Source organism: Ravibacter arvi (assembly GCF_039540405.1).
In the GTDB taxonomy this organism is placed as follows: domain Bacteria; phylum Bacteroidota; class Bacteroidia; order Cytophagales; family Spirosomataceae; genus Ravibacter; species Ravibacter arvi.
Genome location: NZ_BAABEY010000012.1, coordinates 1 through 57,671 on the forward strand (window position 1 = coordinate 1; position 57,671 = coordinate 57,671).

53 protein-coding genes (1 of these 53 running past the window's edge) are annotated in these 57,671 nt (G+C 50.6%); 28 read left to right on the forward strand and 25 right to left on the reverse strand.

What is annotated here, in order from left to right; all coding sequences use genetic code 11:
• From ABD852_RS05835 to ABD852_RS05860, 6 genes are all read left to right on the forward strand, one after another.
• A partial coding sequence (locus ABD852_RS05835; protein WP_345027101.1) for an RHS repeat-associated core domain-containing protein occupies nucleotides 1–1,616 on the forward strand: 1,616 nt, incomplete at its 5' end.
• A 14-nt stretch (nucleotides 1,617–1,630) separates the two neighbouring features.
• Nucleotides 1,631–2,011 (forward strand): DUF2750 domain-containing protein, encoded by a 381-nt coding sequence (locus ABD852_RS05840; RefSeq protein WP_345027102.1) that lies wholly within the window; start codon nucleotides 1,631–1,633, stop codon nucleotides 2,009–2,011.
• Between the two features lie 74 nt (nucleotides 2,012–2,085).
• A complete protein-coding gene (gene tnpA / locus ABD852_RS05845; RefSeq protein ID WP_345027103.1) occupies nucleotides 2,086–2,394 on the forward strand; it encodes an IS66 family insertion sequence element accessory protein TnpA in 309 nt (102 codons plus the stop codon).
• A 1-nt stretch (nucleotide 2,395) separates the two neighbouring features.
• The gene (gene tnpB, locus ABD852_RS05850) at nucleotides 2,396–2,749 is read left to right on the forward strand and encodes an IS66 family insertion sequence element accessory protein TnpB (protein ID WP_345027104.1); all 354 of its coding nucleotides are present in this window, start codon (nucleotides 2,396–2,398) and stop codon (nucleotides 2,747–2,749) included.
• Nucleotides 2,750–2,818: 69 nt separating this feature from the next.
• A complete protein-coding gene (gene tnpC, locus ABD852_RS05855) occupies nucleotides 2,819–4,351 on the forward strand; it encodes an IS66 family transposase (protein WP_345027105.1) in 1,533 nt (510 codons plus the stop codon).
• Between the two features lie 344 nt (nucleotides 4,352–4,695).
• Nucleotides 4,696–5,085: a VOC family protein gene (locus ABD852_RS05860; protein ID WP_345027106.1), complete on the forward strand. Its 390-nt coding sequence runs from the start codon at nucleotides 4,696–4,698 to the stop codon at nucleotides 5,083–5,085.
• 110 nt (nucleotides 5,086–5,195) lie between these two features.
• On the opposite strand, the gene ABD852_RS05865 is transcribed toward ABD852_RS05860, so the two are convergent.
• Complete coding sequence (locus ABD852_RS05865) at nucleotides 5,196–5,774, reverse strand: hypothetical protein (protein ID WP_345027107.1); 579 nt, start codon at nucleotides 5,772–5,774, stop codon at nucleotides 5,196–5,198.
• A gap of 231 nt (nucleotides 5,775–6,005) precedes the next feature.
• Between ABD852_RS05865 and ABD852_RS05870 the strand changes: the two genes are divergently transcribed.
• From ABD852_RS05870 to ABD852_RS05885, 4 genes are all read left to right on the forward strand, one after another.
• Nucleotides 6,006–6,380, forward strand: coding sequence for a hypothetical protein (locus tag ABD852_RS05870; protein WP_345027108.1), 375 nt, complete (start codon nucleotides 6,006–6,008; stop codon nucleotides 6,378–6,380).
• A gap of 295 nt (nucleotides 6,381–6,675) precedes the next feature.
• Nucleotides 6,676–7,485: an MbnP family protein gene (locus tag ABD852_RS05875; protein WP_345027109.1), complete on the forward strand. Its 810-nt coding sequence runs from the start codon at nucleotides 6,676–6,678 to the stop codon at nucleotides 7,483–7,485.
• A 9-nt stretch (nucleotides 7,486–7,494) separates the two neighbouring features.
• Nucleotides 7,495–8,634 (forward strand): cytochrome-c peroxidase, encoded by a 1,140-nt coding sequence (locus ABD852_RS05880; RefSeq protein WP_345027110.1) that lies wholly within the window; start codon nucleotides 7,495–7,497, stop codon nucleotides 8,632–8,634.
• Nucleotides 8,635–8,725: 91 nt separating this feature from the next.
• Entirely contained in the window at nucleotides 8,726–9,640 is a 915-nt protein-coding gene (locus tag ABD852_RS05885) for a transporter (RefSeq protein WP_345027111.1), read from the forward strand.
• 2 nt (nucleotides 9,641–9,642) lie between these two features.
• On the opposite strand, the gene ABD852_RS05890 is transcribed toward ABD852_RS05885, so the two are convergent.
• Entirely contained in the window at nucleotides 9,643–10,560 is a 918-nt protein-coding gene (locus tag ABD852_RS05890) for a helix-turn-helix domain-containing protein (protein ID WP_345027112.1), read from the reverse strand.
• A 145-nt stretch (nucleotides 10,561–10,705) separates the two neighbouring features.
• Here ABD852_RS05890 and ABD852_RS05895 point away from each other — a divergent pair, with 145 nt between their 5' ends.
• From ABD852_RS05895 to ABD852_RS05910, 4 genes are all read left to right on the forward strand, one after another.
• Nucleotides 10,706–11,437: a 3-keto-disaccharide hydrolase gene (locus tag ABD852_RS05895; protein ID WP_345027113.1), complete on the forward strand. Its 732-nt coding sequence runs from the start codon at nucleotides 10,706–10,708 to the stop codon at nucleotides 11,435–11,437.
• A gap of 92 nt (nucleotides 11,438–11,529) precedes the next feature.
• Nucleotides 11,530–12,891 carry a Gfo/Idh/MocA family protein gene (locus ABD852_RS05900; protein ID WP_345027114.1) on the forward strand — a complete coding sequence of 454 codons (1,362 nt, stop codon included), beginning with the start codon at nucleotides 11,530–11,532 and terminating at the stop codon, nucleotides 12,889–12,891.
• A 13-nt stretch (nucleotides 12,892–12,904) separates the two neighbouring features.
• A complete protein-coding gene (locus tag ABD852_RS05905) occupies nucleotides 12,905–13,783 on the forward strand; it encodes a sugar phosphate isomerase/epimerase family protein (RefSeq protein WP_345027115.1) in 879 nt (292 codons plus the stop codon).
• A gap of 146 nt (nucleotides 13,784–13,929) precedes the next feature.
• Nucleotides 13,930–14,727 carry a phytanoyl-CoA dioxygenase family protein gene (locus ABD852_RS05910; protein ID WP_345027116.1) on the forward strand — a complete coding sequence of 266 codons (798 nt, stop codon included), beginning with the start codon at nucleotides 13,930–13,932 and terminating at the stop codon, nucleotides 14,725–14,727.
• A 46-nt stretch (nucleotides 14,728–14,773) separates the two neighbouring features.
• Here the strand turns inward: ABD852_RS05910 and nhaA are convergent, their stop codons facing one another.
• From nhaA to ABD852_RS05965, 11 genes are all read right to left on the reverse strand, one after another.
• Complete coding sequence (nhaA, locus tag ABD852_RS05915; protein WP_345027117.1) at nucleotides 14,774–15,952, reverse strand: Na+/H+ antiporter NhaA; 1,179 nt, start codon at nucleotides 15,950–15,952, stop codon at nucleotides 14,774–14,776.
• Between the two features lie 60 nt (nucleotides 15,953–16,012).
• On the reverse strand, nucleotides 16,013–16,357 hold the full coding sequence (locus ABD852_RS05920; RefSeq protein WP_345027118.1) for a 2Fe-2S iron-sulfur cluster-binding protein: 345 nt from the start codon (nucleotides 16,355–16,357) through the stop codon (nucleotides 16,013–16,015).
• Nucleotides 16,338–17,351 carry an NAD(P)/FAD-dependent oxidoreductase gene (locus ABD852_RS05925; RefSeq protein WP_345027119.1) on the reverse strand — a complete coding sequence of 338 codons (1,014 nt, stop codon included), beginning with the start codon at nucleotides 17,349–17,351 and terminating at the stop codon, nucleotides 16,338–16,340. Before ABD852_RS05925 ends, ABD852_RS05920 begins: the two co-directional genes overlap by 20 nt.
• Before the next feature lie 146 nt (nucleotides 17,352–17,497).
• Nucleotides 17,498–18,439 (reverse strand): metallophosphoesterase family protein, encoded by a 942-nt coding sequence (locus ABD852_RS05930; RefSeq protein ID WP_345027120.1) that lies wholly within the window; start codon nucleotides 18,437–18,439, stop codon nucleotides 17,498–17,500.
• 161 nt (nucleotides 18,440–18,600) lie between these two features.
• Nucleotides 18,601–19,803, reverse strand: coding sequence for a purple acid phosphatase family protein (locus ABD852_RS05935; RefSeq protein ID WP_345027121.1), 1,203 nt, complete (start codon nucleotides 19,801–19,803; stop codon nucleotides 18,601–18,603).
• Nucleotides 19,804–19,964: 161 nt separating this feature from the next.
• On the reverse strand, nucleotides 19,965–20,858 hold the full coding sequence (locus ABD852_RS05940; RefSeq protein WP_345027122.1) for a DUF6528 family protein: 894 nt from the start codon (nucleotides 20,856–20,858) through the stop codon (nucleotides 19,965–19,967).
• Nucleotides 20,859–20,947: 89 nt separating this feature from the next.
• On the reverse strand, nucleotides 20,948–22,471 hold the full coding sequence (locus tag ABD852_RS05945; protein ID WP_345027125.1) for an arylsulfatase: 1,524 nt from the start codon (nucleotides 22,469–22,471) through the stop codon (nucleotides 20,948–20,950).
• 37 nt (nucleotides 22,472–22,508) lie between these two features.
• The gene (locus ABD852_RS05950; RefSeq protein WP_345027128.1) at nucleotides 22,509–24,059 is read right to left on the reverse strand and encodes a RagB/SusD family nutrient uptake outer membrane protein; all 1,551 of its coding nucleotides are present in this window, start codon (nucleotides 24,057–24,059) and stop codon (nucleotides 22,509–22,511) included.
• Between the two features lie 14 nt (nucleotides 24,060–24,073).
• Nucleotides 24,074–27,487, reverse strand: coding sequence for a TonB-dependent receptor (locus ABD852_RS05955; RefSeq protein WP_345027130.1), 3,414 nt, complete (start codon nucleotides 27,485–27,487; stop codon nucleotides 24,074–24,076).
• A 198-nt stretch (nucleotides 27,488–27,685) separates the two neighbouring features.
• Nucleotides 27,686–28,735 (reverse strand): FecR family protein, encoded by a 1,050-nt coding sequence (locus ABD852_RS05960; RefSeq protein WP_345027133.1) that lies wholly within the window; start codon nucleotides 28,733–28,735, stop codon nucleotides 27,686–27,688.
• Between the two features lie 111 nt (nucleotides 28,736–28,846).
• Nucleotides 28,847–29,356: an RNA polymerase sigma-70 factor gene (locus ABD852_RS05965; protein ID WP_345027135.1), complete on the reverse strand. Its 510-nt coding sequence runs from the start codon at nucleotides 29,354–29,356 to the stop codon at nucleotides 28,847–28,849.
• Between the two features lie 258 nt (nucleotides 29,357–29,614).
• On the opposite strand from ABD852_RS05965, the gene ABD852_RS05970 reads away from it, so the two are divergent.
• A complete protein-coding gene (locus ABD852_RS05970; protein WP_345027138.1) occupies nucleotides 29,615–30,427 on the forward strand; it encodes an endonuclease/exonuclease/phosphatase family protein in 813 nt (270 codons plus the stop codon).
• Nucleotides 30,428–30,519: 92 nt separating this feature from the next.
• Entirely contained in the window at nucleotides 30,520–31,824 is a 1,305-nt protein-coding gene (locus tag ABD852_RS05975; RefSeq protein WP_345027140.1) for a purple acid phosphatase family protein, read from the forward strand.
• Here the strand turns inward: ABD852_RS05975 and ABD852_RS05980 are convergent.
• The 7 genes from ABD852_RS05980 to ABD852_RS06010 form a co-directional block, all read right to left on the reverse strand.
• Nucleotides 31,821–32,252: an NUDIX domain-containing protein gene (locus ABD852_RS05980; protein ID WP_345027142.1), complete on the reverse strand. Its 432-nt coding sequence runs from the start codon at nucleotides 32,250–32,252 to the stop codon at nucleotides 31,821–31,823. The two genes, ABD852_RS05975 and ABD852_RS05980, sit on opposite strands and share 4 nt — an antisense overlap.
• Nucleotides 32,249–32,827: a D-sedoheptulose 7-phosphate isomerase gene (gene lpcA, locus ABD852_RS05985; RefSeq protein ID WP_425568772.1), complete on the reverse strand. Its 579-nt coding sequence runs from the start codon at nucleotides 32,825–32,827 to the stop codon at nucleotides 32,249–32,251. The genes ABD852_RS05980 and lpcA overlap by 4 nt, the downstream gene beginning before the upstream one ends.
• 2 nt (nucleotides 32,828–32,829) lie before the next feature.
• A complete protein-coding gene (locus tag ABD852_RS05990) occupies nucleotides 32,830–34,539 on the reverse strand; it encodes a hypothetical protein (protein ID WP_345027144.1) in 1,710 nt (569 codons plus the stop codon).
• 153 nt (nucleotides 34,540–34,692) lie between these two features.
• Entirely contained in the window at nucleotides 34,693–34,887 is a 195-nt protein-coding gene (locus ABD852_RS05995) for a hypothetical protein (RefSeq protein WP_345027148.1), read from the reverse strand.
• The gene (locus ABD852_RS06000; RefSeq protein ID WP_345027151.1) at nucleotides 34,881–35,027 is read right to left on the reverse strand and encodes a hypothetical protein; all 147 of its coding nucleotides are present in this window, start codon (nucleotides 35,025–35,027) and stop codon (nucleotides 34,881–34,883) included. The genes ABD852_RS05995 and ABD852_RS06000 overlap by 7 nt, the downstream gene beginning before the upstream one ends.
• Nucleotides 35,028–35,245: 218 nt before the next feature.
• The gene (locus tag ABD852_RS06005) at nucleotides 35,246–35,371 is read right to left on the reverse strand and encodes a hypothetical protein (RefSeq protein ID WP_345027155.1); all 126 of its coding nucleotides are present in this window, start codon (nucleotides 35,369–35,371) and stop codon (nucleotides 35,246–35,248) included.
• A gap of 128 nt (nucleotides 35,372–35,499) precedes the next feature.
• Entirely contained in the window at nucleotides 35,500–38,508 is a 3,009-nt protein-coding gene (locus ABD852_RS06010) for a TonB-dependent receptor (protein ID WP_345027156.1), read from the reverse strand.
• Between the two features lie 324 nt (nucleotides 38,509–38,832).
• Here ABD852_RS06010 and ABD852_RS06015 point away from each other — a divergent pair, with 324 nt between their 5' ends.
• Both ABD852_RS06015 and ABD852_RS06020 read left to right on the forward strand, forming a co-directional pair.
• Entirely contained in the window at nucleotides 38,833–39,900 is a 1,068-nt protein-coding gene (locus ABD852_RS06015; RefSeq protein WP_345027159.1) for a mannose-1-phosphate guanylyltransferase, read from the forward strand.
• 23 nt (nucleotides 39,901–39,923) lie between these two features.
• Nucleotides 39,924–40,805: a 3-keto-disaccharide hydrolase gene (locus tag ABD852_RS06020; RefSeq protein ID WP_345027162.1), complete on the forward strand. Its 882-nt coding sequence runs from the start codon at nucleotides 39,924–39,926 to the stop codon at nucleotides 40,803–40,805.
• A gap of 95 nt (nucleotides 40,806–40,900) precedes the next feature.
• Here the strand turns inward: ABD852_RS06020 and ABD852_RS06025 are convergent, their stop codons facing one another.
• Genes ABD852_RS06025 through ABD852_RS06040 form a run of 4 tightly spaced genes read right to left on the reverse strand, consistent with a single transcriptional unit; the run spans nucleotide 40,901 to nucleotide 44,774 of the window.
• Nucleotides 40,901–42,121, reverse strand: coding sequence for an MFS transporter (locus ABD852_RS06025; protein ID WP_345027165.1), 1,221 nt, complete (start codon nucleotides 42,119–42,121; stop codon nucleotides 40,901–40,903).
• A gap of 47 nt (nucleotides 42,122–42,168) precedes the next feature.
• The gene (locus ABD852_RS06030) at nucleotides 42,169–42,693 is read right to left on the reverse strand and encodes a YdeI/OmpD-associated family protein (protein WP_345027169.1); all 525 of its coding nucleotides are present in this window, start codon (nucleotides 42,691–42,693) and stop codon (nucleotides 42,169–42,171) included.
• An 8-nt stretch (nucleotides 42,694–42,701) separates the two neighbouring features.
• Nucleotides 42,702–44,009, reverse strand: coding sequence for a UDP-N-acetylglucosamine 1-carboxyvinyltransferase (gene murA / locus ABD852_RS06035; RefSeq protein WP_345027172.1), 1,308 nt, complete (start codon nucleotides 44,007–44,009; stop codon nucleotides 42,702–42,704).
• Nucleotides 44,010–44,045: 36 nt separating this feature from the next.
• Nucleotides 44,046–44,774, reverse strand: a complete 729-nt coding sequence (locus ABD852_RS06040; RefSeq protein ID WP_345027175.1) for a DUF4290 domain-containing protein — start codon at nucleotides 44,772–44,774, stop codon at nucleotides 44,046–44,048.
• A 366-nt stretch (nucleotides 44,775–45,140) separates the two neighbouring features.
• On the opposite strand from ABD852_RS06040, the gene ABD852_RS06045 reads away from it, so the two are divergent.
• From ABD852_RS06045 to ABD852_RS06075, 7 genes are all read left to right on the forward strand, one after another.
• Nucleotides 45,141–45,593, forward strand: coding sequence for a peptidase associated/transthyretin-like domain-containing protein (locus ABD852_RS06045; protein WP_345027178.1), 453 nt, complete (start codon nucleotides 45,141–45,143; stop codon nucleotides 45,591–45,593).
• A 123-nt stretch (nucleotides 45,594–45,716) separates the two neighbouring features.
• On the forward strand, nucleotides 45,717–46,709 hold the full coding sequence (locus ABD852_RS06050) for a hypothetical protein (RefSeq protein WP_345027180.1): 993 nt from the start codon (nucleotides 45,717–45,719) through the stop codon (nucleotides 46,707–46,709).
• Nucleotides 46,676–47,008: a T9SS type A sorting domain-containing protein gene (locus ABD852_RS23050; RefSeq protein ID WP_425568773.1), complete on the forward strand. Its 333-nt coding sequence runs from the start codon at nucleotides 46,676–46,678 to the stop codon at nucleotides 47,006–47,008. The genes ABD852_RS06050 and ABD852_RS23050 overlap by 34 nt, the downstream gene beginning before the upstream one ends.
• Nucleotides 47,009–47,160: 152 nt before the next feature.
• Entirely contained in the window at nucleotides 47,161–47,907 is a 747-nt protein-coding gene (locus tag ABD852_RS06060) for a hypothetical protein (RefSeq protein ID WP_345027186.1), read from the forward strand.
• Nucleotides 47,904–50,675 (forward strand): TonB-dependent receptor, encoded by a 2,772-nt coding sequence (locus tag ABD852_RS06065; RefSeq protein ID WP_345027190.1) that lies wholly within the window; start codon nucleotides 47,904–47,906, stop codon nucleotides 50,673–50,675. Before ABD852_RS06060 ends, ABD852_RS06065 begins: the two co-directional genes overlap by 4 nt.
• A gap of 11 nt (nucleotides 50,676–50,686) precedes the next feature.
• Complete coding sequence (locus ABD852_RS06070) at nucleotides 50,687–51,799, forward strand: DUF4249 domain-containing protein (RefSeq protein WP_345027193.1); 1,113 nt, start codon at nucleotides 50,687–50,689, stop codon at nucleotides 51,797–51,799.
• Nucleotides 51,800–51,819: 20 nt separating this feature from the next.
• Complete coding sequence (locus ABD852_RS06075) at nucleotides 51,820–54,177, forward strand: hypothetical protein (protein WP_345027197.1); 2,358 nt, start codon at nucleotides 51,820–51,822, stop codon at nucleotides 54,175–54,177.
• On the opposite strand, the gene ABD852_RS06080 is transcribed toward ABD852_RS06075, so the two are convergent.
• The gene (locus ABD852_RS06080) at nucleotides 54,178–55,116 is read right to left on the reverse strand and encodes a 2-hydroxyacid dehydrogenase (RefSeq protein ID WP_345027199.1); all 939 of its coding nucleotides are present in this window, start codon (nucleotides 55,114–55,116) and stop codon (nucleotides 54,178–54,180) included.
• 272 nt (nucleotides 55,117–55,388) lie between these two features.
• On the opposite strand from ABD852_RS06080, the gene pdxA reads away from it, so the two are divergent.
• The 3 genes from pdxA to ABD852_RS06095 form a co-directional block, all read left to right on the forward strand.
• Nucleotides 55,389–56,513 (forward strand): 4-hydroxythreonine-4-phosphate dehydrogenase PdxA, encoded by a 1,125-nt coding sequence (gene pdxA, locus ABD852_RS06085; protein WP_345027200.1) that lies wholly within the window; start codon nucleotides 55,389–55,391, stop codon nucleotides 56,511–56,513.
• Between the two features lie 48 nt (nucleotides 56,514–56,561).
• Nucleotides 56,562–57,452 (forward strand): YicC/YloC family endoribonuclease, encoded by an 891-nt coding sequence (locus ABD852_RS06090; RefSeq protein ID WP_345027204.1) that lies wholly within the window; start codon nucleotides 56,562–56,564, stop codon nucleotides 57,450–57,452.
• 117 nt (nucleotides 57,453–57,569) lie between these two features.
• On the forward strand, nucleotides 57,570–57,671 hold the start of the coding sequence (locus ABD852_RS06095) for an alpha-L-fucosidase (RefSeq protein WP_345027206.1). Its footprint extends 1,356 nt past the window's final position; 102 of the gene's 1,458 nt are visible here — the first part of the coding sequence; it begins with the start codon at nucleotides 57,570–57,572; its stop codon lies off the right edge, out of view.

The following is a 57,671-nucleotide window of genomic DNA, read 5'->3' on the forward strand; positions in this document are numbered from 1 at the left end:
GCTGGCTCCGCAAAGTGGAAGGCAAAACCAGCGCCGCTACCAATTTTGGCGTGGAGCTCAGGTATGCCAGCGCTTCCGAAGCCCAGCACAACGGCAATATCGGCGAAATGCTTTGGCTGAAAGACGGTGCCTGGAACGGCTACAGGCTCAAATATGACGGGGTCAACCGGCTAACTGAGGCCCTTAATACAGATGCGGCAAACGGCATCTGGGAGAAAGTGACCGAGTATGACAAGAACGGTAACCTGAAGAAACTGCAGCGCGGCAAGGCCGGCGAAACCTGGGACAACCTCGAATACCTCCTCTCTGACAACCGCCTCACTTCCATTAACGACGCCGGCAATGCCAATGGTGTTAAAAATGGCTCCTCGGCTTACGCGTACGACGACGGAGGAAACCTTACTTCCGACGGGAACAAAGGGGCAACGATTGCTTATAACCGCCTCAACCTCCCGCGCAGCGTCAGTATAGGCGGCAAGACCCTGGGCTATTCCTACGACGGAAACGGTACCAAGCTTCGCATGGCCAACGGCGCTGTCAATACCAAATATGCCGGGCTGTTTGAATACGATGAAAGCAACTATCTCACCCGCATCACTACCGAAGAAGGGCAGATCGCCGTCACCGGAAACGGCAATACCTACACTCCCAATTATTACCTCAAAGATCATTTGGGCAACGTACGTGCTGTAATCAACAAAGAAGGTACTATCTTGCAGGAAACCGAGTATTTTCCTTTCGGGTTGGCGGTGCCCAGAACGGGGACGGATGCGGTCAATAAGTACCAGTACAACGGGAAGGAGAAGCAGCCGGAAACGGGGTATCTGGATTATGGGGCGAGGATGTATGATCCGAGTATAGCACGTTGGATGGTTGTTGACCCGCTGGCAGAATTAATGCCGTCATGGTCGCCGTACAATTACACGTTCAACAACCCTATTAAATATATAGATCGGGATGGTACGATTCCGGATATTGTTATCCAGGGGGCAAATAATTCGAGTGTTACGGTTACAACCGACCTCGTAAATCTGACCGTAAATGCCAGTTCGCTGGGTGTTGATTTTGGGGGGAACTACACGCTTGGAGGGCGGGATGTTCTTCAGGCCGCAGTAGACATCGGAGGTGTGTTTGATCCTACTCCCACCTTGGACATTATAGGAGCTACTATGTCTGCCGAAAGTGGCGATTACTGGGGCGCAGGGGCTAGTGTTTTGGGGGCGGCTGTCCCTGTTATAGGCGATGTGGCTAAAACAGGGAAAATAGTTAAAGGTGTGGAGACTATTACCGAGGCGATAAAGACAGCTGACAATGCGAAGGCTCTTTTAAAACAAGGTAGAGCGGGGAAACCAGAGAGATTAGCTGAACTTGCAACGGATACAAAACTAGGAAAGGCAGACAAGGGTTGGATCAAATCCGAGATGAATCAGATTGAGAGGGGGAACCGAAAAACGATAAGAAATCCCCCCGGAAAAGATCTGGCACATGAAAGAGGCAGAGAAGCTGCTAAAGGTTACTCCTATAAAAATAGCCATTTGCAGGATAGGGATTTGCATAGAAGGCAACATAAATATGACGATAAAGGGAGAAAAAATAGAGAGAGACCTTTAGATTAAGACTAGCTAGGATTATGAATATCAAAGAGATAGAAAGTGTTTCGAAGTTAGCACCACTTGACAGATATCGGTACTTTATTAAAAAAGTGGCTGATTATGAAGAGCTATGGACAATTGTAGATGAAAATGGAGATTATGCTCTGTCTGATATTGATGATGGAGTTTTAATATCCTTTTGGTCTGCAAAAGAATTCATTTATTCCAATCTTGATCAAGGGTGGGCTAATTGCGAGCCACTAAAGTTAACATTAGATGATTTAGAAGAAACTGTTTTTGATCTAATAGCTTCAGAGAGCTATTTAATAAATGTTTTTCCTGTCAACGGAAAATCGGGCTTTGTTGTAAATCTGGACGAATTTGCAAGAGACCTAAGTGACGAATTGAAAAAATATTAGCAAAAACAGGATTAACTGTATGCGTCCGATAAACCCATATTTCATCAGATCCTTATAGTTCGTAATCTTGTTTCATGAAAACTGAAGCAGAAAAAATGCGTGAACTGTATGATCAGTGGCAGACGCAAGGGATAAGCAAACAGGCTTTTTGCAATCGGAATGGTATGGGATACCATAAATTCAATTACTGGGTTAAAAAATTCCGCGGCAAGAATGTGGCGAGGATGTCACCGACCCATGGGTTCAGTCAGATACCAGTTCGGCAACCGGAGTTACTTGGTCAAGACCAACAGGCGTTGGCAGCAATCACTTTCCCATCTGGCGCACGTATAGAGCTATTCGGATCACTCGACGCTTCATTTATCAAGAAGCTCATTCTTTAATATGCTGGCTTTATCTCACAGCTGCCGGTACTTTTTGTACCGGAGTCCTACGGACATGCGGTATGGTATTTACAGTTTAGCCGGTCTGGTACGCAATGAACTGGGCTTCGATCCGTCAAGCGGCGATGTATTTGTTTTTCTGGGCAAACGGCTTAATCAAATACGCCTGTTACAATGGGATCGGGACGGCTTTGCGATGTATGTCAAAAAGCTTGAACAGGGCACTTTTGAATGGCCAAAGTCAGACAATACAGCCATCACCAGCCATCAGTTAACACTTCTTTTACAGGGTGTAATGCTGGATTCGGTTCGCCTTAGAAAACGTTATCAGCAGATAAAACATGCAGCAAAATAGTTGCGAAACACGTTCAATAAAGTGCCTTTAAAGCTTGTTTGAGCCCATTTTGTATCGTATCTTCGGGTTATGGAAGATACAGCGACGGACTATAAATTGCTCTATGAACAGGCAATTGCTGAACATAAAAAGTCGCTGGAATTGATCTCCGAGAAAGATGAACAGATCCAGACCCTGAACTTTGAGCTTGATAAATACAAGCGGTATATATTTGGTAAAAAGAACGAAAAGCTGGCCAGTGTACACACCGATGCAAACCAGATTGATCTCTTCGAACTGGGAACAGATAAACACCAGCAAGAAGAACTATCTCAGCAGGCCGCTGACGTTGTAAAGGAAAAAACTCCTGCCAGAAAACGTGAAAAGGGCACTGGGAGAATGCTGCTCCCTGAGAACTTACGCCGTCAGATCATCATCATTGAACCTACCGAAGACGTTACCGGCTGCACTATAATCGGAGAAGAGGTCACTGAGGTGTTAGACCTTATTCCTGCTGAGTTTTTTGTGAAGCGTTATATCCGTTACAAATATGCCCGTGCCAATGGTGAGGGCATCATAACCGCATCTCTCCCAGACCGTGTAATTGATAAGGGCATTGCTTCCGAAGCAGTTATTGCCCAAATGGTTGTTGATAAATATGTTTTTGGTCTTCCACTTCACCGGCAAATTGATAAGTATCGACGGTTAGGAGTAAATATTCCTGCATCCACCGCCTCTGACTGGATCATGAAAGGATGGCAGCATCTAACTCCGCTGTGGGAGCTTTTAAACCGATTGGTTCTCAATCAGAAATATTTACAAGCCGACGAATCCCCGTTAAAAGTGCTTGACAGAGATCATAAAAATGGTATCCATCAAGGTTTCATGTGGATATATAATGCCCCCTGTGACAAACTGATGCTGTTTGACTATCGGAAGGGCCGCGATCAAAGTGGGCCCAAGCAGATGCTGGAAGGGTACGCTGGTATACTCCAGGTTGATGGGTACGCCGTCTACCAAAAGCTCTTTGGTAACCATCCAGATATCCTGCTGGTCTACTGCATGGCTCATGCCCGCCGCAAATTCGTTGACGCTCTTAAATATGATAAAGAAAGATCGACTTATGTGCTTGAACGCATGCAGATACTCTACGCTCTCGAACAACAAATGCGGGATCAGCAACTGGATTGGGAAGAGAAAACAAAATTAAGACAGGAACAGTCAGTTCCGGTTCTTTTGGAATTAAAGGAGTGGATGACACAACAGCTCCCACTCATAATCCCCAAAAGTCCGCTCGGTCAAGCCATAGCTTACAGCTTACCACGATGGGAGGGACTGAGTGCCTATGCACTTCACGGGCAAATTGAGATTGATAATAACTTAGCCGAAAATGCCATCAGGCCATTGGCTATCGGACGAAAGGCATTTTTGTTCGCTGGCTCTCACCAGGCAGCCGAGATGACAGCCGCGATGTACTCCTTTATGGCTACGTGCAAGAAAAACGGGGTTGACGAGCAGGAGTGGCTCAAAGACGTCTTCGAAAGGATCCAGTCACACAAGCAAAAAGATCTTTATCAACTGCTCCCAAATAACTGGATCAAGTTCAGGAATCAGAACGGTTAACTTACCTGCCAGAATGACAAACTACACAATACGCGTTCGGCGGATGCATACGGTAATCAACGGACGAGGTAAGCGAAACGATGCTAAAACACTAGACGGTCTATATCAGAATTTTAACAAAATTGGTGCCGTTTCGCTTTTAAAAGCTATCAATTATTTGAGTGGAAAGCCCATCGATAGTATCAAACCTGCCTACCAGTTCTAACCGCACAACAGAATAGGGTGAATTAAAGGGGGCGAAGAAAGCAAAAAAACACTTTCAAACCACTTCTTCAAATCCCGGGGTTTAATTACGCTACCTTTGGCGTTCTCCGACGAAGCCACAAACTGTATTATAAAAATCTATGAACGAGACTTCCACTTTTACCGGTGTAGACCACCCGGCAGTTGCGGCAGATGATGTAGACCTGCTGGCAAACTGGTATTGTGAGGTAATCGGCTATGAGAAATGGCACCACGATCCCAAACCGGTCTGGATGCTCAAGGCCCCGGATGGGTCGCTTCTGGAAATTATGCCGAAAGATGACACCCTGCGCCCGGTCAGGACCACCTGGACGCCGGGCTGGTCGCATATTGCTTTCAGGGTAACAGATCTTGAAAAAGCCATCAGCTACCTGGATTCGAAAGGTGTTAGGTGGGCCGGCGAAATAATTCCTGCTATAGGAGGCGGCAGGGTGCGGACCTGCTATGACCCGGAAGGAAATCTGATCCAGGTTCTGCAGCGGGAGGGTTAAAAAATATTGACCGAAGAACCGAAACATAAAAAAATAAAGCGCTCCGTGCCACCCTTTCCGGCAAAAAACCGGTGGATGTCACGAAGCACTCTACCTTGTCTTTAGTTAAGTCAGTCAGGTATGAAGGTAAATTCCGGAAGGCCGTACAGTTCATTTTGAACATTGGTAACCGTACCGGGAAAAGTTGCCGTTGATGCGCCGATATAGCAGGCGCTATGCACCAGAACGCTTCCTTGCGTAAAAGGCATAAAGCCGGTAGAAGTGGCATTACGGGCAAACAGGTACCGCTTGTTTGTTCCGGCCGACTGGCTATTGATGCTGACGACGTACCGCTTGTTCACGGCAAGCTCCAACGATTCCACCCCATCCAAAACCAACTGGTCGGGGGCAGTTTGTTCGATGCTTTTCTGCCGCAACAATTGTTTGGTTTCAAAATCCCAGATAATCACCCGGTAAATGCCCGGGTCCGGCATTTTACTTCCCAGCTGCGTGATTTTGCCGGCCTTCGAAACGCTGAATACAACGCCTAGTTCCCATGGCCCGGACGTACGGGGGGCCAGAGTAATCCCATTCTCCGCTGTCAGGAAAGTGGAGATGGCATTCTCCGAAGGACTGGCTTTGTCTTTTTCTTTACAACTGGTGACGCTCAGAACAAGCCCGGTCAGGACCATTGTCAGAATATTTTTCATGATAAAACGGAGTTTGAATTTTTGGTTGTGCTCCTTAGTCGCCAATTGGCACGCCGGGGAAACATAAAATCTCCGTTTTTTTTCAACAACCGCTACCCGATGACCAAAATCACCTTTTCTACCAACGGTAATTTTTCATGATCGCTTGCTATCCGATCCTTTCATGCCTACTTTTGTTGACTTTCAAAAAGGTGCTCAAATAACCTGGCCTGTATCGTGCGATCCCGCCTGATGTCATATTTCTTTTTTACGCTTATGCTTATTAAAGTATGCATCATGCCGCTCATTTACCTCGACTTCGAGCTGCGCCACGACTACATTGTCAAAAATTTCTGTATCAACAAAAACCGGCCGCAATTGAATTGCGACGGGAAATGTTACCTTGCCAAGAGAATCGCCGCCGCTAAAGAAAAAGAAGAGCGTGAGGCCGAACGAAATTTTGTTTATCAGTTGTGCGAAACAATTGCCGAACCGATCAGGCCTGTTTTTGCTTTTGGCAAATGCGACACGGCCGAAACGCAGGTAACAGTTTCTTTTGACTATCTTCCCAACCTTAACGGGCGCATCCTTACCTCGGGTGTCTTTCATCCCCCGCTCGTGGCTTAATCAACTTTTTTCTGAGCCTGTTGAAGGCTGTAGCTGCATAATTGCACCCATTCTTCGACTTATTCAGTCTCTACCATTGACAACCACATGTTTGACGCCGCTCCGACCGGAGGGTCATCCCGACCGCAGTGGAGGGATCTCCCGCTCCCATCACTAAATTTATTTCAACGGGCTTTCTAGTACCAACAGGAGATCCTTCGACTCCGCTGCGCTCAGGATGACCCGCAGGCCTATCTGCTGGGACTTGTGCGCGTATCGTACAGCAACCCGTTCACCATCTAACTCGCTTAATAAAATGTTCAGAATATATCGCCTTCCGGCACAATTGGCTTTGCTGCTTACCATTGCTCTTTTTACCGCGTCCTGCCAGGACAACGCTCCCACTCCAGGCGGGAAAATCCGCGTCGAATTCGACAATGTAGTGGGCGAAAAAAACCTTGTTCTCAACGGTGTCACCTATCAAAACCAGTCGGGAGAAGATTTTGTTGTCACCAAACTCAATTACTACATTTCAAATATCAAATTTATCCGGACCGATGGTACCATCTACACCGTCCCCCAGGACTCTTCCTATTTTCTGATCCGGGAAGAGACACGATCCTCGCAATTTGCAATGATCCGCAATGTTCCGCTCGGCGAATATGACCACATAGAATTCATGGTCGGAGTCGACAGCCTTCGGAATACAATGCCGCTTTCCAGGCGAAAAGGAGCACTGGACCCGGGCGGTGTAGAGGGACATGACGGCATGTACTGGAACTGGAATTCCGGCTATATCTTCATGAAGCTCGAAGGAACCTCACCGCACGGAAACCCGGTAAACGACAAATTCTACTACCATATCGGGCTTTTCGGAGGCTATGACGAAAAGACGGTCAACAATACGAGGGTGGTAAGACTCAAATTCGGCGACGATAAGGTAGTCGTCACCGAGGAAAAAACGCCGGAAGTGCACTTGATGGCAGATGTGCAGAAATTTTTCGACGGCCCCGGCACCCAGCTCAGCATTGCAAACAACTGGAGTGTAATGGGCGCCCAGCAGACACTTTCGGCCATGATTGCCAATAACTACCAGCAGATGTTCCGATACGATCACACCCACTAAATTCAGCCAATGGTTTTCACAACGAGGTATAGGTTGAAATGGATGTCGCTGGCCTGGCTGGTGACGGTGGCCGGGGTAATTTCCTGCGGGAAAGACCCCGGCACGGAAACACCCGAGCCAAAATCTCCCACCCCCTACAACTGGATCAAGCCGGCTCATTTCCCTGAGCCGGTATACGATTTCAGCGAGAATCCGCTAACCCAGGAAGGCGTGAAGCTGGGCATGTTCCTCTTTTACGACGGCATTATGTCCCGCACCAACGTAGTCGGATGTGGTACCTGTCACCAGCAACAGGCCGCATTCACCCACCACGGGCATGAGCTCAGTCACGGTGTCGACGACCTGATCGGGATTCGCAATAGTCCCGCAGTTCAGAACGTGGCCTGGAGCACTTCCTTCTTCTGGGATGGCGGTGTTCCGCATCTCGACCTTGTGCCGCTGAACCCCATCGGCAACCCGGTAGAGCTGGATGAGTCGGTACCGACCATTATATCCAAGCTGAATGCGGGGCCAAGGCCCGGCGCCAAGATGCCGATTGACTATCCGAAAATGTTCCAGGAGGCGTTCGGCTCCAGGGAGATCAATACCGAACGCATGATGAAAGCCTTGTCCCAATTCATGCTGACGATGGTATCGGCGACTTCCAAATACGACTTCTACCTGATGGGAGACCAGGCTGCGCTGAGCGCCACTGAAAAAGAAGGCCTTCAATTGTTCCGGAAAAACTGCACCGGTTGTCATGCCGGCGTTTTACAAACGGATCAATCCTTCCGGAACAACGGTCTGTATCCTGCCAGAATTGACGACAAAGGCCGCTTCGACATTACCGGGAAGGAAGAAGACCGGTATAAGTTTAAGGTACCCAGCCTTCGGAACATCGGCGTGACGGCTCCCTACATGCACGACGGGCGCTACCATTCGCTCGAGGAAGTGCTTCAGCACTATAACGACTCTGTCGGGCTGCTCGCCAATTCAGGCCTGGACGCCGCAAAAACACTGGACCCCTTACTGGCGGATACCAAGCGGCCGGGAATTCCCCTCAGCAATGAGGAACAAAAAGCCATTATTGCCTTCCTGCATACGCTCACAGACGAAGTCTTCCTGAAGAATCCGAAACTGGCTGATCCGGGAATAGGAAATGCGTTGTAGCTGTGAGGTTTGAGGTATTAGGTGTTAGGCTTACTCCGGTTGCAGTATACCTCATACCTCACAGCTCATACCTCGTTTAAAACACTTAATCATGAAAACATCATTCCCTTTCATACTAACTGCGCTGCTATTGGTCGCAGTTATTCCCGGCAAAGCCTGCGACGTCTGCGGCTGTGCCAACAGCGGTTCTTATTTCGGGCTCATGCCGCAGTCGCACAAATCCATTGTGGGGGTGCGGTACAATTACCTGCATTTCGAGACGCACCCCGGCAATAAGCTCCTTTTTACCAAGGAAACCTTCCATGTAGCAGAAGCGTTTGCCCGGTTTTTTCCCTTGAAAAGGGTACAGGTAATGGCTTTCGTCCCCTACAGGTTCGACCAGCAGGTGACCTCGGCCATTACGAAAAAGAATTCGGGCCTCGGCGATATCTCGGCCCTGGCCAGCTATAATATCTTCAATTCGCTCATGGACGGGAGCAGTTCCTCAGGCCTTACCCATTCACTTATGTTGGGGGGCGGAATCAAGCTGCCTACCGGCAGGTTCCGCTTCAACGAAGACGACCCCCTGCAAGTGGCCAACGCGAATTTTCAACTGGGTACCGGAAGTGTCGACTTCATCGCGAACGCATTTTACAACCTGAACTGGGAAAAGTGGGGCTTGTCTGCTAACGTGTCGCGGAAATTCAACACAAAAAATGCCGAAAACTACCGCTTCGGCGACCAGGTATACGGAACCGCAGAGCTCTTCAGGTCCATTGAGACCGGCTTTGGCAGCCTGGTACCCAGCATAGGCGTGTATGCGGAGCATATGGGCTACGGCTCGAAAGACGGTGTTAAGCTCGACATGACCGGCGGCTCTCTCATCAACGGTACTGCAGGCCTGAATTGGTTTACAGAAAAATGGACGCTGGGTATAAACGCGCAACTGCCCATTGCGCAGAACAGCGCCTCCGGACATGTGTACCTCAGGGACCGCTTCCAGGTACAACTGGGTTTCCTGTTCTGAAATCAGCGCGGAAAAGCCGTTGATTCCCGGATCATGGCTTTTCCTTTTAAACGTTTTCTGAATTCGAAAGGTGTCAGGCCGTGGTGCCTCCGGAAAGTCTGTATAAAATGCGATACGTTTTCGAATCCGCTTGAATAGCAAACCTGTGTAACCGACTCATTACTGTTTACCAGCAAATTCCCGGCATAATCCATTCTTAACGCCAGGGTGTATTGCGTCAGCGTTTTGCCCGTCTGGGATTTGAAATAGCGGCAGAACGCGGCTTCGTTCATATTGGCCAGACCGGCGATTTCTTTTAACCTCACACGGCCGTTCAGGTTTTCGAGCAGGTAAGCCACTACCTTGCCCAGCCTTTTGTCCTTTTTTTTGTCAGGAACATTTGTTGCAATCGCCTCCGGCGAAATAATTTCAACGGCATCCGAAATGGCTATCTCCTGTAATATGCCCAACAGCACCAGCATTTGCCGGAAATCATCAAGGGCTTCCATCGACAACATCTGGCGCGCTACCGAAGCACGCAGTGGTTCCAGCAGCTTTATCCCTCCCTGCGCCCGCTCCATGAGCGCCCGGATATGGTACAGCTCAGGCAATCCCAGGAAGTCTCTCCCGGCGAAGGTTTCACGGAAACGCACAATGATCGCCTCGGAGGTGAGACGGCCTTCACCCGTATAGTAGGCTTGATCGCTCTTCCAAAAATGCGGCAGATTCCGCCCCAGCAAGACAATTTCTCCCGCATCAAAACGCCCCGCATGCTGACCGATAAAGCGGGTTCCCGTACCCGATACCAAAAAATTGAGTTCAAGCTCCGGGTGAAAATGCCAGGGGTTGGCAAAATAAGGCACAATTTCATGGCGCAAATCAAAGGACCGCTCCTCGCTCACCGGGACATTCAAAAGATTCGGGTGCCTGATTTTATTCATCTTAAGCGGTGCGTTGTTTATCAGTTTGCGATATTCATCGCCTATAAATATCAATTTGCAAAAATTACAACATTTATTGCAAATAATACATTAGAATAATCAAATTTTAAAGCCGTTTTTTGCCATACCAACCATATTTAACCTGATGCTTAACAGAATTTTATCAACTGCACTTTGCTGTACGCTGGCTGTCTCTTTCGCCTGCGCCCAGTCTGTCAACAAGCTGACCCGGGCAGAAAAAAAAGAGGGCTGGCAGCTTCTCTTTGACGGGAAAACATCGAAAGGCTGGCGCGGAGCCTTCAGCAAGGAGTTTCCGAAACACGGCTGGGTAGTCGAAAACGGTACGCTTACCGGCAAGCTTCAGGGCGGGGGCGAATCGGCGAGGGCCGGAGATATCATTACCGAAAAAAAGTACAAAGATTTTGAACTGGTTTTCGACTGGAAGCTCGATAGCGGCGGAAATTCAGGCGTCAAATATTTTATTCTGGAACCGGCGGTAAAGCCTGAAAAAAACGCCTCCCTGATCGGATACGAGTACCAGCTCATCGACGATGCCCACTACATCTACCAGGGCAAACCTTTGGGACCGAAATTCAAAACCGCATCTATTTATGAAGTCGTCGCCGCCGACAAACCTGACGTAAAGGTCGGCGGTTGGCATACTTCCAGGATCAGGGTAAAAAATAACCTGATTGAACATTGGCTCGATGGAAAGAAAGTGCTGGAAGTCGACCGGAAAAGCGATCGCTTCATCAAGGGCGTAGCAGACGGGAAGTTTCGTGATCACCCGGGATTCGCAACCATCCGGGAAGGACACATCCTCCTCCAGGATCACGGGCACGGTGTTTCATTTCGTAACGTTAAAATAAGGGAGTAGGTGTGAGGTATGAGGTGTGAGGCGGGGCGACCCTCACGACTCACACCTTACGACTCACAGCTCACGACTCACACCTCACCCCTAATACCCAAATGAAAAGAAGAGACTTTATTGAAAAATCGGCAGGTGCTTTAGGTTTGCTGGGATTTCCCGCAATTGTGCCGGCCTCGGTTTTTGGCAAAAATGCCCCTTCCAACCGGATCACCGTGGGGATGATCGGCACCGGCCGGCAGGGGATCAGCAATAACCTCCAGGGCGCTGACCTTAAAACCATTGGTGCCCGGATTCCCGGGTTACTCGAACTTCCCGACGTTCAAATTGTCGCGGTCTGCGACACCGACTCCTGGCGAATGGAAAAAGCGCGTGAAGTAGTGGACCTTCATTACGGTAAAAAAAGCGCGGCGGGGAAACACAAAGGATGTTCAACGCATCGTGATTTCCGCGAAATCCTCGCTAATAAAGGTATTGACGCAGTCATGATCTCCACTCCCGACCACTGGCACGTTCCCATGGCCATTATGGCCGCAAGAGCCGGCAAACATATCGCTTGCGAAAAACCGCTCAGCATGAGCGTTCACCAGGGGCGGGACCTGGTAAACGAGCTAAAAAAACATCCTGTTGTCAACCGGACCGACAGCGAGTTCCGTTCGGTGCGGCCCCAGAATCACCCGGTAGAGTTGGTGCGCAACGGGAAAATAGGAAAACTCCTGAAGGTAGAAGTTACTTTCCCGGCAGATCCGGACCCGGTAGCCGCGCAGCCCGACATGCAGATTCCCGAAAACCTGGACTACGATATGTGGCTCGGCCCGGCAATTGACGTACCCTATACTGAAAAACGCGTTCACGCCCGGAGTGACCTGGCAACCCGGCCCCACTGGATGCGCGTAGACACTTATGCCCAGGGTATGATTGCCAACTGGGGGACACATTATTTCGACATGGCACAATGGGCTAATAATACGGAGTATTCCGGTCCCGTCGAAGTCGAAGGGACCGGCGAATTCCCGAAAAGCCTCTGGAATACGATGATCAATTTCAAGGTGCGCTACCGCTACCAGAACGGCGTCGAGCTCACTTGTGAACAGCGCACCGACAGCAAACCCTCCATCCGATACATAGGTTCGGAAGGGTGGATATTCGTCGACGGATTTCCCGGTATTGTTACAGCGAGCAATCCCGCGCTTCTTCAACTGAAACCCGGCAACGGAGAACTGGACTTGTCCGCAACTCTGTGGGACAAGCCCGATTTTATTGACGCTATAAAAACCGGCAGAAAAACGCTCGAACCACTGGAGGTGGGACACAGAACGGTGTCTATCTCGCAGATAGGCCTTATTGCCTGCCAGACGGGTCAAAAATTGCAATGGGATCCGCAGAAAGAGATTTTCATCGGGAACAATGCAGCGAATGCATTTCTGGCTGCGCCCATTCCACGGAAACAATGGTCGTTGTAAAACTCCTGTCGCTATGAAGTCAGCCCTGGCCGCCCTTATGTTTTGTGCTTTGTTTTCGGTACCCGCAACTGCGCAAAACAACTTTTTCTTCCCGTTGCATAACATTATCCGGGGCGACTCGGTCTACAACACCTTCGATAAACAGGTCGAACTGATAAAAACGACCGGTTATGACGGAATCGAAATTAACCAGGTAGACAGTTTTAAAGGAATGAAAGAGGCGCTCGACAAGCACAAGTTCGCCGGCGCTTTTTTCTACGTGAAGGTTAAACTGGAAGAGCCTTATTTTGACGAAAAACTGGAAGACTGCATCAGGCAACTGAAAGGGAGCAAGACTATTATTTCGCCATTTATCGTAAGCGAATCCAAACAATACGCCCCATCGTCGCGGGATGCCGACGAACTGGCGGCACGGCTCATCGGGCAGGTTGCCGACTGGGCGGAGGAATCGGGCCTGGAGGTAGCCATTTACCCCCACATCTATTACTATGTTGAACGAGCCAACCATGCGGCTGACCTGGCCCGGAAGATCAACCGGAAGAATGTAGGCGTCACTTTCAACCTCTGCCACTGGCTGGCAACCACCACCGAAACCGAGCGGGCTAACCTCAGAACCGACCTGAGCAATATGCGCCCTTATCTGAAAATGATCACGATTTGCGGGGCAAATGACACCATTTCGCAGAAAAAAAACATTTGGAACGACTACATTCTCCCGCTTGGAAGCGGGACCTTTGACACCTACGGCCTCGTCAGCTATGTCCTGAAAGACCTCAAATTCCGGGGGCCCGTCGGTGTACAGTGTTTTAATATCGCGGGCGACAAACCGGCGCTTGTCAGGAATACGATGACCGTCTGGAAATCCTATCAGAAAAAACTGAAAGCGGAGTGAGGGGTGGGGAGTGAGGGGTGAGGGGTGAGGTATGAGGTATGAGGGGTGAGGGGCTTTATTCTATGATGGCTCACGCCTCAAGGCTAACGCCTCACACCTCACAGCTATTGATCTATTATTTCACATAAAATTTATTCTAAAAAGTCATGCTATTCACGCAGGAACACCTGGAAGCCTACCACCGCGACGGGTATGTGATCGTACGTCAGTTTTTCTCAAAAGAAGAGGTTGATCTTCTGTACCGGCTGGCCGTCGAAGACGATCTTTTAGCGAAGAAAAGCTACGACCGTACCGATGCGTCGGGGCTCAAGACCAAGTTGGCGCTTTGGTATACACTTGATGACAGCCTATACAGTAAATTTGCCCGTTCGGCACGCATTATTCAGGCGACCCGGCAAATACTTGGCGGCCCTGTTGCGCACTACCACTCCAAACTGATGCAGAAAGAGCCCAGGAGCGGGGGCGCATGGGAGTGGCACCAGGATTATGGCTACTGGTACAAAAATAACGGCTTCCTGTTTCCCGATATGCTAAGCGTGATTACCAGCCTCACACCGGCAACCAAAGAGAACGGCTGCCTCCAGATGATACGGGGATCGCATAAAATGGGGCGTGTGGAACACGGATTCTCAGGCGAACAGGTAGGCGCAGATATGGAAAAGGTGAATGAAGCGCTGAAAATAATGCCGCTGGACTATGTCGAAATGGAAGCAGGGGACACTGCATTCTTCCATTGCAATACGCTGCATGCCTCGGCCGCCAACCTCTCCGAGCATCCGAGATGGTCAATTATTACCGCGTACAACCTGGCCAGCAATAAACCTTACAAGGACGTTCATGAGAGCAGCTACACGCCGATACAACCGTTTGAAGGCGATCTTTTAAAGGAGGAAGTCCTTTCCATATCGGAAACGGCGGATTTCCTGGTCAAAAAACCCAACTAGGAAGAAACTGCAAAGACCGGGAACGGAAATGATTCCGGTTTTTGCGCTATTCCTGGCGATCTTTACCTGCGGCGGCTAAAAACAAAGCGCCCGCTACGCCGGACAATAACGAGGCCACCAATACCGAAAATTTGGCGCCTGACTCCAGGTCGTGAGCCCCTTTGAACGACAGCATAGCGATAAAAATAGACATTGTAAAGCCTATTCCCGCCAGGATACCTACCCCAAAAAGTTGCTTCCAGCTGCCATTCTCTGGGAGGCTGCAAACGTTCAGCTTCACCGCGAACCAGGTAGCAGCCGTAATGCCCGCCGGCTTACCGACGGCCAGCCCAAACAGGATACCCATCCCCAGCGGCGTTGCAAGTTGTTCGGCCATTCCCTCCTCAAAGGCGATATTGGTGTTGCACAAAGCAAAAAGGGGCATGATCAAAAAGTTCACTGGATTAATCAGCAAATGCTCCAGTTTCTCAAGGGGAGAGCCGCCTTTCTTTACTTTAACCGGGATAGCAAGCGCGGTCATTACACCGGCTATAGTGGCATGAATACCGGAGTGATGTACAAAATACCACATAAGCATACCCGGGATCACATAGACCATTACATTACTAATCTGCAGCCGGTTAAACAGCAAAAGCAGTCCCATTACCCCGCCGGCGTACAACAAGTAGTCGACGTGTATTTCGGACGAATAAAACAGGGCGATCACCAAAATAGCCATCAGGTCATCGGCGATGGCCAACGCCGCCAGGAAAATCTTCAGCGAAGGCGGTACCCGCTTACCCAGCATGGTAATAACCGCCAGCGCGAAGGCGATGTCGGTTGCCATGGGAATTCCCCAGCCTCCGGCCGTAGGTGTTCCGGCATTAAAACCCATATAGATCAAAGCGGGTGCCAGCACGCCGCCCAGCGCAGCGATGATCGGCAATGCTGCCTTTGCGGGAGTGGAGAGCTGCCCGCTTACCAGCTCACGCTTGATTTCAAGCCCGACCAACAGGAAAAACACCGCCATCAGCCCGTCATTCACCCACAAAAGAAGCGAGTACCGCAAATGCACACTACCGAAGTCACGGCCGAGCTCAGAAGCAAGCAGGGATTCAAATGACGGCCCCATCGGGGAGTTGGCAATCGCCATTGAAAACATTACACAAGACAGCAGAAGTATACCACTGGTTGACCCGGAATTTACGAATTCTCTTAATCTGTTGGAAGCGAACCATTTTGCCATGCCGGCAAAAATACCATACACGCGTTAGCCTGCAAAGTTTCCGCCGGAGAAAAACGATTTTCAATAGTGATCTTTTCCTAACAATTCCAGGTATACGTTTTTCAAATGCCGGCCCGGCATAATCTGGCAAGCGAGGCGGCTTTGTGGGGATACGCCGGAAATAAGGTCCAGCGTATCCAGCTCCTGGAGGGTCGGCTCGGGCAAATTGTCGATCCCTTCGATGACCCGGCAATGACAATCTGCACATAAACCCATTCCACCGCAGGTAGCCCGCATTTTATAATCGTGGGATTTCAGGATCTCCATAAGATTGTATTCCGCATCCCGTTCAATTTCAATGGAACGCTCTTCTCCGCTGCGATCTCTGACCCGCAGCAAAACCGGTTCAAAATCCTGTGACGCCATAGACGGTTGTATATTTAAAGGTTCTCTTTTTGTCAGGGTAGACGATGTGGAACGCACTTTGAGCCATCAACGCCGCTTCGTGAAACCCGCAAAGAATCAGCTTCAGCTTTCCCGGGTACGAGTTGATATCGCCGATGGCGAATATCCCCGGCACATTGGTGGAATAGTCAAAAGTATTGACTTCGATGGCGGCATTGTGCAGTTGAAGCCCCCAGTCCGCTATGGGACCCAGTTTCGGTGTGAGACCGAAAAGCGGGATAAAATAATCGGCTTTGATAGCCGTTTTGCTCCCGTCATTGCGTTCCAGGAATACCCCTTCCAGGTAGTCTTCGCCGAGGAGCCCGGTTACGTTGGATTGAAGCAACAGGTCAATTTTTCCCTCATTCGCCAGCGCAAAAACCTTATCTACCGTATCCGGAGCGCCACGAAACGACTCCGACCGGTGAACAAGCGTTACCCTTTCCGCCTTGTCGGCGAGAAACACGGTCCAGTCGAGCGCAGAATCACCACCACCGGCAATAACCACGTGCTTGTCCCGGTAAACCGCCGTATTTTTTACAAAATAATGAACACCGCGCCCCTCGAACCGTTCCAGGTTCTTCAGTTCGGGCTTTCGCGGCTCAAAGCAGCCGAGCCCACCGGCAATGACAATAACCCTGGCTTCCACAACAGATTGACCGTTGGTTCTGATCAGAAACTCTCCCGTTTCCAGCTTAATGACCTCCTCCACCTTTTCTCCAAGTGTAAAAGTGGGTTGAAAAGGCGCAATCTGTTCCTTCAGGTTTTCTACCAGCTCCTGCGCGTTAATGGTCGGAAATCCCGGTATATCGTAAATAGGCTTTTGCGGGTAAATCTCGGACAACTGCCCGCCTGCCTGGGGCAGCACATCAATCAGGTGGCAGCGCATTTTAAGCAACCCGGCTTCAAATACAGCAAATAAACCTACCGGGCCCGCCCCGATGATACAAATATCAGTGGTGATTTTAGCTTCCATTTTCTATTTCGTTTTGATGCGAAATTCGTTGGGAAAACGGTGCGCAACAAGCGAAAAAAGGTTATATCGCATAACCTCAGGTTATGGAAAGCTTCAAAATCGATTACAATAAGTGGGGCAAGGGGCTGGTTATCCTGTCACGGAAATTACCGGTCCAGGGGAATGACCTGCTCGATAAGCCTGCTGCCGGGCTTCGAAATCACAACGGATTTCGCCGTGAGGGTGATCCGCCGCCATTCATTGGGATTTCGCGCAAAGGCTGCCGTCTGTACCTGGAACAGTCTTTTTTGGGACCCCAGCCAGCTGGTATGATTACGGTGCTCATGGCCTGAAAGGACCAGCTTTACAGTCGGGCTTTGAACCAGGGTTTCCAAAAGTTCCGACGGAGATTTATCGTCGGCGACCGGAATGTGCATGAAAACGATTTCTATGTCCTTCTCCGAAATCGCCAATTGTTCTCTCAGCCAGTCCAGCTGGATCCGGTCAAGGTAGGGAGCTCTCGCCGATGCATCCGAATTATGGCCGTTATCAAGAAAAATAAGGCGATAATCCGTTCCGCCAACTGTCAAAGCCTGACTATAGTAAGTACCATTGCGAAAAGAATGTGCAGACCTGATCCAGGCAGCACGCGTCATCCCGGCGTTCTTTTGAGACGACGTCATCTGGTCATTTTTCCAGCCATACGCCGCAATGTCATGATTACCCATATTCAGAAAAACCGGCAGTGGGTACTGGTCGATCAGGCGGCAGAACCTCTCCAACTGAAAAGAGCGCATTCCGCTGTTTTCAGTTGAAGCTTCACAAAAGTCGACCAGGTCACCGGTAATCGACACAAACCGGATATCCCTTGTAAAAACAATTGAATCCAGGAGATTTTTTAACGGTACAATGCCGTTTCCGTAGTGCTTACGCTTTGATATCACGCCCGGGTGGTAATCCTCGAGGTCAAAAATCAAATGCGTATCGGTAACATGCAGGAAAGACAAGCTGTCTGATTGTGCCCGGACCCCGCCCGCTGAAACCAGAATGATCAAAAAAACGACTGCAACATTTGTAAAAAATATCCGGGAAAACGGGTTGAAATTCATCTGTATAAAAAGGTTTGAGCCGCAGCGGCGGACCGCTTTGAGCGGTGAGGGGTGAGCTATTTATTCATCAGCCGTTTGTGTGCCGCTTGTAGCTAATACCTCAAAGCTCATGGCTATTTCATTTTTGGAAGATAGTTCAGGTGGGTATTTTTTCTCCGCAATCACTTTTGCGGCTTCAACTCAAGTGACTCGACAACTTTTCCCTGCTGGTCCAGGACTTCGATTAACAGCCGCTGCTCATTGGCTTTTGCCCGCAGCATATTGTTATTTGAATTAACCATCACCGGGAATCGGCTGCCGCCGGCGGGCGCCGCCTTTACATGGCGGTGCAGGTGGCCGCTCAGCATCACTTGCGCACCTGCCTGGTTCAATAGCGGCACAAATTTTTCTGCTATTTCTTTCTCGCCATGCCAACCTCCGAACGGCGGCATGTGGCAAACCACCACTTTGTACGGCGCGCTTTTGTACTCCGGGCTTTGTAAGGCTTCTTTCAACCACTCCGCTTCCTCGGAACGGTAGTAGTCCATATTCACAATACCCGAATACTCGATATCCGAATCCGGTTTATCTTCTCCGCAGTCAAGAACTACAAAACAGATCGGGCCCCGGCGTACCAGGTAATAAAGCTTGCCGGTACTCGAGGGAAAATAATGGGGAAACGGGCTGGCGTACTGCCCCCGGGTCTCATGGTTCCCGCGGGCATAATACATCGGAACTTCAGAGGCGAACACTTTTGTGCCGGTATCCATAAAGTCTGTAAACATCTGGTCTTCCGTACGCAGGTCATTCGCCATGTCGCCATTGAAAAAGACAAGATCGGTCTTTTTGAAGTCCAGGTTCCCCAGTAATTTTTCCATCACTTCATTCCGACCGTGAATATCGTTGATCACCCCGAAGGTAACCTCTTTCTGTGCAGGGTCGCTTGTGACAAACCGAAGCGGTTTTCGCTGATAAACCTGCGTAGCAGCAACCCGGCCATACCGTACACTGGCCCCTACGTGGCTCGTTACTTCCTGCGAAAAGACCCGGTAGCGATAGGCAGTTCCCGGCCTCAAACCACGCAAGGTCACTTTATGTATTTTTGAAATATTTTTGAAGCCGTTGTCACTTGCAAAGAATTTAGGGCGCTCGGACTGATAGAAATGCGTACTGTCGTCAGGCGCCAATTCAACCCAGCCCGTAGCCAGCGAATCGGTAGTCCAGACAATTGTCACGCCGGTATCGTGCAATGCCTGCAGGTAAGGTCCATGGGTAATCTTAAAATTCCCCTGTGCATAACCTGCGCCCGCTGTCAGCAGCGCCAGTGCCAGGGCCAACCCATACCTGAAACGGTTCCCCTTTTTACGAAAGCTGGATTTATTCATGTTTTGTCATTTTAAACCTTGTACGCTGTCATCCGTATGGAACTGGTCCCCGACCCACCGTTAACCGGTAGCCGGGGACCAATACTCAAATTTATACCAATACCCGGGATTTGAATCAAAAAGCCGTTTTTGCCCGCCTTATACCGGTCAGTATGGAACTACTACAATTTCACCCAACGGGCTTTGTAAATTTTCAGGCCTGGAATGACGAATTTCCGCTCGGGATGAAGCGTTTTAACGGAAAAAGTCCACCATGACTCTTCGGGCTGCGTGTAGAGAATCTGCCCTTCCCGGTTCCGGCCTATGCTTTTGATGTCTGGTTTATCAGGGAAATCCGGCATTTTCCCGAACTTCTCCTTTTTCAGGTCAAAGGTCCATACACCGGTATGTTCGGTGATGTAGAGCTGTTTGCCGTCGGCAGTCAGAAAGAGGTCGTGCCCGCTTTGACCTTCGATCTTCCATTCCTTTGTTTTGGTAAGCCTGACAATTCCTCTAGCATCCGATTCTACGGTATAAGCACGCAAAACATCCAATCCCAGCGCGTAAAGAAGCTTCTTCTTCGCATGCCACACCACACCATGGCCGGAGTACAGCGAATCCTGCGCAAGGGGCTGATCCGAGACAGCCGGGTTGAAAATAGCGACTTTATTTCCCTGGGGATGTGTGGAACCTGCTACAGCGATCAATCCTCCGGGTAAAAACTCGATGGAATGTGCATTTCCTACTTCGGTAAAAAATACCACCTTCATCTCCGGATAATGCAGCAACGCCACCCCGCCTGAAGAAGAAGACACGAGCAGTTGTTTGCCGTCGGGAGAAACTTTGCAATCGTCCATCGATCTGAACTTTCGCGTGCGGAATATCTCCGGAAGGTCAGCGTCCCTGGAAGCGTCCCATTCGCGCCTGATCGCCGGGATAGAATCTTTTGAACTCAGATAATCGACGACCAACAGTTTGCTGTCACCGCAAACCAGGAAATCTTTTTGCGCCTGTACCGCCAAATCCCCGGCCAGGACGAGGGCAACCGCCCCTAAAACTCCTTGTAAAAATTTCATATGGGTGAAAGATTTGAGCTGTGAGGTGTTAGCCGGGCGGCTCGCTTGCGCACCGCCAAAGCCCAACCCCTCACAGCTCACCGCTATTTTTAAAATTTAGGATCAACAATTTCCCATTCCCGGATGGTTGCCGGCCGGTGCTCCTTCCTGACAATACCATCCAGCCTCTCAATGATTGAAGGGTGCTGTGCTGCGATATTCCGGGTTTCTTTCGGATCGCTTTCCAGGTCGTACAACTCCCAGGCGCCGTTCCGGTTGGCTTTAACATCCGTCTTGACGGCCTTGTACCGCTCAAAGCGAATCGCCAGTTGTCCGCCTTTTTCGGGGAACTCGAAATACAGGTAATCCCTTGATGCGGGTACGCCTTTGCCGGTCATTTCGGGCAGAAGCGAAATTCCGTCATTGACGGGCGCTTTTACTCCTGCCAGGTCGCACAGGGTTGCAAACATATCAAATTGAGCCGACGGCCTTTCAGAAACACTTCCCGGCTTTATTTTACCGGGCCAACGCACCAGGAAAGGCACCCTGATCCCGCCTTCATATACTTCCATTTTGCCCCCGCGCAATCCGCCGCTGCTATTGAAGAAGTCGCGGTCAACGCCCCCATTGAAGGTAGGGCCGTTATCGCTCGAAAAAAGAACAATGGTATTTTCATCAAGCCCCAGCTCCCTGAGCTGCGCCATGACTGCCCCTACCTGCTTATCGAGATAAGTAATCATGGCAGCGTAAGTCGATAAGGGGTATTTTGTGGCAACATATCCTTTGTCTGCCAGATAAGGTTTTTCGTCGAACTGGCCGGCATACTGCTGAATTTCAGCCTGGTGGATCTGCAACGAAACATGCGGGATGGTAAAAGGCAGGTAAAGGAAAAAAGGCTCATCCCGGTGCGCGTTGATAAATTGCTTGGCCTTCTCCCCCATTTTATCGATCGCATAGTCCTTTCCCGTGTAATAGTCAAAATCCTTGTCGGTGGGATCTGCCGGGAATTTCCTGTGAACTTCTATAAAGGAATTGTTGAGTGTATCCCATTTTTCATTTTCCCACAAATGTGTGGGAAAATAGTTATGTGCCTGCTTCTGGTCCAGGTAGCCGTAGAAATAGTCAAACCCCTGGCGGTTGGGATGCCCGGAAGAGCCTGCCATGCCCAGCCCCCATTTTCCAACGGCGCCGGTCTTATACCCCGCCTGCTGCAATACCTTTGCAATGGTAACCGTTCCTTCGGGCAATGGCATCTGGCCGCCTTCTTTGTCATCCTCAAACCGGCCGAGCTCGTAATTCCCCCTGATGAAAGAATGCCCGCCATGGCGGCCCGTCAACAGCATACAGCGCGCCGGTGCACAGACCGGCGTGCTCGTATAATGCTTGTTAAACTTCATCCCGGTAGCAGCAATCTGATCCAGGAACGGTGTTTTTATCTTCTTCTGCCCATATGGCCCCACTTCACCATAGCCTAAATCATCGGCATAGATATAAATGATATTGGGCTTGCGGGCCGCTTTCTTCTGGGCATGGGACTGGAAGGACATAGCCAGCGCAACCGCGAAGAAAACGGGGAGATAAAAAGCTTTAAAGACCAATCGCGAAAAAACTTTGCTGAAATTTTTCTTTTTCATACGCCATTCCTGGGTTTGCTACCAATAGAAATATTCGTTACCAATTCGGGTTATTAGGTTCAAGCGCAGGGTTTTCCTGGATTTCATAAACCGGCACCGGCCAGAGATAATCACGGTCTTTGTTGAACTTCCGGATCAGCTTCTGGGTGTAATCATGTTTAAAAATCGGGCCGTTCAGGACAATCTCCGCCGTTTTCCAGCGCAGAATATCCATGTAATAGTATCCTTCTCCCGCAAACTCGATCCTCCTTTCCTGGCGGATCGCGGCCCGCATCCCGGCCTGGTCACTCATGGCCACGAAATTGGCGGCATCTTTGGCATCGCTGTGCTGGATGGGCGGCATGGCGACGGTCGGCCTTGTCCTGACCGCATTAAGCGCCTCGTATACGCTCTCGTCTACCTGGTTCAGCTCGGTTTTCGCCTCCGCATACATCAACAGTACATCGGCATACCGAAGCACAATATAGTTGATATCGGACTGGCTATCGTTTTTGATAAGGTTATTGTAGATATTGTCCTCATCATAAATGCTGTACTTTTTGAAAGTAAAGCCTGTCTGGGCAAATGTCCGCTCGGTGACGGTGGTTCCCCGGAATTTCGAACCCGGCCAGACCAGGGTCATACCGAATCGCGGGTCCCTGTTTTCCCAATACTTTTTTGCATCATAGCGCGCAGATGCCTGAATAGTCTGGCCGTCATTCATTTGATAGGCGTCGACCAGGTCACGCAAAGGTGCGCTGGTATCGAACTGTCGGCGAATCAAATCGAAAGAATGGCAGTGGTTGGGAAAAAGATACTGGACATCGAAAATCACTTCGCTGTTGTTCTCATTTTCCGGCATAAAAAGGCCTCGGTAATTCGGGAAAAGCTTGTAACGCTTCATATCGATCACCTGTTTCGCCGCATCGGCCGCCTCCTGGAACTTGCCGTGATAGAGATATTGCCTCGCTTTCAACGCAATACAGGCTCCCTTGGTGGCACGTCCGACCTGCGTAGGGGTCTCCCCCAGGACAGCTGCAGCCTCATCAAGATCTTTGATAATCTGGTCAAAGATCTTTGCCTTCGGGTCTCTCGGGAGTGAATTATGTTCCTTTACCGGCGGGTCCAGGATCAGGGGGGCATCACCGTAGTAATTGATCAGCAGGCTGTAATAAAGTGCCCGCAGGAATTTTGCTTCGGCAATTCCAAGATTCTTTTTAGCAGCATCCATCGGTATGGCCTGCACTTTTGCCAGGTAGGTATTGCACCGGCCAATCCCTTCATAGGCATGAGCCCACCGGTTGTTGATGATGCCACTGTTTGACCCGTCGTGTATCCCTTCAGCAATCCTGAAAAACCCGGAAGCGCTGTTATAGTCGGTGGCATTAGGGGTAGCAGTTTCTTCCCAGAGCGGGGTGGCCCAGCTTCCACCGCCATAAATCCCGGGCTTTTTCAAGGTAGCATAAGCCGCCGTAAGGCCGGCGTTGGCCTGTGTCTCGGTTTTCCAGAAGGTATCCTCTGAATATTTGTATTCCGGTTCGGTTTCCAGTATACTGCTGCACCCGGACAGTACGAATGCAGAGAGAGCGGCAATGATATATTTTTTCATTTTCTATTAAGCTTTTAGAAGATCACGTTCAGACCTGCGGTGAATGTTTTCACCTGCGGATAAGAAAAAATATTGTCTGCCTCGAGGTTCTTTTCAGGATCCCAGTTTTTCATTTTGGTAATGGTAAACAGGTTCTGCCCGTTGACAAACAACTTCAGGTTTTTCATGGCAAGCTTTTTGACTACCGCAGCCGGAAGGTCATAGCTTAGCTGTACGTTCTTCAACCGGAAATAAGAGGCGTTTTGCAGCCAGAAAGTAGAGTTTTCAAAGTTCAGAGTATTGCCGGTGCTGGTGGTCAGAATCGGCAGCCGCGCCCCGGTATTTTCTGGTGTCCAGGCATCTGTCAGCCATTCTTTGGTAACACCAGCGCCGTTGTAGTACGGATAGCTGATGTTCGCCTGCGGGTAGGTATAAACATTGCCGACTGCCTGGAAAAACGCATTTAACTGGAAGCCTTTGTAGCCTGCCCCAAGGTTAAGCGAATAAGTCAGCTCGGGCACTACCCCGTGAAACACCTTGCGGTCTTTGGCATCAATTTTGTTGTCGCCGTTCTGGTCCTTGTACTTCAGGAAACCCACCTTGGTAGCAGCATTCTGGAAAGCATGGTCGGCTATTTCTGCTTCCGACTGAAAAATCCCTTCGGCCTCATAAATGTAATAGGACTGTACGGGGCTGCCTTCTCTCGTAATGTAGCGCCCGCTCACAATCTCCTGGCCATTCAGGTTGGTAACCCGGTTCTTGTTGAACGCCAGGCTCCCGTCGATTTCATAGGTTACCCCGCCTTTCCGGTCGCGGTAGCCCACCAATACTTCAATTCCCTTGTTGCTCATAGAACCGATATTGGTAGTCGGGCCGGTCAGGTCACCCACCTGCGACGCATAATTGATCGCGCGCAAAATACCGTCGGTCGCTTTGTTGTACAATTCCACGGTCGTGTTCAATTTCCCGTTAAACAGGGTAATGTCGAGACCGAGGTTGGACATCGTAGTGGTCTCCCAGCTCAGTAAAGGGTCGGCCCCTTCGGTGGCCGCGGCGCCCAGGGCTTCCGTCTGGCCGAAAGCGTAATTTTGCCCGAGAGTCACCGATTTCATATACCGCCACAGGTCAATTTGCTGGTTCCCGATTTTCCCCCATGAGAACCGGGGCTTCAGGTTGGTGATCCAGCTCACATCACGCAGGAAGTTTTCCTGGTCCATTCTCCACCCCAATGAAAAAGAGGGGAACAGCCCCCAGCGCTGCCCTTTTGCGAACCGCGAGGAACCGTCGTAGCGGAAGTTGGCTTCTACCAGGTACTTATCGGCGAAATTATAGTTGAGCCGGCCGAAATAAGACAGGATCGCCGATTTGTTGGAGTACCCGGTAACCTGCGGATTGATGAGGAACACATCCATGTCCGTCAGCTCGTTGTCGAGAGCCCCTTCTTTCTGAGAAGTAAAAAACTCCCATGAGAACGTTTCCACGCTGCTCCCCAAAAGCGCTGATAAGTTGTGGTTTTCCCCGATTTGCTTGTTCCAGTCCAGCGTGTGGAAGCCGGTCAGGTTGATTTCCTTTTCATACCGGCGGAAACCCATCGCCGTCGCATTCACAATAACCGGGTTGAGCGTTTTGGGATTAACGTTTTCCAGGTAGGGCCGGAATACATGCTGCACATAATCATAATTATTGGCTGCCAGGTTAACCCGGTAATTAATATTCAGCGGGAGCTTCACATCAGCAAAAACGTTGGCCAGCAGTCGCGTCCTGACATAGTCACGGCTTCCTTCTTTGAGGTTGGCCAGCGTGTTTGACCAGACGTTTAACCCGGTGGACCGCAGCCAGGTATTGCCGTACCTGCCGTCTGCGATCTGGACGGGAAAAATCGGTACGGTCCTGAAAATCGCATTTTGCCAGTAGCTGTTGGTAGTAACCTGCGGCTCGTCGTACTTCCTGAAAACACCTGAAATTTTCCCGCCTATGGAAAGGAACTTATTGATATCGACTTTTCCGTTCAGGCCGATCGAATAGCGGCTTGCCTTGGACTTGTCGTATTTCAGAATACCGGTCTGGTTCATCGCGCCGAAGGTCAGGGCCAGGTTATGCTTGTCGCCGCCACCGGAAACCGTAACGTTATGCTCGTGGATAAAACCTCTCCGAAGTGCGATTTCATAGGGATTCGTCCGCGGATACATATAACCGTTGGGGTCATTCGCCATACCTTTGGTGTACTCCTCAATCTCGGCATCGGTGTATTCTTTCGATTTGCCCTCGTTGGTCAGCGCGATGTTTTTGTATTTCATAAAATTGATCGGGTCCCACTCCACATCCGGCAGCTTGATGGCTTTTTCGGTACCGAAATAATTGTTGTAGCTCACCTTGTAGCCTTCACCCCGGTTACCTGCTTTGGTTTTGATCAGGATAACCCCGTTGGCCGCCCTGGAACCGTAAACTGCCGTAGAGGCAGCATCTTTGAGGACTGAAATACTTTCAATTTCATTCGGGTTAATGTCCAGCAACGGGTAAGATACCCCGTCTATCAGCACCAGCGGGTTGTTGTCATTCAGTGTACCGACGCCGCGAATCCGGATGGTCGCCTGGTCGTTGCCCGGCTGGCCGGAGTTCTGGTTCACGTAAAGCCCGTTAAGCCCCTGCAATGCCTGGGACGAGGTCGTGATAGGCCTGTTGGCTATCTTTTTTGGGTCAGCCACCGTAATGGCGCCCGTCAGGTTTACCTTTTTCTGGGTACCGTATCCGACTACCACCACTTCTTCCAGCGCTTTTTCATCTGCCACCAGGGAAACCGACAAATCGGTACGGCCGCCCGGTACAACCTCCTGTGTAATATACCCGACGAAAGAAAAAACAAGCACGGCATTGTTTTCGTCTTTCAATTCGAGCTGAAAGTTGCCGTCCAGGTCCGAAACCGTTCCCTGCTGCGTTCCTTTTACCAGGATATTCACGCCGGGCAGCGGTTCCTTTGTAGTGCCGTCCACAACGCGGCCTTTTACGCTGCGATCCGCAATAGTTTCCGGGCCGCCCTCAACGGCAAGCTGCAACGGTTCGTCCAGCAGACTCTGCTCTGGCTTCGCTGCTACCTTTTTGAGGACGATCTGGCCGCCGACAATTTCCCATTGAATCGCTGTTTTCTCAAACAACCGGCTCAGCACTTCAGAAAGCTTCTGCCGGTCTGCTGCCATCGAAACCTTGTTCCCAGCGCGTATGGTCTGCGGACTGTACACAAACCTTACATTTGCCTGGCGCTCAATTGCGGATAAGACATAACCGAGCTTCTGCTCTTTCACCTGAAGTGTGACCGTTCGGTTCAGAAGGTCCTGGGCGGTACCGGGATTGGCCCAACCCATACCGCAGCAAACCGCGATTAGTACCAGTTGTAGTAGTGAAATCCTCATGGCCTTCCATGCAAGATGTTGCCAACCTTGTTTAAAATGCATAAATTCAATTCGTTTTGTTCATTTTCCTGAAAAATTGGGCATTACAATAGCCGGGTGCGCTTTTTGCGTACCTGCTGCAGGCGGCTCTTTCCGGGAGCTCCCCTGTTATGGTCGCAGATGTTTCCGGCATCTGCGGCCTTTTCTCATTTTTTTATCCGGATAGTCGTTACTGCATAGGCAAGTAGTTAAATGGCTTGTTTATTGGTTGATATCGTCGTGGCATCCTTCGCCCTTGATTACAATTTCCGTCCCTTCTATTTCATACGTCAAACCGAGCGGGCTGCAAATCATGTCGAGCTTAACAAACAGCGGCTGATCGCCCAGCCGGGCACGCAGCGTACAGTTTCTGATCACTTCGGCGTCATACCGTATCCGTATTTCATACGCCTTCGCGATCGCCTCGAATACCCTTGCCGCCGGAGTTTCCTGGAAGTCAAATATTTCATCCATTGCTTCCCGCCTGACCGGTACCGGTTCCGTCGCCAGCACTTTGGTCAGCTCTGCTTTCGTATTCAGCCGCACCGCTCTTTCATTCGGTTTCAGAACAATACTTTCCTTGGGTTCTTCCAGGAAAACGGCTACTTTCCCGGTTACAACCGACACTTCAGCAGGCTTGTCATCCTGTGAAAAAACATTGAAGCTGGTCCCGAGCACGCGTACGTTCAGTGCACGCGTGGTTACAAAAAAAGGTTGAAGACTGTCCCTGACGACTTCAAAAAAAGCGTTTCCGTCAAGTTTGACCAGGCGCCGGCCCGTTTCAAATTCCCTTGGATATGTAAGCGTACTGCCCGGTTGAAGTGTAACTCCGGAACCGTCGGGCAGCAAAAACGGAAGGGGGGTTTCGCTGTCATTTCGTTTTACCACAAGGTCGTTTTCCGGCAAAGTCACCGCCCTGAACGACGCCTGCTGCTGCCAGAACAGGAAGCCGCCACCGGTGATCAGCAAAATCGCTGCCGCAACAGCCGCCCACCGCCTGATAAAGCCCGTTCGGAGGGAATTCCGGGGTGTTCCGTCATCAAAAGAAGTTCGCTCCCCGCGCAGCTCATTTTTTAACGACGCCAATATACGTTTACCGGGTTCCTGCCAGTCGGGTTCCGGCCGGCTTTCGGAGGAGCTCTCCCAGTCTTCGTCCAGAATTTTGTCCAGTTCCCGGTTATTCGACCCTGCAAAATACTGACTCAGTATTTCCAGCTCCTGGGGAGAACATTTACCTTCCCGGTATTTTTGAAGAAGCGCTCTGGTTACCATTGTCGCAAAGACTATTTACAGAGCTAATACAAATATCCTGCGACCGACCTTTATCCGGGATGCTGTTTTTTTAAAAAATTTTATTGGTGAAGCCTGAGACAGGCCACAGGTTTACAGATGAAGATCAACATGTGCCAATCGTTCGCGTAAAAACTTGAGCGCTTTTACCATCTGGCTTTCGACCGTATTTTTCGAGATTCCCATATCCGAGGCGATTTCCTCGTAGGTCATGACTTCAAAGCGGCTCTTTTCAAATATCTCCCGTCGCTTTGGGGGGAGCCCGGCAAGCGCCTTTTGCAGCTCTTCCGACATTTCGTTTTCACGGAGAAGGAAATCGGCAGTGTTCAAATCCTGCTGGCCTTGCGCGACGAGGAACACGGCGGCGTCCTTGCGCAGCAGTTCCCGCCGATACCGGTTGATTACGGCGTGTTTGGCAATCACAAGCAGTTGCGCGTCCGGAGGAATGGCAGCCACGAAACTGTGCCGGTTTTTCCAGAATTTCAGAAAAACGTCATGCACCAGGTCCTCGGCCTCCTGTGCCTCCCGGGCATGCCGCATGGCGAAACGGTACACCTTTCCGAAATACCGGTGATACAAGATCTCAAACATCTCTTCATCCATATCCGATTTCTTGCTTTACACGTTAAACTGTCAGTTCTATAATGGTGTAAAAAAGTCGTTACACAAAATTCGCTATTTTTGACAAGCTATAGCGATCAGTCCCTTTCCTTAACAATTTAATAATGGCCTCCCGGCCCGGAGCGCCGTACACATCCCGGCTTGCTGCAACTTTACCGTCATAAAGTTAAAATGTGCGCCTTCTTAACCCAATAAAATTGAAAAATAAATAGGTTTGTACCACTCATTTACCATGTTGCTATGAATTTCGAACGAACGCTGCAAATCCTCATCCTGTCGCTGACGGTACTGTCCGGGGGCACTTCCACTGCCCAATCACAAGCAAACCGGCCGGTACGGCTAAAGGTAATGAGCTACAACATACACCATGCCAATCCACCCGAACGAACCGACGGGTTTATAGATCTCCCGGCAATTGCGCGTGTAATCCGTTCCTCCGACCCGGACCTGGTCGCCCTCCAGGAGGTTGACGTGAACACGATCCGCTCGGGGAAAGGAGTTCACCAGGCACGCGAACTGGCAGCGCTTACAGGCATGCACTTTTTTTTCGCCAAAGCGATCGACCATGAAGGCGGTGATTACGGTGTTGCAGTTTTGTCGAAATTCCCGCCGGTGGACTCGCTCCGGCTTCCGCTGCCCCTCCCCGAAAATGTAAAAGGAGAACCCAGAACGCTGGCTGCCGTTGCGATAGAACCCCGCAAAGGCGACCGGATCTGGTTCGGATCCACTCACCTGGATCTTACCGAAGCCACCCGCCTGTTTCAATGTGAGCTCATTCTCAAAAACCTGGCGACCAAAACCGACCCGGTGATCCTGGCCGGTGATTTTAATGCAGTTCCCGAAAGCAGAGAACTGAGCCGGCTGAGCAGCGCCTTTACCCGCACATGCAATGAAGATTGTCCACCTACCATCCCGGTAATCAGGCCCCGAAAAACCATCGACTTTATTCTGTACACGCAAGAAAAACGGATCAAAACGCTGAAGCACCAGGTCATTTCCGAGACTTACGCATCGGACCACCTGCCGGTGGTAGCCGAGTTATCCTTTGACTAGAGTAGCCGAATTCCTCAAAATCGGCGTATTAAACAGGAGCGTGTCCTGCAATATGGGGATTCACGCTGTGTTTCGGTCACCCAATAATTGAAATGAAAAAGTCTGCGTCGGTTATCAAGTACCTCTGTCTTTCGCTCTGCTGTCAGCTTGCTACGGGCCTTTCCGCCCAATCGCTGGAATCTCTCTATGTTCCGGGAGCTTTTCCTGACCGGATCATTCTGAATGCGACCACAGAGCCGGCTACCTCAGCCGCCTTCAACTGGAGAACCACCGATACCACCCAGGTCAGCTACCTGGAAATTGCCCCGGCGGAAGCCGACCCAAGGTTCGTAAAAAATGCAACCCGCTACCAGGCCACGTCGGCCCGGCTGGAGGTCGAAGGCACCCCGTCGGCGGTATATCATTCGATCCTGGTCGAAAAATTGACTCCCAATACCAAATACGCCTATCGCGTAGGGTCAGGCCACTACTGGAGCGAGTGGATACACTTCAACACTGCGCAGAAGGACAACTCGAAATTACAGTTTCTCTACTATGGCGATGTGCAGGTCAATATGCGCTCACTGTGGTCACGGGTAGCACGCGAAGCATTTAAGAAAGCGCCTGATGCCAGGCTTGCCATTTATGCCGGCGATCTGATCAACAGGGCCAACAGAGACGTGGAATGGGGTGAGTTCTTTGATGCCGGCGGCTTCATTCATGCCATGATCCCTAATTTTCCGACGCCGGGGAACCATGACCATTTCGACAATGATCAAAAGGAGAACACCATCTCCAAATTCTGGCGCGCGCAATTCAATCTTCCGCTGAACGGCCCGGAGGGGCTCGAAGAAACGGTCTACTATGCGGATATCCAGGGAGTAAGATTTATTTCCCTCAACTCCGACATGGTAGAGGAAAGCGACCGGCACCTGGAAGCCCAGGCCAGGTGGCTGGAACCGTTGCTTGCCAACAACCCGCAGCGCTGGACGGTCATTACCTTCCATCACCCTATCTTTTCGCCCAAGCAAACCCGGGATAACAAACGCATGCGTGAAACCTTTAAGCCGCTTTTTGACAAATACAGGGTTGACCTGGTGTTACAGGGGCACGATCATACTTACGCCCGCGGAATGGCAAAAATACCTATGAAAGATAAGGCCAGATCGGGTACTATGTACGTGGTATCCGTCAGCGGCCCGAAAATGACGGATTCACATGTCGACAAAGCAGGCTGGATGGATAGAAAAGCGATCTACACCCAACTGTTCCACGTTATCGAAGTGGAGAACGACAGGCTGAATTTTAAAACCTATACGGCGGTCGGTGATTTGTACGACGAGTTTGACCTGAAAAAACAAAAGGGGAAAACCAACCTGCTCATCGACAAAACGCCTGCAAATGTAGCGGAGCGTTAGCTTTTGTAAGGTTGAACCACAGGTCCCGCATACCGGAAACTCCCGGTGGTTTCCCCCAGGAATTCAGATACATTCGGATACAAAGTCAATTGCGCAAGCTCATCAGGAGAGATCCAGGCAATTGCCTGGGCAGATGTGTGCCCGTGGTCGAGGTGCGGCTCGCCGGACGCAATCTCCGCCTCGAAAACGCAATGAAGCGTGTCTTCCTTCTGATTGAAATTCAGCACTTCACATGCCAGGATCATCCTCCCTATCCGGGCGGTAATGCCGAGTTCTTCCTCCAGCTCCCGCGCCAGGGTTTCGGGAAGGGCCTCGCCGGGATCGGGGTTGCCGCCCGGTAAGACATGCACGATTTCTGTCCCGTATTGGTAGCGCATGGTGAGTACCAAACCGTCTTGAACGATCCAGGCCGCAGGTCTTACTTTCATAATACCGCCTTTTCTATCAGGAGAATCAGGATGTGAATGACTTTGATATGAATTTCCTGGATGCGATCGGAATACCTGAAGTGAGGTACCCTGATTTCAACATCGGCTTTACCGGCAAGCTTGCCGCCGTCTTTACCGGTTAGCAGAATAACTTTCATCCCCTTCCCGCGCGCTGCGTCAACGGCTTTTATCACGTTGGCTGAATTTCCGCTGGTGCTGATGCCGAGCAGTACATCGCCTTTCCGGCCCACGCCTTCGATAAAACGGGAAAAAACGGCGTCAAACCCATAGTCATTGGACACACAGGACAAGTGGCTGACATCGGAAATAGCAATCGCGGGCAATGCCCTTCTGTCATCCCGGAACCTGCCGGTCAACTCTTCCGCAAAATGCATGGCGTCACAATGTGAACCTCCATTACCGCAGGAAAGCACCTTGCCATCGGCCAGGATTGCCTCCGAAATCAGGGCTGCAGCCGCAGCGATCCTTTCAATATTGTCGGGATTCCGGATAAAGCTGTCCAACACATTTTGCGCTTCCAGCAGTTCCTCCCTGATAATGTGGCTGATTTCCATAATTAAAAAGTCTGTTGTCTGTATGGCATATTGTACCTTATACCGACCGAAAATAAATCTGTATTCGGGACCGCACCGGTTTTAAACCCTGCAACCTTCCGCTTCATCATCCGGTAATCCAGGAAGAGATTTTGTTTGAGCAGGTAAGAAAACCGGAGATCAAACAGGCGGGTTCTCCTGACCATCCCCTGTGCAACGTGAACGCCCGAATCATAAACCCGGGTATCGTAATCCAGGGTAAGATCCCCGCCGTAATTCAAGCCCGCCGTATCCATTCCTTTTTTCGCCAGCATCATCGTCCCGTATAGTGTCAGCCTTTCATTCATCTGCCACCGGGCGATTCCAAGAAACTCCCGGAAGTTAGCCTCCAGCGGATGCGCAAGAGGCTGCTTATAATGCATATAATTCCTGTCCCCGTCGCGGTGGCTGTAAGTGTAAGGATACACCACGTTGTATTCGGTCTGGAGATCAAAGTTAGGAATATTAAAGGCATCCACGCGCTTGGCGCCCAACTGAAAAGCGTACTTCCTTGTCCAGGATTTCCTGCCGTTGAAGAGGTCCCTGCTGAGGAATTCATCGATCATGGCCTGGCCATACAATGAAGTATTTTTCAAGGCCAGCCATTTGAAATCCAACCCGAGCAATGCATTGTCAGAACTCCCCAGGTACGACTCAACAAAACGATAAAAGATGATCGGGTTCAGGTAGTTGGCGTCAAAACCTCCGCCGGTACTATCCCGGGCAAACACCTCCGCTTCAAAAAAACCGATATTCAGGCGGTCCGTTATGTTCACGCTCAGATGATGCATGGCCGTATACTTCTTTTTCCGGAGAAGGTTCGGATAGGGAGCATCCTGGTTGTTGATCATTGAGGTCCACAAATTGGTATAATTGAACCGCCCAATCCTGGTGTTCAGCTTGAGAAAAAGGTAGGGAGCGCTGTTGTCCGAAAGGAAAAGCGACCTGTACCCGTTGCCAAAGAAATTTTTATCGTGCCCGAACTGGAGATTAATACTTTTCAGCGGATGGAAGGTGATATAGCCCCGGGCCGAAAAGAAATCTGCATTTTTTTTCCGGGCGCCGATTTTGGTGAGCCCCTCGCCGGGGAAGTTCAGGTGGTCGGTATAATCCTGTACGTATCGGGGGAAGAACCCCTGGTTATCGGAGACATAGGTATAGAACCCCAGCTTTTCGTTGATCATGCCCCTCAGTTCCATACCACGCCCTGAGAACATGACGGCCTTGCCCAGGTTGCCATCCTTCCCGATAAAATTGTTGGTCACAAAATTGACATGGATATCGAAGTCTTTTGACCGGTGACTGTACAAGTCTGCCGGGTGTGCCCATAACCTGCGCTGCCGGCCTGTTTTTTCAGAAATCCGCCTGAAAGTGCCCTTTACCAAATTCGCGGTGTCCCGCGTCCACTCCCAGCTATCCCATTTCAGGAACCGGAAATTGGCATCATCCCTTTCGTTGAATTCCAACCGTGGTTCGGCTTCAATTTCCTCCAAAAACTCAACGACAGCTTTCCTTTCAAATGGTTTGATGCCGGAATGAAACTTTGAAGACAGCTTTTGGTGCCTCAGTTCGTAACGTTCAATCAGGTGGTAATAGTCGTCGTTCAAAGGAGCAAACGTACTCTGGCAAACAGAAACATGGGCAAATGAAACAAAGACCGAGAACAAAAGAAGGACCTGGCTGTGTATGCGCATGTTTGTTGGGAAACTGGGCAATTTGATATAGATGATGGCGCAAAAGTATCCATTTTAACAGTCTAACAAAAATTTTAGTCCAGATCATCAGCTTGTTGGACTTCACGAGCGCGGCATAGCTGTCAAATGCACGCGTTCCCGGTCCCGGCATGGCTACACTCCTATTGACAACAAGAGGTATGCCGCCGCTCCAACCGGAGGGTCATCCCGACTGGAGCGCAGCGGAATGGAGGGATCTCCCGGTCCCAGTACCCAATCCCTTTTAGAGGACTTTTTTTTAGCAACAGGAGATCCTTCGACTCCGCTGCGCTCCGCTTCAGGATGACCATCCGACAGATGCGCTACCATTGACAACAAGAGGTATGCCGCCGCTCCAACCGGACGGTCATCCCGACCGCAGCGGAGGGATCTCCCGGTCCCTGCACCCAATCCCTTTCAGAGGACTTTTTTTTAGCAACAGGAGATCCTTCAGTTCCACTGCGTTCCATTCAGGATGACCGTCCGGCAGATGCGCTACCATTGACAACAACAGGTTTAGCGCCGCTCCAACCGGAGGGTCATCCCGACCGCAGTGGAGGGATCTCCCTGTCCCTGTACCCAATCCCTTTCAGAGGGCTTTTTTATAGCAACAGGAGATCCTTCGACTCCGCTGCGCTCCGCTCAGGATGACCATCCGGCAGATGCGCTACCATTGACAACAACAGGTTTAGCGCCGCTCCAACCGGAGGGTCATCCCGACCGCAGTGGAGGGATCTCCCGCTCCCAGTACCCAATCCCTTTCAGAGAACTTTTTTCTTGCAACAGGAGATCCTTCAGTTCCACTGCGTTCCATTCAGGATGACCATCCGGCAGATGCGCTTCCATTGACAACATCTATTTGTCACCTCCGCTACAAGGTGTTTTCGCAAAAAACTTCTTTCACAGGATGACCCTCCGGCGGGACGGTCATCCCGACCGCCGTCAGTTCAGCAACTGATCAAATGTGAGCGACAGGTAATACATGGAACCTACCGTCGGGTTGCCCCAACCCGTAATATACTGCTGGTTGAAAATGTTGGTACCACCCACCTTCAGAACCGATTTTATAGCCGAAATCTTTTTGCTGATTTGAGCATCTACCGTGGAAATAGCGGGTATTATGGACTGTCTCGAGCGGTCCGTTGCAAATTTCAACCCGTTCGGCACGAAAGAAGAATTCCAGATGAAAGCATCCTGCCGACGCCAGACCACGTTGAACGCCCAGCCTGTACGCGCGATATTCCGGTTGCCCAGCGTCAGGCTGTAACGGAATTTTGGGGTATTGAACCCGATGTCGGAACCATCATCCAGCACCGCTTTGTTCATTTCGGAGCTGAACATTTTAACACCACCGGCTCTAAGCGTATTGTTGGAGATATTTCCACCCAAATTGAAGTGATACGGCAAAATATAGTCAAGCCCCAGGCCGAATCCGTGTGTTTTAATATCTTTTTCATAGTTTCCCTGCATTCCGAAAATCTGACCGCTGTTGGGGCCCGACGTTACCATCAGGTTATTGCCGACAATAAAGTCTTTGTAGGTACTGTTGTAGTAATAGACATCCGCAAAAAGCGATTCCCCGATCAGGCCTTTGTAGCCGACTTCCGTTGAAATCACGCGCTCCGGCTTAAATTCGGTAAATACAAACGGCTGCCTTGTCTTGAGGTTGATCACCTGGGCCCCGGTAAAATACTTCTCCCGCAGTTCCGGTAACCCGCCGATAAGCCGCGCCTGTGGTGTAATCAGGTCTATGAACTGCGCCTGCGTATCGGGAATCCGGAAAGCAGTCTGGAAAGACGCCCTCACATTGTGATTCTTGGCCAGGGTAAGCACCCCGGAAACACGCGGTGAAAACTGCCCTTTGAAATTGTTGTTCTTGTCATAGCGGACCGATCCCGTCAACTTAAAAATATCCGCAATGGTTTTCTGCGCCTGAACATACCCGCCGATTTCGGTAATATTGGGTTCCTTTCCATTTTCGTCCTGGTAAAAGAGCGTGCCTTTCGAATTCAGGTCAAACAGGCGGTAGCTGGCTCCCGCTATAATCTCCACTATTTTCGGATCAAGCACCTTGTTGAAATTGTACATACCTTCCAAATGGTAGAGGGCAGTCCTTTCCAGGAACTTGGCGCCTACGTTGCCTGCATCTCCCGGGATGGGAATCCTGGTTACTGCATTGAGGCGATCAGTGAATGCCGCTGAGCCCGGCGTTTCGCTGCGCCCGTCGCCAACTCCCGGCATCTGCCTTATCTGCGCCGCAATGTCATTTTGCCGTGTGCTGAAATAGGAAATCTGGTTCAGGTAAGTCATCAGGGCGGCTTCGGGTCCGGAGGCCTGGTAAGCCTTGAAAGTATTATCGAGCAGCGGCCCCAGCGTTGCGCCGGCATAAGTAGCCCCATAACGAGCAAAATAAGTCGGGTCGGTGACCACCTGCCCGTTTTGCATCGTCCACATCCTGTTGACACCGAGTCCTGCCAGGCCTACGGCATACGTATCGCCGGAGTTTTCCTGGGTGGTATAGGCGCGGACAAAAAAGTTAGCGCCTTTTACCTCGGCTTTGTACTGGCCGATCGTGAAATTCTTGATAAAATACCGGTCGGCGCCGGTATAAACCGTGGTACCAAGCCCCCAGTTGCCCTGCAGGATCGCCTCTACATTGTCGTTGATCCGGTAATGGAGTGAGGCATTGGTTTTGATGCTGTAGGCGTTGTAATCGACCAGATCGCGTTCCGTATAGCCTCTTCTTGCGAAGGTACGGTCTCCGTAGAGGTCATTCAGTACTTTCTGGTAACCCAGGGCCGGCGTATTCACACCTTCGAATATCCCTGCCTGCGCAAGAAGACCGCCGAGGGTGGTTAAACCCGCTTGCAGCGGCTTCAGCGCGTCGATGGCGGCTGCCATCGCAGCCAGGTTGCTCCCCAGGAAAGAGGCGATTCCTACTGACGGATCACCATACACATTGACACCGTCATATCCCGGATTCCAGGCTTCGGTCCCGTTGAATCCATAGCCGTTGGAAAGACTTTGATCGCGGTAATCGGTTGCCTGCCAGTCTTTGGCTTTCAGGTAGGTAAAGTTCACCTTGAAGGCGAGCTTGTTATTGAATGCCTTGGCGTAGCGAATCCCCACGTCGTAGAAAGGGGTAGTGGCCTCCGGTTCGTGCGAATACCGCTTCACACGATTATCCGCATGCATGATGCCGGTTTTGGCATAAGCGCTGAGCCCCTGGTACAGGAACGGGCTCTTACTGTTCATGAGCAGAATCCCGTTGACGGCATTTGCGCCATAGAGGGCCGAAGCCGCGCCCGGCAACAGCTCGACGCTCTCCACATCAAGCTCCGACAAGCCCGCTATATTGGCTACGGAGAAATTAAGGCCTGGGGCCTGGTTGTCCATTCCGTCCACGAGCTGAACCATCCGGAGGTTCCCGTTACCGGAAAAACCACGGGTATTGGGATTACTGAAAGTGAGTGACTGGGTACTCATGTCTACCCCCTTCAGGTTTCGGATTGCATCAAAAAAAGACGGGGCCGGACTTTCCCGGATCGACCGGATGTCGAGTCGTTCGATCGATACCGGCGATTGGAGCACACTCTCTTCCACGCGCGAGGCAGAAACAATCACTTCCCGTCCCATAATTATTTCCTCCTCCAGTGCGACCGAAATATCGGACCGCCCACCGGTTACGTCTATTTCCTGCGGCTGAAAACCCACAGAAGAAAATACGAGCGTAAAAGGCGGCGGGGCAGACACAGTCAGGGAAAAATCGCCTCTGGTGTCCGTAATGGTCCCGGCTACTTTTCCTTTAACCCTCACACTCACTCCCACCAGGGGAGTGCCCGAACCCGACTCTGTAACCTTACCGGTAAGCGTAACCTGAGCGAAAGCAGCGGTACCTCCAACGATTATCAGAAGTACTGCAAGTGAACAGAAGTACGTTAAAAGCTTCATATGAGTCCTGATTAATTGTTATGCAAACATAACAAATTTATTATTTTTCTACTATTTTTTCTGAGTTGTGCCATAAAAACAATTGGTTCTGTTATAAACAGACCATAATCAGCTCTCTATCAATATCTTAATAAAAACAGGGCCGGTTTTGATTTGGTAAAGCAGACAAACCGAAATAGCTTTGTAACCGAAGAGGAAATAGCCATGAGCCGTAAGGTTTTAACGACACACAAACCGGCCGATGAATAGTCGGTCTGCCGCCGGGGCTCATAACTTTTTGACAGATGAAAAATAAGGAAGTAACGGGCATGTAACCAGTTTGAAATGAATAATACCTTTGTAGTGATAATGGCGGGAGGCGTAGGCACCCGCTTTTGGCCTTTCAGCCGCACCAATTTCCCGAAACAGTTTCATGATGTGCTTGGAACCGGGAAAACACTTCTTCAGCAAACTGCGGGAAGATTCCAGCAAATTTGCCCGGAAACCAATATCTACGTTGTCACAAGCGCGGAATACAAAGAGCTGGTGACCGAGCAGCTCCCTTTTCTCGGCCCGGACCAGATACTCCTGGAACCCAGCAGGCGGAATACCGCGCCTTGCGTAGCCTATGCATGTTTCAAAATCGCTTCAAAAAACCCTGACGCCAACATCGTAGTAGCTCCCGCGGATCATATTATCCTGCAGGAAGACATCTTCCAGGATACGATCCGGATCGGCCTCGGCGCTACCCGCATGGAGAGTATCCTGGTGACCCTGGGCATCCAGCCTAACCGGCCTGACACCGGATACGGCTATATCCAGTACGTTCCCGACAAAAAAATGGTGAAGAAAGTTAAAACCTTCACTGAAAAACCGCATCTCGACCTCGCGATCCAATTCATTGAAAGCGGCGAATTTGTGTGGAATGCCGGCATCTTCATCTGGAGCGCCAGCACTTTCAAAGCTGCGTTGAAAAAGACGATGCCCGACACCTATGATCTTTTCGAAGAAGGAAACGAGTTTTACTACACCGACTCCGAAAGTATGTTTCTGACGCGTGCCTATGCACAATGCAAAAACATTTCCATAGACAACGGCATTATGGAGAAAGCTGATAATGTATATGTCATTCTCAGTGATTTCGGCTGGTCGGATCTCGGCACCTGGAAATCGCTGTACGAAGTATCCGAAAAGGACAGCAACGAGAATGTAACCACCGGCACGCTGCTGTTGCATGATACCAAAAACTGCATCATCAAAACGCCCCAGGACAAGCTGGTTGTCATCAACGGGCTGGAGGGCTTTATTGTTGCCGAATATGACGGCGTATTGCTTATCTGCAAAAAAGACGATGAGCAAAAGGTAAAAGAATTCGTCGCGGAAGCAAAATACGTCGATAACAAGTTTGTATAGTAACCCCCCATACTTCCATTCATATGTCCGTTTCAAAAAAAGTGCTCGCACAGGCCCTCGCAGCCGTACTATCCCTGGTATCTTTTGGTGCCGTTGCCCAGCAAAAGCAAACACCGGAAGCCTGGGAATCGATGTTTAACGGGAAAAACCTGGATGGCTGGGAAATCAAGATCCGTGGCCGTGAGCTCAATGACAACTACCTGAATACTTTTCGGGTAGAAGACGGCAAGATGGTGGTTCGTTACGACGAATACGACGCTTTCAAACAGCAGTATGGCCATATTTTTTACAAAAAGGAGTACGCCTATTACAAACTCAGGATCGAGTACCGCTTTGTAGGCGAACAGGCACCCCAGGGAGAGGGCTGGGCCTGGCGGAACAGCGGCGTTATGGTGCACGGGCAGAGCGCAGCCTCGATGGGGAAAGACCAGGACTTCCCGGTTTCTATCGAGGTGCAGTTCCTGGGCGGCAACGGAAAGCAGCCGAGGACTACCTGCAACCTTTGCACCCCGGGAACCAACGTAGTCATTGACGGCAAGCTTGAAACCAAACATTGCATCAACTCAACTTCCCAAACCTATGCCGGCGACCAGTGGGTAACAGCCGAGGTTTTGGTACTCGGAGATTCGCTGATCCGCCATTTTGCCAACGGGGAAAAAGTACTCGAATACGAAAAACCGCAGATGGGAGGCGGATCTGTGAGCGGACAGCAACCCGGCCTGCTGGTCGACGGGAAACTGCTTTCCCGCGGCACCATTTCACTCCAGAGCGAAAGCCATCCCGTAGAGTTCAGGAAAGTTGAAATACTGAACCTCGAAGGCTGCACAGATCCCAAAGCCAAAAACTACAAGTCATATTACGTGCATTCGGACAACTCCACCTGTGTGTATCGGAAGAAAAAGTGAGATCGGAAATCGGAAATCGGAGATCGGAGATCGGAGGTCGGATGCTGCCGGACCGATTTCCGACTTCCGACTTCCGAACTCTGACTTCTGCCATGTTACTCCTCCTCAAAATCAAGGTTTTTTCCGAAGGTTTCTTCCATAGCGAAAAGTGAAACAAAGGCCAGCAGGAAGCAAAATGCACCCACCAGGGCTGCCGCAGACAAGGTTCCGGTAAATGGCTTCAAAAACTGGAATGCCGGCAGGGTGACAAGAACCGTTGCCCGTACATTGTTGGCCACGGAAGTGGTAACGGTTGCCCTCAGGTTCGTTCCGAATTGCTCCGCCGTAGTGGTGAGAAACATGGCAATATAACCTATCGAAAAACCGAGCAGGGTATAACAGAAATACAGTTGTGCGGCGGTCTGCAGCCAACCCGAAAGCAGCACCAGCGTTATCAGCAAAGTTGCCAGCAGCATGTACCCGATCGCCTTTCGCCTTGATCCGAGCCATTGGCTCAGCACCCCGCTGAAAATATCGCCGCTTACAATCCCGATATAGGTATAAAGCACACAGGTAGCCGCTACAACACCGGTGATACCAAGCGCATCTGCGATTTCGTTACCGAATGTCGCATAGATCCCTATTACCAGATAGGTAGGAAGCGCAATTCCCATGCAGCGCAGGTACCTGAACAAACGGTCGCGCCTCGTAATTAAAGTCCACCATTGCCCCCGTTTTTGTCCGGAGGTCCTGGAAAACAAATGGGATTCCAATACATTCAGGCGAAGGCCGAGCAACCCGATCCCCATTCCGCCGCCGATAAAATAAGCCATACGCCAATCCGTCATTTTAACGGCGAAATAGGCCACTATGGTGCCGGCCAACCCGACACCGGCTACCAGCGCAGCTCCGAGTCCACGGATTTCACGGGGCAGAATTTCCGAAATGAGCGTGATACCCGCCCCAAGCTCGCCGGCCAGACCGATGCCGGCAATGAACCGCAACAAGCTGTATGATTCAACAGAACCTACGAATCCGCAGGCGATGTTGGCCAGGGAATAGGTGAGAATTGAAGCAAATAACACCGACCTTCTCCCCAGCCTGTCACCGAGCACTCCCCATAAAAAGCCGCCCAGCAGCAGGCCTGCCTGCTGCCAATTGTAGACATACGCGCCGAATTCCGAAACATCGGCATCCGAATAGCCGAGTGCTTTCAGGCTTGGCACACGCACAATGTTAAAAAGCAGCAGGTCGTATACGTCGATAAAATAACCCAGGGCGGCTACCACTACGGGAGCGCTGAAAAGCAATTTCCGGCTAACGTTGGGGGTGGACATTTTAAGGGGTATGAGGGGTGAGGTATGAGGTATGAGGGGTGGGGCGATTAACCGGAGTGGGGAAGCGTACGCCCGACGAAACGTTCCTTTCCTTTCAGAAAATTCAAAGCCCGGACAATGTTGCGGTTCAGGCTTTCAGCAGTTTTCAGATGCGCCAGGTAGCGGTTGATCTCTTTTTTAAGGTGGGGTGAAAGGCCATCAAAAACAGCCTTTGCCTCGGGATCATTTTCCAGTGCATCGGTAAAGGGTTTCGGGGCAATCACCTCCGCAACGGTGGGATTGAAAGCGATCGTTACCTCTATACGTTCCCCGATGCGGCGGGGGGAATCTGCCAGCATTTTGGTATTGATGTACAGGCGCCAGATACCTCTGAACCTGACAAGCGTCTGGGAATACGCCAGTCCGTTTACTGTTCCGAAAACGGAAACCGGCCCCTTGTTTTTACCTGCCCGCTTAAAAATTGCCTCCAGAACTCGGTGCGGAACCTGTACAAAAGGATTGATCCCGACAATCTCCAGGACTGCCGGGAACGAAAAAATCTCTGCGCCGGTGGGTTTGTTTTCCTGTAACAAGATAACCGCTACACACGCTCTATGAGGGCTCCAATCGCATTCAGACGCTTGTCAATATGCTGGTACCCCCGGTCTATTTGTTCAATGTTGTCGATAATGCTGGTGCCCTTCGCTGAAAGTGCCGCGATCAGCAGGGCAACCCCCGCCCGGATATCCGGCGAAGTCATCCGGATTCCTCTCAACTGAGATTCCCGGTTCAGCCCGATTACAGTAGCGCGGTGCGGGTCACAAAGTATGATCTGGGCCCCCATGTCGATCAATTTGTCAACAAAGAACAGGCGGCTTTCGAACATCTTCTGGTGGATCAGCACAGTTCCCTGGGCCTGTATGGCCGTTACAAGGACAATACTCAGCAAATCAGGTGTAAATCCCGGCCAGGGCGCATCCGCCACCGTCATGGACGAACCGTCCATAAAAGTTTCTATGCGGTATTTTTCCTGTGACGGCACGTAAATATCATCACCCCTGATTTCCAGCTTGATACCAAGCCGGCGAAATACATCCGGGATAATTCCGAGTTCCGCCACCTGGCAGTTCCGGATTGTTATTTCAGACTGGGTCATGGCTGCCAGTCCGATGAAGCTGCCGATTTCTATCATATCGGGCAGCATGGTATGTTCCGTTCCGTGAAGTTTGTCTACCCCCTCAATAGTCAGCAAATTGGACCCTACTCCTGAAATGCGTGCCCCCATGCGATTGAGCATTTTACAGAGCTGCTGCAGGTAAGGTTCGCAGGCAGCGTTGTAAATCGTGGTAGTGCCTTTGGCCATTACGGCGGCCATTACTACGTTTGCGGTCCCGGTAACGGAAGCTTCATCAAGCAACATGTAGGCCCCGTGCAGCTCCGCCGCCTCCACCCGGAAGAAACCGCCGTCGGCATCATCATAGTGAAAAGTTGCGCCCAGTTTTTCGAATCCCAGAAAATGGGTATCCAGTCGCCGGCGGCCGATTTTATCGCCACCCGGACGGGAAATGCTTCCCTTTCCGAACCGTCCCAGCATAGGTCCCAAAAGCATCACCGATCCGCGCAAAGCGGCGGCCTTGCGTTTGAATACTTCCGTTTCGAGGTACTCCGGCTGAACACCATTGGCCTGAAAACGCACGGAAGATTCACTCAACCGCTCTACGCCCACGCCCAGATCAGCCAGCAGATCGATCAGCTGGTTAACATCCCTGATGTCGGGTATATTGTGTATGGTAACAGGCTCACTGGTGAGCAAAACCGCACAAAGAATCTGAAGTGCTTCGTTTTTTGCTCCCTGCGGATAGATATCGCCGCTCAAGCGCCTGCCCCCGGTTATTTTGAAGGACGCCATAATAGAAATGAAAGAATTCCCGGTTACCGATCGCGGCTACTTGCCTTTCCGGTTGCGGTTTTTATTGAATTTATTGTGTTGCCGATGCCGGTTATTGTTGTTATTGTTGTTCCCGTGGCTGTTGCCACTATTGTAGGAGGTAGAATTGTAACGGTCAGGGGCAAAATTATAGCTGCCGGTTTGAGATTGGTAGCCTGTTATCTGACCGCCGCGTTGCCTTTCGGAACCATTGTTCCGGTCTTTGGGGGAAGCTTCAATCGGGCCGTTTTCCTTGATGTAGGTCAGCTCACGAGCCAGCCTTCCTTTCGAAAGCAACTCCAGCTGCTCAAACAAAACGGTATCTTCCACGTTGTCCTTGTTCCAGGTACTGTAGAAAGAACGCATCAAGCGGTAGATATAGGACACGAAGGCCAGGCGGTCGTCCGCATCCTCCGTCTCTATGGCACGTTCTACCAACAACTCCAGGTTGCGCCCGTAGTGGCGGTACAACAACCCGTGCTGGTTATAACCTACCGCCAAAGGCTTTTTCCCCAAAGCCTCCTTGGAAGGCGCCGGGTAAGGACTATCCACATCCAGCTCGAAGCCTGAAATAATGTAGAGGTCGTCCCACAGTTTATTTGTGTAATCCTGGTTGTCTTTCATGGCAGGATGAATCTGCCGCATTAATTCTACCAGGATATGCGCGTACAGCGTACGCTTGTCCCGATCCGCTATCGTTTTGATATGATCGGCCAATTTCTGAACATTACTGCCGTACTCTTTCAAAGAAGTGATATTTATACGAAATGCAAAACTAAAAAGAATTTCTTGCTTTTTTTACCAGGAGGACATGCGGCGGAAGAATTGGCGGGATACCGCTGTTACCCGCCTTCGCACGGAGTATTCTGCCTTAGGCCGGCCACGCTTCCGCGCGACCAAGGCAAATCCAGCTTTCCGGCCCCGTAGTGCACACAACAGTAACCCGGCATAAAAACTCCCTTCCGAAGGACCATTCAGCAGAATGCGAAAATATTATCCAAATTATGAGCCATACCTTATGACGTGAAGTAATTTGTCAGTATCTTTATCCTATTCCAAAGTTTCCATACTAAACTTAACCCTTCCGCCATACTACTAGAACTTTCATCAGCGATGAAACGAAGAAAATTCCTCCTGTCTCTGGGGCTATTACCGACGCTTATTCAGGTTGCTTCCTGCAAGCGACCTTACCCCAAAGCAGCTACCACGATAAAAGGCAGAATTACCGACGAGCTGGGACAACCCGTTGAGGGAATCAGGATGATTATGATGGGGATTAAACCGCTAGGCTTATCCGCACTTAAAACTTTTGAAGCCGAAAGTTATTCCGATCAAAATGGGGGCTACATTTTGTCGCATGTGGTCACAAAGGAAACAAGAATGGTCGAGATACTTTACCGACATAACCAAGATTTACCGTTTGATGAAGAGTCTTATGGGCTTTATATGATCAACAGGAATGGAGTGGAAATACAACTCTCCAACGCAGCAGGATACCCTCTTGATTTCAACGATTATGGCAAGACCACAACCTTCAACCTTCAATTCAGAAAAACTATAGCATAAAAACTCTACAAACATGAAACGAAGAAAATTCCTCCTGTCTCTGGGGCTATTACCGGTGCTTATTCAGCCAATAAAACAGCCAATGCTTCGTTAACGGTAACAACAACACCGGATGTAACTGCTGTGCTTTCTATCTGGCGGGCAGGAACACAGGGAACTCGGTTTAAGATCCAGGATCTTTCCAATAACATACAGATAGCCCAGAGCAGCCTTGGTGGAAATCCCTCTAACTGGTTTATAACTATTGACGGCCAGGTTACCAATCCATCCGCTTCCAAATATTATGACAAGGTGGAAATACACATGGACGGCCCGAACATTTCAAATGTAGGCTGGGGGCCCGAAGATGTAGCCAATAGTGATGGAGGGCCATTCGGACTTTATGGAAGAGACGGCGGCATCACCGCTCCTACCGGCAACTACCAATTAAGAGCAAAGGTCTACAACGGAACTTCCGTACTGGTTAATCTGACTGTAAATTTTTCCATTGTTTCTTGTAACCCTCCTTCTCCTCCTTCGCTTTCCGCCAGTCCTGTCAGTATTTCACAAGGGAACAGTTCAACTTTAACTGCAACTGGCTGCAATGGCGGTACCATCACCTGGTCGCACGGACTCGGAACCGGAAGCTCTAAAAGCGTAAACCCCTCCGCAACTACCACCTATACTGCAACCTGCTCAACGGGGGGCTGTACCAGTTCCGCAGCAAGCGTAACGGTTACGGTTGATCCTCCGTCAAATCCGATTAGCATTACATTTTCGGCATGGCGTGCGGGGGCATCGGGCGTACGCAGCAAAATCATGGATCTCACAGAGAACGCCTCAATACCACTCAGCAGTTTTAACGGATCCCAGGCCAACTGGTTCATTGCGATCAACAATGGACAGGTTACCAATCCTTCCGGTACCAACTATTATGACAGAGTCGAGTTCAGGTTGGACAGACCCGGTGCAACCAATGAAGGCTGGAATGAAAATGTTGCCAATAGCGACGGTGGGCCGTTCGGGTTGCATGGTAGAGATTTCGACGCGAATCCGGCCGGAGGATCACACCAGCTTCGAGGGTTTATTGGCGTGGAAGTACTTTGGTTACCTCGCTTACGCTCAATTTCAGCATAAACAGTAGTGCGCGAATCGGCCAGGCGACATTTGCCCCGGAAACGAAGGACAGAGAGCTTGTTGTTTCCCCTAACCCGAATGCAGGGAGCTTTGAAGCCTGCTTCTACCTTCCGGATAACGGTCCCGCTACACTGACAGTTACAGATGTAATCGGTCGGATTTGGCACAGTTTGCCGGTTTCCGGGAGAGGGCGTCATCAAAAAACCATTCACCTGCCTGCCGAAGCCTCCGGTGTCTTCGTGATGATACTTAAAACTTCAACCGATATAGAAACCAGGAAAATAGTGGTAGCCAGGTAGGCAAAAATCGTTATCGAAAAAGAGAGTTGGCTGTTCCTGGCCAACCCTTCTTATTTTAATATAACAAATTTACTAACTTAGTGAATTATTCGCCTACACTATCATCAGGGGTAGCCACGCTACTCCGATGTGACCCGTCCCTTTAACCACCTATGCTTGTAACACTTTTTTACCATCTCCTATTGAATTGCCTGCCGGCGCCCCCTCCGTTTTCTTTTTTGCCGGCCCCCGACTCCGGTTTCGCTCATCTCAACAGAACTGACACCCTGCTGCCACCGGCTGAGCGGTTCAAAAAGGCGACTGCGTTGTCACAATATCTCTTCAACGGGCCGCGCTACCATGTCTATGACCGCACCGCTAAAACCCATCAGTTTTATAAGTCGAGAAACCTGCTGACCGGCACGCTTCATTACGACGGGAGAGACTACGGTCCGCTTAATATGCACTTCGATACCTCCCTGAAGCAGCTGGTCGTTGAGCAGCCTTTCAACGGCTACCTCGTCCGCCTGGATACTGCTAAAATTGCGCATTTCACCATTGACGGCGACTACTTCAGAAGCATTGCTGACCATCCCCAACTGAAAAAAGGATTCTACCAGATCATCAGCGACGAAAAAACCAAACTATACTGCCGAAGAAGTAAACAACGGATTGAAAAAGCTGAAGATCAAACACTCTATGCCATTTTCCTTACTGTTGACGCCTTTTACATGAGCGCTCCCGGCCGGGATTTTGTAAGAATACAAAAAAAGAAAGACCTCTTTCGCTATTTCCCGCAACACAAGGCACTTCTCCGCTCCTACTTCAGAACCAATCGCTCCTCATCCTTCAAAGAAGATATCGAACAACACCTTCGGGAAATTGTAAAAATCATCGACCACCCCAGCCATCACCTATGACCTTTTCTTTACAAAGTTTATATAAGATAGTCGTCGGGGTACTGCTACTCGTGCACAGTTTCCAGGCAGCGGGGCAATCGAAGAAAGACCTGGTATCCGGTGACTTCCTCAATCTCGGTTTCTCGCAATTCATTGAGGATCTCGAGCGGCAGACGGGCTACACTTTTTACTATGAGCCGGATGATTTCGACAGCCTGCAGGTAACCATGCAGGTAAAAAACCAACCCCTGCATACGGTCCTTGCCGCCCTCTTTCAGGACTCGGCGTTCCGGTTCGCCATCGATCCTGCCAACCGGGTTTTTATTACGCGAACCGCTGCCGTCATCACCTTTTTACCGGCCGACAGGTCCGTCCAGTCTCCGGATTCGGTCGTAGCCTACGCACCGCCGGAAAACGAAGAAACCACGCGCCTGATTTCCGGCGCGGAAAGCAAGGTGCATGAAATCGGTACGAAAACCTACCGGAAAAGCGCGGGAAACGCCGTTATCACCGGCTACATAAGGAATATCCGCAATGGTGAAGCGCTGATAGGCGCAGCCGTTTTTATTGAAAAACCTTCCATAGGTGCTATTGCCGATGCAATGGGCTACTATTCCATTACACTGCCCAAAGGCCGCCACACACTGAAAATCAAGAGTTTCGGCATGCGGGAAACTTATCGAACGATAGAGCTCTATGGAAACGGCACACTCGACATCGAAATGAAAGAAAGTGTAATTGCCTTGCGCGAAGTCGCTGTCATAGCAGGCGCCGACGTCAATGTGACCAGCAGCCAGATGGGGCAGGTCAAGCTCAGCATGAAAACCATCAGGCAAATACCTTCGGCGCTCGGGGAAGCCGATCTGCTGCGCACCGTCATGACAGTCCCGGGTGTAAAATCGGTCGGGGAAAGCAGCGTAGGTCTCAATATAAGGGGCGGGTCTGCCGATCAGAATCTTATCACATTCAACGACGTACCCGTCTATAACCCCTCTCACCTCTTTGGTTTCTTTACCTCTTTCAATCCGGACATCCTGAAAGATGTTGAACTCTACAAAAGCGCCATTCCCGCCCGCTATGGCGGACGACTGTCGTCGGTACTGGAAATCAACAGCCGGGACGGCAACCGCAAGCGACTGGTAGGGGCCGGTGGAATAGGCCTCCTTACTGGCAAACTTTCCATAGAAGGACCTATTGTCAAGGACAAAAGTTCTTTCCTGATCTCGGGTCGCTCCACCTACTCCGACTGGCTCCTTAAAAAGCTGGAAAACCAGGGCTTCCGAAACGGCAGCGCTTCTTTTTATGACGTAAACGTGCATCTCAGCCACGAAGTCGACCAGAAAAACAGCGTGTACCTCAGCGGATACCTCAGCGGCGACCGCTTCAGACTTCTTGGCGATACCCTGTATACCTACCAGAACAAGCTGATTTCTTTTAAGTGGAAACGCATGTTGTCCAAAAGGCTTTTCGGGAGTATTTCGTTGTCGCATAACCAATATCAATACGACATGAAAAGTACGCGGGTGCAGGAAAATGCGTTTGGAATCGATTTCGGGATCAAACAATACAACGCCAAAATAGACTTTGAATATGAACTTTCCACACGGCAGAAGTTACATTTCGGCGGTTCCTCCATCCGGTACGAGCTACAATCCGGCAGTATGTCTCCGATAGGACCCAATTCGCTCGTCCGGGAAAACAGGCTGGAACCGGAACAGGCCCAGGAAAGCGCGGTTTACCTGGAAAGCCACAGCGAAATTTCCGACCGCCTGTTGCTGTCGGTAGGTTTGAGGGGCTCAATGTTCAATTACCTGGGCCCGAAAAGTGTCTCCCGGTATGTAGAAGGCTTCCCGCTCGAAAAAAGGTACCTGAAGGAAACGGTCCGGTACAACAAAGGGGAAAACATCCAGACCTACCTGCAGCCCGAGTACCGCGCATCGCTCCGCTACGTCCTGACAGGAGGCACCTCTCTTAAAGCCAGCTTCACCACCACACGCCAGTATTTGCACCTGCTGACCAATACCATGACCGTTTCACCCACTGACGTCTGGAAGCTCAGCGACGTTCACCTGAAACCGCAGAAAGGCTCCCAGTTCTCACTCGGATGGTACCGGAACCTGCTCAACAATAAGATTGAGCTGTCGGCGGAGGCATACTACAAGGATATCCGGAACTTCCTCGACTTCAAAAGCGGCGACTCCCTGATCCTCAACCACAACATCGAGACCGCCACGGTCGTCACCAACGGGAAGGCCTACGGAATTGAATTACTGGCGAAAAAAATGTCGGGTAAGGTAAACGGATGGGTAGCTTATACCTATTCGAGAACGCTTCTCAGGGCAGTGGACAGAGCGTCGGCCGACGCCCCCAACAACGGCAATTATTACCCGGCAAACTATGACAAACCACATGACGTTACAATAGCAGCCAACTACAAACTCACCCACCGGCTCAATTTTTCGTTGAATTTCACCTATAGTACCGGGAGGCCCTATACTCCACCCATCGGCAAATACCTTGTCGAAGGCGCCTGGCGGACGTTCTATGCAGAAAGAAACCAGTACCGGATACCCGATTATTACCGGACGGACGTCTCCATCAACATCGAGGGCAATCATAAGGTCAGGAAGCTCGCACACAGTTCCTGGACGCTGGCCGTCTATAATCTCCTGGGCCGCCGGAATCCGTCTTCGGTTTATTTCCAGACCAACAGGGGAAATGTGCAGGGGTACCAGCTCTCAATATTCGGAAAACCTGTTCCGTCGATTACCTATAACTTCCGTTTCTAGACCGGCAGGCCATGAAAAGACACCCTATCCTACTGACTATATTTTTAATCCTCGCCGGTATTTCGGCCTGCATCGATCCGTTCAACCCACCCGAGGTGAACAACAGCGACCGCTACCTGGTTTACGACGGGTATTTACAGGCCAACGGGACCGATACCAGCTGGATTACCCTTTCCAGGACCCAGCGCCTTCAGGAAACTTTCAAACCTATGCCCGAAATAGCAGCATCGGTCTCCGTACACAGCGCCTCCGGCCAGGCGTATACATTTCTGCCTGATCCTGTGCAACCAGGAGTTTACTACCTCCCGCCTGCCGATTTCAACAGGGCCGAACCATACCGGCTTTCGATTAAATTACGGGATGGGAAAACCTACGAATCCAGCGAGCAGCACCTTCTTATTTCACCCGATATCGACAGTATATCCTATGAAATAAAAGGCAATGACGGTGTCCAGGTCTATGCGCATACGCATGACCCCGCCGGAAAAACCCTCTTTTACAAATGGACGTATGACGAAACCTGGGAATATGCCGCGCCGATGGTGAGCATGCTCGAAGTGATAGACAAAAAGATCGTACCGAGAGAGATCAGTGTTTTTAAATGCTGGGACGACTTCCGGGCCACCAATATCAACGTTTTCACTACGGCTACGCTGTCGAAGGACGTGGTCCGCTTCCAGCCGATTGTATATATCCCTATCAGTACCAACAAACTTTACTGGAAGTACAGCATTAACGTAAAGCAACAGGCGCTATCGCGTGAAGGCTTTGACTACTGGACTGAAATTGCCCGCAACACCGAAACCAACGGAAGTATCTTCGATCCTTTTCCAAGCCAGGTATCCGGCAACATCACGTGCGTCACCGATCCGAAGGAGAAAGTTTTCGGCTATTTCACCGGCGGTGTCACCAAATCTGAAAGAATCTTTATCACAGAGGCGCTTGGCAGATCGCCTGTATGTTTCGGCGTGGACACTATGAGCGGGAGAGACGTCCTCAACTCCACCATGCTTATTTCGAACCAGTTACCTTTCCCGGACGGCAGATATATCGTTGCACCCGGTAATTGCCTGGATTGCCGGACCCAGGGCGGCACCCTGAACCGGCCCTCTTTCTGGCGTTAATCGTGCTCAAAGGTAGAAATATGAATAAGAAAATTTTATATCCCCTTTGCCTGCTCAGTCTTTGCTGTCTCAGTACCGGTTATGCACAAGGCCAGACCTCAGCAGGCGACCTGGAAAAGCAAGTGATCGAGGGGGCGCTTAACAGGGGTTCCGAAAAAATATATGTCCACCTGGACCGCCCTACCTACCTGGTTGGCGAAACCGCATGGTTCAAAATTTCCCTGACCGATGAAAAGTTGCGTCCTTCCGGTCTTAGCAGCATTGCCTACCTGGAATTTATCGGAGCGGACCAGCGCGCGGCAATCCAGGAAAAAATCGAACTCAAAAACGGTAAGGGAAGCGGCGCCGTGCCGATTCCTGCCGACCTTCCGTCGGGCTATTACCAGGTAAGGTCGTACACCAATTGGATGAAAAACTTCGCCCATTCGTTTGAAACCAGCATTTGCATCATCAACCCCTTCCAGCCCCGTGACCCTTCTCCTGCAGAAACGCGGGAAGAGAAAACTGTGGATGTCCGGTTTTTCCCGGAAGGCGGGCAGGCATTAACCGGCCTCCCCCACAAGTATGCCTTTAAAGCACAGCAAAATGATGGAACCGGGATTGATTTTAAAGGACGGGTCGTGGATGAAACCGGTAAGGTTGTTGCCCGGTTTGCGCCGCTGCTTCACGGATTAGGGCATTTCATCTTCCAGCCGGAAGCAGCAAAAACCTACCACGCCGAAGTTGCATTGGAAAACGGCAGCACCCAACGTTTTCCCCTTGAAGCCGCAGCGAACGAAGGTTATGCCACCCGGCTTACGGAACAGCCTGCTCAACTGGAACTTACCGTCAATCTCCGCAACAGGCCGGACCGGTCACTTTACCTTCTGCTCTATGACGCTGAAAAAAGCAAGGCTTTTCAGGCACATACAAATAATGGTAAGGCGGGCTTTACCATCCCGAAATCCGTGCTGCGGCCCGGCGTAAATGTACTGGTGTTGCTCGACGAATCTCTGAAACCCGTATCCGAACGACTGTATTTCCACGAAAGCACACCCGCTTCGGTTTTGCCGAAACCCGCTTCCACCCGATTCAAAAAACGGAGTCACGTAACATTGGCACTGGAATCCGTCCAAACTTCCGACACCCTTGAAGCCTCAGTCGCTGTGTTCCTCTCCGACAGCCTTCCCGAAAGCGCGCCGCTTTCTATCAACGCCTATTTGCTTCTCACATCGGAATTAAAAGGGTATATTGAAGGCCCGGACGACTATTTTGATCCGACTCAACCCCGATTGGCCGAAGCCAGGGACAACCTGATGCTCACCCACGGATGGCGCAGGTACCGGCCTGAGGACTTGCTGGCCAAAAACCTGGAAGCAGCCTACCTTCCTGAGCTGGAAGGGCACCTGATCAGGGGCCGGGTTTTCTCCGCCGGGAACGGAGCTCCGCTTGCCAACCGGGCCGTATTCGCAGCTTATCCCACCGCAAGCCCCATGCCGTGGGTCGCAATTACCGATGACAACGGCCGGTTCCTGCTCGAAACGGGGCGCTTTTATGGCCCGAGAGAATTAGTGGTACAGGCCAACTACCGGCTCGATTCTACTGCACGTATCTCGCTCGAAAACCCTTTTCTTGAGCCGGGTAATATCCGCAACCGAACCTTCTCTCTTCCTGCTACCGCCAACTCCGATCTGCTCAAGCGTAGTATCAACATGCAAACCCAGAACAGCTATTTCCCGTATAAACGGACGCCCATTCAGCCTGATAGCAGCACCTTTTATGGCCGGCCGGATTATCGCTACTACCTCGACGACTATACCAGGTTCCCCACCGTTGAGGAGGTTTTCAGGGAGTACGTCCCCGCAGTCAATGTAAGAATTAAAAATGGCAGGTTTTATTCCAGGATTATTGAAACAGGCTTCCATAAACAGTATTTTACCGAAGACCCCCTCATCCTGCTCGACGGCATTCCCGTCATCGAGTCCGATCCTCTTTTCAGGATGGATCCGCTAAAAATCAAGCGCGCAGACGTAATCAACCGGATGTACTACCTGGGCCCGCTGGCCTTTCCCGGTATTATCAGCTGCCATACTTATACCAATGACCTTTCAGGATTTGAAATAGATAGCAAAGCGCTGATAGTTGCCTACAAGGGTGCAATGGAAAAGCGGGAGTTTTTCAACCCACGCTATGAAAACCCGTCAAAAAACAGCCTGAGAAGGCCCGATTTCCGCAATCTTTTGTACTGGGGACCATCCGTTACCATTGTCCCGGGCCAACCGGCGCAGCTCGATTTTTTCACGTCCGACCAAGCCGGCCGGTACAAAATTGTGGTACAGGCGATTTCACCCAACGGTACCACGGCTTCCGGCTTTTCCCAGTTCGAGACTATGGACTGATCACCCCTGAACAGCCCGCCACTCGCCTATCTGGCGGATCAACACTTCGTTGATCCGTACATAGCTTTCGTGCGTCCACCCCCCCACGTGCGGGGTCAATACAACTTTGTCGGATTGGACCAGGTAATCGAATACCTCCTGTTGTGCGGGTGTCAGTTTCGCCAGTTTCTCGTTTTCGAGCACATCCAGGCAAGCTCCCCTGATTTTACCCGATTTAAGGCCCGCTACCACCGCTGTAAGGTCGGCTACCTCACCCCTGGCTGCATTCACAAGGAAAAAAGGCCTGGCCATTTTATCTATAAAATCCTGGTCTATCAAATGGAAGGACTCCTCTGTTAACGGAATATGCAGACTCACGATGTCTGCTTCTTCCTGGATCTGTTCCAGCGACGCCGCCGTTGCATTTGCATCTCCGTAATTCTCCTTGTATTTGTCGAACGCCAGTACGCGGCAACCGAAACCTGAAAGCCGTTTCCCGGTAGCGCTGCCATTATTCCCATACCCGATCAGACCTACTGTTTTGCCCATCAATTCCACGCCGCGGTTCCCTTCCCGGTCCCATATTCCCTGTCTGACCTGCCGGTCGGCCCTGATGATATTGTTAAAAAGACCCAGGAGCATACCCAACACATGCTCGGCTACTGCGTCCCGGTTGCCCGTTCCCGCATGAAACAAAGCAATATTTCTTTTTTCCACTGCCGGTATGTCAATGAGGTCGAGCCCTGCCCCGGCCCGGGCTATAAAACGAAGGCGCGGCGCGCGCTCCAGAAACGCTACATCCACCACCGTCTTGCTTCTGATCATTAAGCCTTCATACGCTCCTACAGCCTCCAGTATTTCATTCCGCTTAAGCGAAGGCGCATACTCGTAATCCCATCCATCGCGGTCCAACATTTCAATCAGCGACGGATGCATCTCATCTACAATCAGAATTTTCATGGGTGTAAAAAAGTTTGAGCGGTGAGCGGTGAGGAGTGAGCTATTTATTCATCAGCCGTTTGTGTGCAGCTTGTAGCTAATACCTCAAAGCTCATGGCTATTTCATGGGTGTAAAAAAAGTTTGAGCGGTGAGGTCCCGGCAATGAGCTTCCCGCTCAGCGCCCGCGTCTCACCCCTATTTCATCAAAGCTGTTAATTTTTGTAACTTTCGGGTCAATATCGGCAAAAATAGGAATCTATCGGTTCCTCTATTTGATCATCCAAAAATATTTATGTCTGAAGACCAACGAAAGCCACTTATCGGAATAACGCTCGGTGATTACAATGGCATCGGCCCCGAAATAATATTAAAAGCGGTGCAGGGACACCAGCTCAGCAATTTCTGTACCCCGGTAATTTATGGCTCAACGCGCGTGCTGAACCGGTACCGTCAGCTGCTTAATTTCAAGGAAATGCAACTTTTTGGCGCGCAGAATATCGACCAGATTAACCGCAAACAGCTCAATGTAATCAATTGCTGGAGCGACAACCATACCGATGTAGAGCCGGGGAAGGTTACGGAAAATGCCGGCAAAGCCGCTTTTGCATCACTCAAAACTGCGGTGGAGGATCTTCGGGCCGGCAAAATTGACGCATTGGTAACCGCCCCCATCAACAAAGACAATATTCAGAGCCCCGATTTCAAATTCCCGGGCCATACCGAATACCTCGCTAACGCCTTCAGGGTACGGGAGGCGCTTATGTTCATGATTTCGGATACACTGAGAGTAGGCGTGCTGACCGGCCATATTCCCCTTGAAAAAGTGAAGGAAAAAATCACTCCGGAAGCCCTGCGCAGCAAAATTCAGCAAATGCTGAAGTCGCTCCGGAATGATTTCGGGATCACCAAACCAAGGCTCGCCGTACTGGGCCTCAACCCGCACGCCGGGGAAAACGGGCTCCTCGGAACCGAAGAAAAAGAAATAATCCACCCGGTTATCGAAGATTTCCGGTCAAAAGGAGAATTGGTTTTCGGCACCTTCCCGTCCGACGGTTTCTTCGCCGCGGCGACGTTCAAACAATTCGATGCGGTTCTGGCGCTCTACCACGACCAGGGATTGATTCCTTTCAAGACCATTGCATTTCATGAGGGCGTTAACTTCACCGCGGGCCTGCCCGTTGTCCGCACCTCACCCGATCATGGTACAGCGTACGACATTGCAGGAAAAAATGAAGCCGATCCTTCGTCACTGTTGCACGCAATTTACCAGGCGATTGACATTTGGCAGATAAGAACCGAAAACAGGGAAATCGCCAAAAATGCGTTGCGTGCAAAGCCGCATCTGAATCAGCCTAAAAACAACAAAGACGAGAAACCTCCCAGGGAAGCCCCCGATAAGGCCGAGGAAATCTTATAGATAAAGAACCCTTCGAAATCTGATATCTGTTCTCCAAAACCAACACAAATGCTAAAATCCATGACAGGGTTCGGTTCGGCTACGGTTGAGCTCCCTACGCTCACCGCTGTTATCGAAATCAAAACCCTGAATTCAAAATTTTTGGATATCTATTGCCGGATCCCCAAAAATTACTCCGACCGCGAAGTCGAGGTGCGCAATCTGCTCACTCAAAAGCTGGAACGCGGCAAAGTCGAATGTATCTTCACCATTCAGTCCAAACCCACCGATAACGCTGCTTCCATTGTCAACCGGCCCCTGGTAAAAGCCTATTTCCAGGACCTTCGGCAAACTGCCCGTGAATTGGATTTCGAGGCTGGCCCTACGGAACTGCTCCGGATGGCCATACAGATGCCAAACGCCTGCAACGCCGAGCAATCGGGCGACAGCCAGCAAAAAGAAGACGAATGGGCCCAGCTCCGAAAAGGATTTGAAGAAGCGCTATCCAAAGTAGAAGCTTTCAGGTTACAGGAAGGCGCCCTGACTGCAGGCAAATTCCTGGAGTATATCACCCAAATCGAGTCGCTGCTCGGACAGGTCCAGGAACAGGACATAAAGCGTATCCCCGCCGTACGCGAACGACTGGAAAAGAATGTCAAAGACCTCGTTCATTCCGATAGTTTTGATCCCAACCGGTTTGAACAGGAGCTGATCTTTTATGTCGAACGGTATGATATTTCGGAGGAGAAAGTCCGCCTCAAAAACCACCTGGACTATTTCAGGGAAACCCTGGCCGACCAGTTGAGCAATGGGAAAAAACTCAATTTCATCTCCCAGGAAATAGGCCGGGAAATCAATACCATCGGTTCAAAAGCCAACGATTCCGTCATTCAGCGCCTGGTAGTGCAGATGAAAGACGAGCTCGAAAAAATAAAGGAACAGACCATGAACGCAATCTGACGCGCGGATTGCCGGGGAAAGGATCCGGGGGGAAGCGCCATTAACCGGAAAAAAACAATCGCATAGTGAAATAATAAAATACTATTCGCTAGATTGGGTTACAAATAACTCCTGCCGATGATCCTTTTCCTGCTATTGCTGGCCATCAGTTCTGTCGCTTACGGACAGTTACCTCCCAAGCCATTCGGGCCGGTTCCCAGCGCCAGGCAGTTGGCCTGG

What these genes read in the sequence shown, in the direction of transcription:
- ABD852_RS05840 (WP_345027102.1), top strand. Translation starts at nt 1,631, where the DNA reads ATGAATATCAAAGAGATAGAAAGTGTTTCGAAGTTAGCACCACTTGAC.
- tnpA (WP_345027103.1), top strand. Translation starts at nt 2,086, where the DNA reads ATGAAAACTGAAGCAGAAAAAATGCGTGAACTGTATGATCAGTGGCAG.
- tnpB (WP_345027104.1), top strand. Translation starts at nt 2,396, where the DNA reads ATGCTGGCTTTATCTCACAGCTGCCGGTACTTTTTGTACCGGAGTCCT.
- tnpC (WP_345027105.1), top strand. Translation starts at nt 2,819, where the DNA reads ATGGAAGATACAGCGACGGACTATAAATTGCTCTATGAACAGGCAATT.
- ABD852_RS05860 (WP_345027106.1), top strand. Translation starts at nt 4,696, where the DNA reads ATGAACGAGACTTCCACTTTTACCGGTGTAGACCACCCGGCAGTTGCG.
- ABD852_RS05865 (WP_345027107.1), bottom strand. Translation starts at nt 5,774, where the DNA reads ATGAAAAATATTCTGACAATGGTCCTGACCGGGCTTGTTCTGAGCGTC.
- ABD852_RS05870 (WP_345027108.1), top strand. Translation starts at nt 6,006, where the DNA reads ATGTCATATTTCTTTTTTACGCTTATGCTTATTAAAGTATGCATCATG.
- ABD852_RS05875 (WP_345027109.1), top strand. Translation starts at nt 6,676, where the DNA reads ATGTTCAGAATATATCGCCTTCCGGCACAATTGGCTTTGCTGCTTACC.
- ABD852_RS05880 (WP_345027110.1), top strand. Translation starts at nt 7,495, where the DNA reads ATGGTTTTCACAACGAGGTATAGGTTGAAATGGATGTCGCTGGCCTGG.
- ABD852_RS05885 (WP_345027111.1), top strand. Translation starts at nt 8,726, where the DNA reads ATGAAAACATCATTCCCTTTCATACTAACTGCGCTGCTATTGGTCGCA.
- ABD852_RS05890 (WP_345027112.1), bottom strand. Translation starts at nt 10,560, where the DNA reads ATGAATAAAATCAGGCACCCGAATCTTTTGAATGTCCCGGTGAGCGAG.
- ABD852_RS05895 (WP_345027113.1), top strand. Translation starts at nt 10,706, where the DNA reads ATGCTTAACAGAATTTTATCAACTGCACTTTGCTGTACGCTGGCTGTC.
- ABD852_RS05900 (WP_345027114.1), top strand. Translation starts at nt 11,530, where the DNA reads ATGAAAAGAAGAGACTTTATTGAAAAATCGGCAGGTGCTTTAGGTTTG.
- ABD852_RS05905 (WP_345027115.1), top strand. Translation starts at nt 12,905, where the DNA reads ATGAAGTCAGCCCTGGCCGCCCTTATGTTTTGTGCTTTGTTTTCGGTA.
- ABD852_RS05910 (WP_345027116.1), top strand. Translation starts at nt 13,930, where the DNA reads ATGCTATTCACGCAGGAACACCTGGAAGCCTACCACCGCGACGGGTAT.
- nhaA (WP_345027117.1), bottom strand. Translation starts at nt 15,952, where the DNA reads ATGGCAAAATGGTTCGCTTCCAACAGATTAAGAGAATTCGTAAATTCC.
- ABD852_RS05920 (WP_345027118.1), bottom strand. Translation starts at nt 16,357, where the DNA reads ATGGCGTCACAGGATTTTGAACCGGTTTTGCTGCGGGTCAGAGATCGC.
- ABD852_RS05925 (WP_345027119.1), bottom strand. Translation starts at nt 17,351, where the DNA reads ATGGAAGCTAAAATCACCACTGATATTTGTATCATCGGGGCGGGCCCG.
- ABD852_RS05930 (WP_345027120.1), bottom strand. Translation starts at nt 18,439, where the DNA reads ATGAATTTCAACCCGTTTTCCCGGATATTTTTTACAAATGTTGCAGTC.
- ABD852_RS05935 (WP_345027121.1), bottom strand. Translation starts at nt 19,803, where the DNA reads ATGAATAAATCCAGCTTTCGTAAAAAGGGGAACCGTTTCAGGTATGGG.
- ABD852_RS05940 (WP_345027122.1), bottom strand. Translation starts at nt 20,858, where the DNA reads ATGAAATTTTTACAAGGAGTTTTAGGGGCGGTTGCCCTCGTCCTGGCC.
- ABD852_RS05945 (WP_345027125.1), bottom strand. Translation starts at nt 22,471, where the DNA reads ATGAAAAAGAAAAATTTCAGCAAAGTTTTTTCGCGATTGGTCTTTAAA.
- ABD852_RS05950 (WP_345027128.1), bottom strand. Translation starts at nt 24,059, where the DNA reads ATGAAAAAATATATCATTGCCGCTCTCTCTGCATTCGTACTGTCCGGG.
- ABD852_RS05955 (WP_345027130.1), bottom strand. Translation starts at nt 27,487, where the DNA reads ATGCATTTTAAACAAGGTTGGCAACATCTTGCATGGAAGGCCATGAGG.
- ABD852_RS05960 (WP_345027133.1), bottom strand. Translation starts at nt 28,735, where the DNA reads ATGGTAACCAGAGCGCTTCTTCAAAAATACCGGGAAGGTAAATGTTCT.
- ABD852_RS05965 (WP_345027135.1), bottom strand. Translation starts at nt 29,356, where the DNA reads ATGGATGAAGAGATGTTTGAGATCTTGTATCACCGGTATTTCGGAAAG.
- ABD852_RS05970 (WP_345027138.1), top strand. Translation starts at nt 29,615, where the DNA reads ATGAATTTCGAACGAACGCTGCAAATCCTCATCCTGTCGCTGACGGTA.
- ABD852_RS05975 (WP_345027140.1), top strand. Translation starts at nt 30,520, where the DNA reads ATGAAAAAGTCTGCGTCGGTTATCAAGTACCTCTGTCTTTCGCTCTGC.
- ABD852_RS05980 (WP_345027142.1), bottom strand. Translation starts at nt 32,252, where the DNA reads ATGAAAGTAAGACCTGCGGCCTGGATCGTTCAAGACGGTTTGGTACTC.
- lpcA (WP_425568772.1), bottom strand. Translation starts at nt 32,827, where the DNA reads ATGGAAATCAGCCACATTATCAGGGAGGAACTGCTGGAAGCGCAAAAT.
- ABD852_RS05990 (WP_345027144.1), bottom strand. Translation starts at nt 34,539, where the DNA reads ATGCGCATACACAGCCAGGTCCTTCTTTTGTTCTCGGTCTTTGTTTCA.
- ABD852_RS05995 (WP_345027148.1), bottom strand. Translation starts at nt 34,887, where the DNA reads ATGGTAGCGCATCTGTCGGATGGTCATCCTGAAGCGGAGCGCAGCGGA.
- ABD852_RS06000 (WP_345027151.1), bottom strand. Translation starts at nt 35,027, where the DNA reads ATGGAACGCAGTGGAACTGAAGGATCTCCTGTTGCTAAAAAAAAGTCC.
- ABD852_RS06005 (WP_345027155.1), bottom strand. Translation starts at nt 35,371, where the DNA reads ATGGAACGCAGTGGAACTGAAGGATCTCCTGTTGCAAGAAAAAAGTTC.
- ABD852_RS06010 (WP_345027156.1), bottom strand. Translation starts at nt 38,508, where the DNA reads ATGAAGCTTTTAACGTACTTCTGTTCACTTGCAGTACTTCTGATAATC.
- ABD852_RS06015 (WP_345027159.1), top strand. Translation starts at nt 38,833, where the DNA reads ATGAATAATACCTTTGTAGTGATAATGGCGGGAGGCGTAGGCACCCGC.
- ABD852_RS06020 (WP_345027162.1), top strand. Translation starts at nt 39,924, where the DNA reads ATGTCCGTTTCAAAAAAAGTGCTCGCACAGGCCCTCGCAGCCGTACTA.
- ABD852_RS06025 (WP_345027165.1), bottom strand. Translation starts at nt 42,121, where the DNA reads ATGTCCACCCCCAACGTTAGCCGGAAATTGCTTTTCAGCGCTCCCGTA.
- murA (WP_345027172.1), bottom strand. Translation starts at nt 44,009, where the DNA reads ATGGCGTCCTTCAAAATAACCGGGGGCAGGCGCTTGAGCGGCGATATC.
- ABD852_RS06045 (WP_345027178.1), top strand. Translation starts at nt 45,141, where the DNA reads ATGAAACGAAGAAAATTCCTCCTGTCTCTGGGGCTATTACCGACGCTT.
- ABD852_RS06060 (WP_345027186.1), top strand. Translation starts at nt 47,161, where the DNA reads ATGCTTGTAACACTTTTTTACCATCTCCTATTGAATTGCCTGCCGGCG.
- ABD852_RS06065 (WP_345027190.1), top strand. Translation starts at nt 47,904, where the DNA reads ATGACCTTTTCTTTACAAAGTTTATATAAGATAGTCGTCGGGGTACTG.
- ABD852_RS06070 (WP_345027193.1), top strand. Translation starts at nt 50,687, where the DNA reads ATGAAAAGACACCCTATCCTACTGACTATATTTTTAATCCTCGCCGGT.
- ABD852_RS06075 (WP_345027197.1), top strand. Translation starts at nt 51,820, where the DNA reads ATGAATAAGAAAATTTTATATCCCCTTTGCCTGCTCAGTCTTTGCTGT.
- ABD852_RS06080 (WP_345027199.1), bottom strand. Translation starts at nt 55,116, where the DNA reads ATGAAAATTCTGATTGTAGATGAGATGCATCCGTCGCTGATTGAAATG.
- pdxA (WP_345027200.1), top strand. Translation starts at nt 55,389, where the DNA reads ATGTCTGAAGACCAACGAAAGCCACTTATCGGAATAACGCTCGGTGAT.
- ABD852_RS06090 (WP_345027204.1), top strand. Translation starts at nt 56,562, where the DNA reads ATGCTAAAATCCATGACAGGGTTCGGTTCGGCTACGGTTGAGCTCCCT.